Here is a 57,671-nt window from a genome sequence, read left to right on the forward strand (position 1 = left end):
GGGCAACGTGCGGCCCATGCCGAAGCCGCAGGCGTCGTGCACGATGACGGTCACGCCCGGCATGGTCGTCAAGACGCAGCGCACGTCGCCCGTCGCCGACAAGGCGCAGCACGGGGTCATGGAGCTGCTGCTCATGAACCACCCGCTCGACTGCCCGGTGTGCGACAAGGGCGGCGAGTGCCCCCTGCAGAACCAGGCGATGAGCAACGGGCGCGCCGAGACCCGGTTCGAGGACGTCAAGCGCACGTTCCCCAAGCCCATCGCCGTGTCCACCGAGATCCTGCTGGACCGCGAGCGCTGCGTGCTGTGCCAGCGCTGCACCCGGTTCAGCGACGAGATCGCCGGCGACGCGTTCATCGCGCTCCAGGAGCGCGGCGCGCACCAGCAGATCGGCCGGTTCGACGAGACGGTGCTCGACTTCACGCCCCCGCCCGGCGAGCCGGCGGAGGAGACGTTCGGCTCGTCGGCCACGACGGCAGGGGGGCAGCCGTTCGCGTCCTACTTCTCCGGCAACACCGTGCAGATCTGCCCGGTGGGCGCGCTCACGGGCGCCGCCTACCGGTTCCGGTCCCGGCCCTTCGACCTGGTGTCGACGCCGGGGATCTCCGAGCACGACTCGTGCGGCTCCGCGATCCGCGTCGACCACCGGCGCGGTGTGGTGCTGCGGCGGCTGTCGGGGGAGGACCCGGCGGTCAACGAGGAGTGGATCACCGACAAGGACCGCTTCGCGTTCACGTGGCAGGCGGCGCCGGACCGGCTCACCGTCCCGCTGGTGCGCGACCGGGTGCTCGACGCGCACGGCGCCGTCGTGTCGCGCGGCGAGCTGCGGCCCGCGTCGTGGGTCGAGGCGCTCGAGCTCGCCGCCGAGGGCCTGGCCGCCGCCCGCGCGGCCGGTGGCGTCGGGGTGCTGCCCGGCGGCCGGCTGACCGTCGAGGACGCGTTCGCCTGGTCGAGGTTCGCGCGCACGGTGCTCGGCACGGACGACGTCGACCAGCGGGCCCGCGTGGGCTCGGCGGAGGAGACGGCGTTCCTGGGCCACGCGGTGGCAGGCACCGGCGTCGGCGTGACGTTCGGCGACGTCGAGGCCGCCCCGGCCGTGCTGCTGGCGGGCCTCGAGGCCGAGGAGGAGGCCGGCGTCACCTTCCTGCGGCTGCGCAAGGGGGTGCGCTCCCACGGCACGAAGGTCTGGTCGGTGGCGCCGTTCGCGAGCCGCGGCCTGGCCCGGCTCGACGGCGAGCTGCTGCCCGCGGCTCCCGGCACCGAGGCGGAGTGGCTGGGCATCCTCGCGACCCGGGCCGGCGGCGGGCTCGTGCCCGCCGGCTCCGACGCCGCCACGCTGGGCGCCGTCGCCGACGGGCTCGCGGCCGACGGCGCGCTGATCCTCCTGGGCGAGCGGCTCGCGTCGGCGCCCGGTGCCTACGGGGCCGTGCTCCGGCTCGCGGAGGCCACCGGCGCGCGCGTCGCCTGGATCCCGCGGCGCGCGGGGGAGCGCGGCGGCGTCGAGGCGGGCCTGCTGCCCGGGCTGCTGCCCGGCGGTCGCCCGCTCACCGACCCCGCCGCCCGTGCCGAGGTGGCCGCGGCCTGGGGCGTCGACGTCGACGCCCTGCCGGCCGCGCCGGGGCGCGACGTCGCGGAGATCCTCGACGCGCTCTCGGTCGGCCAGCTCGGCGGCGCCCTCGTCGGCGGCGTCGAGCTCGCCGACCTGCCCGACCCGGCGCACGCCCGGCGCGCGCTCGAGGCCGCGGGCTTCGTGGTCTCGCTCGAGGTCCGTCGCTCGGAGGTCACCGAGCTGGCCGACGTCGTGCTCCCCGTCGCTCCGCCCGTCGAGAGGGCGGGGTCGTACTGGAACTGGGAGGGCCGCGTCCGCGCGTTCGGCCAGGCGCTGGAGTCGTCGGCGCTGCCCGATCACCGCGTGCTCGACGCGCTGGCCGACCAGGCCGGCGTCGCGCTCGGCGCGGGCACCCCGCTCGACGCGCACCGCGCGATCGCGGCACTGCCGGCCTGGGGCGGGGCGCGCGTGCCGGCACCGGAGGAGGAGCCGGTCGAGCCGCCCGCGGTGCCGACCGGGTCCGCGGTGCTGGCGAGCTGGCACCTGCTGCTCGACGACGGCGCCCTGCAGGACGGCGAGCAGTTCCTCGCCGGCACGGCCAAGCGGCCCGTGGCGCGGATGTCCGCGGCCACGGCGGCCGCCGTCGACGTGTACGACGGCGACCGGGTGACGGTGTCGACCGACCGCGGGTCGGTCACCGTGCCCGTCGCCATCACGGAGATGGTCGACCACGTGGTGTGGCTGCCGCTCGCGTCGCGCGGCTGCCGCGTGCACGACTCGCTCGGTGCCGCGCCGGGCGACCTCGTCCGCATCGGCCCGCCGGAGGCGGTCGCCGCCGGCGGGGTCCCGGGCTCGACCGACGAGAAGGCACAGGGAGGGACCGCATGATCCCCGGCGTCGCGTCCGACTTCAGCAACGACTGGTTGTGGGTGTCGCTGATCAAGGCGGTGCTCATCGTCGTCTTCCTGCTGACCAGCGTGCTCTTCGCGATCTGGTTCGAGCGCAAGGTCGTGGCGCGCATGCAGGTGCGCCCCGGCCCCAACTGGCACGGCCCGTTCGGCCTGCTGCAGTCGCTCGCGGACGCGATGAAGCTGCTGCTCAAGGAGGACGTGAACGTCACCCGGGCGGACCGGATCGTGTACCTGCTGGCGCCGATGATCTCCGTGTTCTGCGCGCTGCTGGTCTTCGCGGTGATCCCGTTCGGCCCCGAGGTGACGATCCCGTTCACCGACTACACGACGCCCGCGCAGCTCACCGACTTCCCGGTGGCCGTCCTCTACGTGCTGGCCTGCGCGTCGATGGGCGTCTACGGCATCGTGCTGGGCGGCTGGTCGTCGGGCTCGACGTACCCGTTGCTCGGGTCGGTGCGGTCGACGGCCCAGGTGATCTCGTACGAGCTCGCCATGGGGCTCTCGCTGGTCAGCGTGTTCATCATGGCCGGGTCGATGTCGACCTCCCAGATCGTGGCCTCGCAGACGAGCATCTGGTGGTTCCTGCCGCTGCTGCCCGCGTTCGTCGTCTACGTCATCTCGATGATCGGCGAGACCAACCGGCTCCCGTTCGACCTGCCGGAGGCAGAGGGCGAGCTCGTCTCCGGCTACATGACCGAGTACAGCTCGATGAAGTTCGCCTGGTTCTTCCTGGCGGAGTACATCAACATGCTCAACGTCTCCGCGGTCGCCACCACGCTGTTCCTCGGCGGCTGGCGGGCGCCGTGGCCGCTGTCGGCGATCAACGACGGGATGTTCAACACCGGCTGGTGGCCGGTGCTGTGGTTCCTCGTGAAGCTCTGGCTCGTCATGTTCGTGTTCGTCTGGGTGCGCGGCACGCTGCTGCGGCTGCGCTACGACCAGTTCATGTCGTTCGGCTGGAAGGTGCTCATCCCGGTCGCGCTGGTCTGGGTCGTGGTGCTGAGCGTGTTCCAGTACCTCGGTCTGGCGGGTGTCACCCGCACCCAGCTCATCACCGGCGTCGCCGTCGCGGCCGTGGTCGTCATCGCCGCCCTGTGGCTGTGGCCCGACCGGAAGACGAAGGCCGCAGCCGGTTCCGGACCACCGGGGGACGCGCGCCGTCCGGCCGGCGACTTCGACGCCTTCGCCGACGGGTTCCCCGTGCCGCCGCTGCCCGGCCAGGCCCTGCCGCCGTCGCCCCGCGCGCGCCGGCACGTGATGCAGGCCGCCGACCCCGCCGTCGACCGATCCGAGGAGACGCGATGACCGACAAGCCGTACGAGCCGCTGCGCCCGTCCAAGGGGCCGCTGGGGGAGCTGTTCGCCCCGGTGGCCGGGTTCGGCGTGACGTTCTCGTCGATGTTCCGGCCCACGGTGACGGAGCAGTACCCGCGCAAGAAGACGGCGCCGCAGCGCCGCTACCACGGGCGCCACCAGCTCAACCGCTACGCGGACGGGCTGGAGAAGTGCATCGGCTGCGAGCTGTGCGCGTGGGCGTGCCCCGCGGACGCGATCTACGTGGAGGGCGCGGACAACGCCGAGCTGCCCGACGGCGCGCACCTGTCGCCCGGCGAGCGGTACGGGCGCGTCTACCAGATCAACTACCTGCGCTGCATCTTCTGCGGGCTGTGCATCGAGGCGTGCCCCACCCGGGCGCTCACGATGACGAACGACTACGAGCTCGCGGGACCGGACCGCGCAGGGATGATCTACGAGAAGCAGGACCTGCTCGCTCCGCTCGCCGAGGGGATGCTCGCCGCGCCGCACCCGATGGTCGAGGGCACGACGGACACCGAGTACTACCGCGGCGAGGTCACCGCCCCGACGGCGCAGCAGGTCGACTGGGTGCGCGAGCACCGGCCGGACGACCCGACCCTGGATGCCGCCGCCCGCGTGGTGCACGGGGACGCACCGCCCCCGACCCCGCGCCGGCACCGGCTGCGCGGCAGCGCCACCAAGGCCGCCGTCGCCACCCGGCAGGCCGCCGAGGGCGGGCACGTCGCGACGCTGCCCACCCCCGACCTGACGGACGGCCCGCGGTGACGGCGTCGAGCGCGGAGGCCGCGCTGTTCTGGGTGCTCGCGCCGCTCATGGTGCTCGCCGCGCTCGGGCTGCTTTTCGCCCGCAAGGCGGTGCACGCCGCGGTGTGCGTCATGTTCGTGATGGTCGGGCTGGCCATCCTCTACGTGGCGCAGGAGGCGCCGTTCCTCGGCGTCGTACAGGTGGTCGTCTACACGGGCGCCGTGATGATGCTCTTCCTGTTCGTGTTGATGCTGGTCGGCGTCGACTCCGCCGACTCGCTCACCGAGACGATCAAGGGCCAGCGCTGGCTGGGGGTGCTGCTCGGCCTCGGGCTGGTCGTGGTGCTGCTCGGCGTGCTCGCGCAGGCGACCTTCCCGCCCGCCGTCGGGCTGGCGGCGGCCGAGGAGCTCACCAACCCGGTGGCCCTGGCCCGGGTGCTGCTGGGCGACTACGTCCTCGCGATGGAGGTGGTCGGCGTCCTGCTGGTCACCGCCGCGCTGGCCGGCCTGGTGCTCACGCACCGCCGCCGGCTCAGCGTGCGGCCCACGCAGCGCGTCCTCGCGGCCGCGCGCGTGGCCGCCCTGCCGCAGGGCCGCACGCTCACGCCCCTGCCGGCGCCCGGCGTCTACGCGCAGAACAACGCGATGGACACGCCGGCGCTCGGCCCCGACGGCGAGCCGCTGCCGCACTCCGTGCCGCGCGTGCTGCGCATCCGCGGGCAGGAGCGGTCGGCCACGGCGGTGCTCGCCGAGGAGGAGACGCTCGTGGCCCGCGACGACTCGCGCCTCATCGGCGTCGGGCCGTCGTCCGGGCGGACCACCGAGGACGAGCCCGACGCGCCGGACGGGACCACCGACGACGAGGCTGGGGAGGTGCGCTGATGGAGATCACCCACTACCTGGGGCTGGCCGCGATCCTGTTCGCGATCGGCGCGGCGACGGTGCTGCTGCGGCGCAACGCCATCGTGGTGTTCATGGGCGTGGAGCTCATGCTCAACGCCACCAACCTCGCGTTCGTGACGTTCGCGCGCATCCACGGCGACGTGACGGGCCAGGTGCTCGCGTTCTTCGTCATGGTGGTCGCCGCGGCCGAGGTCGTGGTGGGGCTCGCGATCATCATCACGATCTTCCGTTCCCGCCGGTCGGCCTCGGTCGACGACGTCAACCTGCTGCACAGCTGAGAGGCGACCTGTGGACACGCAGACGACGATGGAGACTCTCTCCCTGGCCCCCTGGCTGGTCGCGACCCCGATGATCGGCGCCCTCGTGCTGCTGGTCGCCGGCCGGCGCACCGACCGGTGGGGGCACTGGCTGGGCGTGCTCGCCAGCGCGGCGACGTTCGTCGTCGGGCTGGTGATGCTGCTCGACATGCTCGGCACCCCCGCCGACCAGCGGGTGGGCACGCACACCGTGGGCACCTGGATCGAGGCCGGCCCCCTGCACGTGGATCTCGGGTTCCAGGTGGACCCGCTGTCGATGACGTTCGTGATGCTCGTGACGTTCGTCGGCACGCTGATCCACGTGTACTCGGTGGCCTACATGGACCACGACGTCGACCGTCGCCGGTTCTTCGGGTACCTCAACCTGTTCGTCGCCGCGATGCTGCTGCTGGTGCTCGCGGACTCCTACCTGCTGCTCTTCGTCGGCTGGGAGGGCGTGGGCCTCGCGTCGTTCCTGCTCATCGGGTTCTGGGACGGCAAGCGGGAGAACGCGGTCGCGGGCAAGAAGGCGTTCGTCATGAACCGGGTCGGCGACATGGGGCTCATCGTCGCGATGATGCTGCTGCTCGCGACCTTCGGCGCCTTGGACTTCGCGACGGTGCTGCCGGCGGCGGGCGAGGGTGCGACGGCGGCCGGCCAGGGCGTGATGACGGCGATCGGCCTCATGCTCCTGCTGGCGGCGTGCGGCAAGTCCGCGCAGCTGCCGCTGCAGGCGTGGCTCGGGGACGCGATGGCGGGCCCGACGCCGGTGTCCGCGCTGATCCACGCGGCCACGATGGTGACCGCCGGGGTCTACCTGCTGGTGCGCTCGGGTCCGATCCTCGAGGCGGCGCCGGACGCGCAGCTCGTCGTCGCGATCGTGGGCGCGCTGACCCTGCTGTTCGGGGCGATCGTCGGTACCGCCAAGGACGACATCAAGAAGGCGCTCGCGGCGTCGACGATGTCGCAGATCGGCTACATGATGCTCGCCGCCGGCCTGGGGCCGGTCGGGTACGCGTTCGCGATCTTCCACCTGCTCACGCACGGCTTCTTCAAGGCCGGGCTGTTCCTCGGCGCCGGGTCCGTGATGCACGGGATGGACGACGACGTGAACATGCGCCGCTTCGGCGGGCTCGCCCGCCTGCTGCCGGTCACGGCGATCACGATGGGCCTGGGCTGGCTCGCCATCCTGGGCGTACCGCCGTTCTCCGGCTTCTACTCCAAGGACAAGATCATCGAGGCGGCGTTCGTCGGCGAGGGCTGGCAGCCGTGGGTGTTCGGGATGGCGGCGCTGCTCGGCGCCGGCATCACGGCCTACTACATGTCGCGGCTGTTCTTCATGACGTTCCTGGGGCGCCGCCGGTGGCGCCCGGACGACGCGGCCGGCCCGGACGGCGCCCCCGTACGGCACCCGCACGAGTCGCCGCGCCTCATGACGTGGCCGATGATCGTCCTCGCCGTGGGGTCGCTCGGGCTGGGCTTCGTGCTCAACGCCGGGGACCGGTTCGTCACCTGGCTGGAGCCGGTCACGGGGCACGCGGAGCACCACGAGCCGGTGCTGCCGGTGTGGCTGCTCATCACGCTCACGCTGCTGCTGGTGGCGCTCGGCGTCGTGCTGGCCTGGCGCCAGTACGTGGTCGCCGCCGTGCCGGTCGAGCCCCCGCCGGCGCCCGCCGTCGTGCGGGCGGCGCGCGTCGACCTGTACCAGGACGCCGTCAACGAGTCGCTCGTGATGCGTCCGGGGCAGTACTTCACCCGGGCGCTCGTGTACTCGGACCGCACCGCGGTCGACGGCGGCTGGCTGGGCCTGGCGGGCGGCATCGGGCGCCTCGGCGCGCGGCTGCGGCGGATGCAGAACGGCTACGTGCGCTCGTACGCGGCGACGATGCTCGGCGGCCTCGGCGTCGTCGGGCTGGTCGTGTGGGTCCTGGCCAGCTGATCGGGATGGCGGGAGCGATGGCGATGACGCCGAAGAAGACGTCGACGACGAAGGACGGGGACGCATGACGATGTCCACAGGGTTCCCCTGGCTCACGGTCCTCATCGTGTGGCCGCTGGTGGCGGCGGCCGCGACGGCCCTCACGGGCGTGGGCCGGGGCCGACCGGCCGCCGGCCCGGTGACCGGCGGGCGGTTCGGGGCGGGCGCCGCCCGCACGGTCGCGCTGGTCGGCGCGCTGGTCGAGGTCCTCCTGCTGGTCGGGGCCTTCGCGGCCTTCGACACCGGCGACGCGGGGACCCACCAGCTCACCGAGACGTACTCGTGGATCCCGCCGATCGGGGCCAGCTTCGCCGTCGGCGTCGACGGCGTGGGGCTGCTCCTCGTCGCGCTGTCGGTGGGCCTCGTGCCGCTGGTGATCCTCGCGGCCTGGCGCGAGCAGGGCGGCGACCACGTGCGGCTGCGCCGCTACCTCGCGACCGTGCTGCTGCTCGAGGCGTTCATGGTGACGGTCTTCGTGGCCCGCGACGTGTTCCTCTTCTACGTGGTGTTCGAGGCCATGCTGATCCCCGCCTACTTCCTCATCGGCGGGTTCGGGCAGGGACCGCAGCGCCGGTACGCGGCGGTGAAGTTCCTGCTGTTCTCGCTGGCCGGCGGCCTGGTCATGCTGGTGGGCGTCATCGCGCTCTACCTGCAGGTGCCGGCCGCGGACCGCGGCCCGCAGACCTTCCTCACCGACAACCTCACGGGGCTGACGCTCGACCCGACGGCCGAGAAGCTCATGTTCTGCGCCTTCTTCCTCGCGTTCGCGATCAAGGCGCCGATGTTCCCCGTGCACTCGTGGCTGCCCGACGTCACGCAGCACGCGACGGCGGGCACCTCGACGCTCCTCATCTGCGTGCTCGACAAGGTGGGCACGTTCGGGATGCTCACCCTGTGCCTGCCGCTGTTCCCCGCGGCGAGCCGCTGGGCGGCGCCGTTCGTCATCGTGCTCGCGGTGATCTCGATCCTGTACGGCGCGATCCTCGCGATCGGCCAGAGCGACCTGCTCCGGCTCATCGGCTACACCTCGGTGTCCCACTTCGGGTTCATCATCCTGGGCATCTTCACGTTCACGTCGCTGGGCACCGCGGGCTCCGGCCTGATGATGCTCAACCACGGCATCTCCACCGGGGCGCTGTTCCTCGTCGCCGGGTTCGCGATCGCGCGGCACCCGCGACAGAGCCAGCTCATCGGCGACTACGGCGGCCTGCGCAGGGTGGCGCCGATCCTGGGCGGCACGTTCCTCGTGGCCGGCCTCTCCGCGGCCGCGCTGCCCGGCCTCGCGACGTTCGTCTCCGAGATCATGGTGTTCCTCGGGTCGTACGCCCGCTGGCCTGCCGCGGTGATCGTCGCCGTGCCCGCCGTCGTCCTCGCCGCCGTGTACGTGCTGCTCACCTACCAGCGCATGTTCACGGGGGAGACGACGCCCGAGCTCGCGTCCGCGCGCGACCTCGACGGCCGCGAGAAGACCGTGGCCGGCGTGCTCGTCGGCGCGCTGCTCGTGCTCGGCCTCCTGCCCGGTCCGGTGCTCGACTACGTGCGCGCGCCCGGGGAGGTCGCCGTCGAGCAGGTCGGTGAGACCGACCCGCCGCCCGTGATCCAGCCGTCGGCGCAGGACGCCGCCGCCGAGGGGAGCCAGCTGTGAACGACTTCGTCGCCCCGCCCATCGACTGGGCGGCCGTCTCGCCCGTGCTGATCGTGCTCGCGGCGGGCGTGCTCGGCGTGCTGCTGGAGGCGTTCGTGCCCGAGCGGGCGCGCCGCACGACGCAGCTCACGCTCACCCTGGCGGCGCTCGCGGGCTCGCTCGTGGCGGTCGGGCTGCTGTGGGACCGGGTGCAGGAGAACGCGCTCTCCGTGGTCGGCGGGTCGTACCTGCTGACGCCGTTCGGCCTGGGCGTCCAGGCCGTCATCGGGGTGTGCGCGCTGCTGGGCGTGCTCGTCGTCGCGGAGCGCACCACGACCGGGCAGGACGCGTTCGCTCCCGCCGCCGCGGCCGTGCCGGGCACGGCGTACGAGGACGAGACGCGCCGCGCGGGCCTGCAGCAGACCGAGATCTACCCGCTGCTGCTGTTCTCGACCGGCGGCATGCTGCTCTTCCCGGCCACCGACGACCTCATCGTCATGTTCGTCGCGCTCGAGGTGCTGTCGCTGCCGCTGTACGTGCTGTGCGCGACGGCGCGCCGTCGCCGTCTCCTCAGCCAGGAGGCCGCGTTCAAGTACTTCGTGCTGGGGGCGTTCGCGTCCGCGCTGTTCGTCTTCGGCATCGCGCTCGTCTACGGCTTCGCCGGCACCGTCCGGCTGCAGGGCGTGGTGCAGGTGCTCGCGGACCCGTCCGTCTCGCCGCTGGGGTCGATGCCGGCGCTGGTGGTGGTCGGGCTGCTGCTGGTGCTCAGCGGGCTGCTGTTCAAGATCGGCGCCGCGCCGCTGCACGCGTGGACCCCGGACGTGTACCAGGGCGCCCCCACGCCGATCACCGGGTTCATGGCGGCGTGCACCAAGGCCGCCGCGATGGGCGCGCTGGTGCGCGTGCTGTTCACGCTCGCGAACGGCCTCGACCCCGCGACCCGGCACGACGTCGAGGTCGCGCTGTGGGCGGTCGCCATCCTCACGATGCTGATCGGCACCGTGGTCGGCGCCGTGCAGACCGACGTCAAGCGCCTGCTCGCGTACTCCGCGATCGCGCACGCCGGGTTCCTCCTGGTCGGCGTCGTCGGGATGGACGAGGCGGGCTCGCGGGCCGTCCTCTTCTACCTGCTCGCGTACGGGCTCGCGTCGATCGGCGCGTTCGCGGTGGTCACGCTCGTGCGCGAGCGCACCGTGTCGGGCGACGACGACGCCGCCCACAGGACGGCAGACGGCCCGGTCCCCGACGACGGCGTGGTGCTGGGCGAGGCCACGCGGCTGGCGCAGTGGGCCGGTCTGGGCCGCAAGGCCCCGTGGCTCACGGCGGCGTTCTCGCTGTTCCTCCTGTCGATGGCGGGGATCCCGCTCACGGCCGGGTTCGTGGCGAAGTTCGGCGTGTTCTCGGCGGCCGTCGAGGCGGGGGCGTGGCCGCTCGCGCTGCTCGGGGTGCTCGCGTCCGCCGTCTCCGTGTTCTTCTACGTCCGGGTCATCGTGCTGATGGTGCTCACCCCGGCCCCCGGCGGGGACCAGGCGTCGGCGGGCACGTCGTCGGCGGGGTCGGCGGAGGACGACGTGCCGGCGGGCGGCAGCGGCACCGCCACGGTGACGGGCGCGGCGACGCGCACGCTCGTGTCGCGGACGGTCGTGACCGTCGTCGGCTCGCGCGGCCCGGCGGCGTTCGCGATCGCGGTGTGCGCCGTGGGTGTGCTGCTGCTCGGCATCCTCCCGGCGGGCGCGCTGGACCTCGCCGCCCAGGCGGCGCAGTTCCGCCCCTGACCGCCTGCTGTCGGCGCTCCGTGCTCGGGGCGGCGCGCCCCCTGTCGGCGCCCCGAGCGCGGGCTGTCGTCGCGCCGGTCACGGGGTGGTGTCCGTGAGCGACCTGACGCGGCCGGGGCGCGTCTCGGTGCGGTGTTCGGGGCCCCGGACGGATAGGTTCGGACAGTGACTCGCGCTCCTTCCGCCTCGGCTCCCCGGCCCGGGCCCACGCCGCCCCCGGCGCCGCCGGCGATCCCGCTGTCCGACCCGGCGCTCGCCGACCGGCTCGCCGAGCGCATGACGCGGGTGGACGCGGCGCTCGACGACGCCGTGGCCTCGGCGGACGCCCTGGCCGACGACGCGTCGCGGCACCTCGTCGCGGCCGGCGGCAAGCGGTTCCGCCCGCTGCTCACGCTGCTCGCGGGCGAGCTGGGCGACGGGTCGCGCCCGGAGCTCGTCGACGCGGCGGTCGTCGTGGAGCTCACGCAGGTCGCGTCGCTGTACCACGACGACGTCATGGACTCCGCGCCGCTGCGCCGCGGGGCGCCCGCGGCGCACACGGTGTGGGGCAACTCGGTCGCGATCCTGGTGGGCGACCTCCTGTTCGCGCGGGCGTCCGCGCTCGTCGCGGGCCTCGGCCCGGAGGCGGTCGTGCTGCAGTCGCGCACGTTCGAGCGCATGTGCCTCGGCCAGCTGCACGAGACCATGGGCCCCGGCACCGACGACGATCCCGTGGAGCACTACCTGCAGGTGCTCAGCGACAAGACGGCGTCGCTGCTCGCGACGTCTGCGCGCCTCGGCGCGATGTTCGGCGGCTGCGAGCCCGCCGTCGTCGAGGCCGTGGCGGCGTACGGCGAGAAGGTGGGCGTCGCGTTCCAGCTCGCCGACGACGTGCTCGACATCGCGTCCTCCGGCGACGAGTCCGGCAAGACGCCCGGCACCGACCTGCGTGAGCACGTGCCGACGATGCCGGTGCTGCTGCTGCGCCAGCGGGTCGCGCGGGGCGAGGGCTCCGCGGCGGACGCCGCGCTCGTCGCCCGGCTCGACGGGGACCTCGCCGGCGACGACGCCCTCGCGGCCGTCGTCGCGGAGCTGCGCGCGCACGACGTGCTGGCCGAGACCCGCGCCCTCGCGGGCCGGTGGGCGCGCGAGGCGGCCGACGAGCTGGCGCCGCTGCCCGAGGGACCGGTCAAGCAGGCGCTCGCCGACCTCGCCCAGGCGCTGGCCGACCGGACGGCCTGACCGGCACCGCGCCGCGGCCGGCCGGCCGGGTGACCTGCACGGCTGTCGGCCAGGACCTGCACGGCGACCGATCGCGGCCGACCCGGCGGCGACGAGCTACGCGGCGGCGAGCCGGGAGAGCGTCAGCGCGACTACCGCGCCGGCGAGCAGGTACGGCCCGAAGGCCAGCGCCGTCCCGCGTGACGCCCGCCGAGAGGCCATGAGCACGAGCGCCACCGTCCCGCCCAGCAGGATCGGCAGCACGGCGGCGGCCACGAGCGAGGACCAGCCGTACCAGGCGGTGACGAGGCCGAGGAGCGCGGCGAGCTTCACGTCCCCGCGGCCCATCCCGGCCCGGTGGACCAGGTGCAGCAGCAGGTACGCCCCGCCGAGCAGGAGGGCCCCGGCGAGCGCCCGCAGCGCGGCGTCCCACGTCCCGCCGGCCAGCGCGGCGAGCGCGAGGAGCACGGCGACCACCGCCGTCGCAGGGTAGGTCAGGGCGTCCGGCAGCCGGTGCGTGCGGGCGTCGACCACCCACAGCGCGGCCCCCGCCGCCGCGGCGACGACGAGCGCCGGGGTGGACCAGCCCGGTCCGCTCGCCCACACCGCCCAGACGGCGGCGAGGGCGGCACCCCACGCCGCCGCCCGGCGGTGGGGCGCGACCTCGGCACGGGCGCGCTGGAGGATCGGGGGCACGAGCGGATGCTATGCGCCGGCGTCGGGGTGCCGGGGGCGTCGTCCACAGCCCCGACCGCCGTCCGCCCCGCGGCGCCACCGTGGCCCGGACGGCGCCGGCCGGGTCAGCCCGGGAGCGCCACCGCGTCCGCCGCGACGACGAGCTGCGCGACGCACACCACCGCCACCGCCAGGCTCAGCAGGAACGGGGCCCGGCTGTGCGGCCGCACGAGCCCCACGGTCCCGGCGACGGCGGCCAGCACGACTGCGCCGCCGGCGAGCGCCGCCGACGCCGCGGCGGGCGGGCCCGGCGGGCCGAGGAGGATCACCACGCTGCCGGCGGCGAGGACCAGGGGCGCCAGCAGGCTCGCCCCGCGGCGCCCCAGGCGGTGCGGAAGCCCGCGCACGCCGGTGGCGGCGTCGTCCTCGAGGTCGGGGAGCACGTTGGCGAGGTGGGCGCCGACGCCGAGCAGCGCGGCCGCCCCGACCGTCCACCCGGCCACGACGCGCCCGTCGCCGGCCGCGGCCACGACGAACGCGGGCAGCAGGCCGAAGCTCGCGGCGTACGGCAGCCACGACAGCGGCGTCGCCTTGAGCCACGCGTTGTAGGACCAGGCGCTGCCGACCGCGGCGAGGTGCAGCAGGCCGGGCAGGAGCCCCGTCGCGAACGACAGGACGACGCACGCGGCGAGGGCGGTGAACGCGGCCGTGCGCAGCGCCGGGGCCGTGACGGCGCCGGTCACCGTCGGCTTGTCCGTGCGCCCGACGCGCCGGTCGCGCGCCGCGTCCAGCCAGTCGTTGCTCCACCCCACCGAGAGCTGCCCGGCCGCGACCGCCGCCGTGACGAGCAGCGCGCGACCCGCAGGGAGCCCGACGCCGACGGCGAACACCAGGGCCAGCACCGTGACCACGGCCGCGGGGGCCGGGTGCGTCGCGAGCAGCAGGCCCCGCACCCGCGCCGCGGGCGTGGCCCGTGCCGTCCCCGTCGCACCCACGGGGGCAACCTACGCCGGGGCGCCCGGCCCCGCCGGGCGGTGCCTCGCCCCGCACGCCGGTCGCGCCGCCCGAGCGATCCGGGGCCACGGCCCCCGCGCGGGGCAACGGCGCCGGTGCCACGATGCGAAGCATGTCTCGCGTCCTCGCCGTCGCCCCCGTCCTGCCCGGCCCGGCGCACCCGCAGGGTCGGATCGCGGAGACGGTCGCCCCTCTGCTCACCGCCGCGGGGCCGCGGCGCGAGCTGGCCCGCCGGCTGCACGCCGCGGCCGGGGTGCGCACCCGCCACCTCGCGCTCCCGCTGGCCGACTACGAGCGGCCGTTCGGGTTCGCGGACGCCAACGCCGTGTTCGCCCGCGAGGGCGCGGCGCTCGCCGAGCGGGCGTGCCGGGAGGCGCTCGCTGCCGCGGGCGTCGACCCGGGCGACGTCGACCTGCTGTTCTTCACGTCGGTGACGGGGGTGGGGGCGCCGTCGGTGGACGCCGGCCTGGTGGGTCGCCTGGGCCTGCGGCCGGACGTGCGCCGGGTGCCCTCCTTCGGGCTCGGGTGCGCGGGGGGCGCGGCCGGGCTGGGCCACCTGCACGAGCACCTGGCGGGGCACCCGGGCCGGGTGGCGCTGCTGGTGTCCGTCGAGCTGTGCTCGCTCACGCTCCAGCGGGACGACGGCTCGACCGCGAACCTGCTGTCCTCCGGCCTCTTCGGGGACGGTGCGAGCGCGGTGGTCGTCGCCGGCGACGACGTCGCACCGCGCGGCGCCGGCCACGCGCCGCGGGTCGTGGACGCGCGCGGGCGGATCTATGCCGGGACCGAGCGGCACCTGGGGTGGGAGGTCCGGGACACCGGGTTCGGCATCGTGCTGTCGGCGGAGCTGCCGCAGCTGCTGCGGGCGCACCTCGCGGGGGACGTCAAGGACCTGCTCGCGCCGCACGGCCTGGAGCCGGACGACGTCGGCACCTGGGTGGTGCACGCCGGCGGGCCGAAGATCGTCGACGCCGTCCGCGACGCCCTCGACCTGCCCGAGGAGGCGCTGGCGCGCACCCGCGCGACCCTGGCGGCCGAGGGCAACCTGTCGTCGTCGTCCGTGCTGCACGTGCTCGCCGCGACCCTCGACGACGGCGCGCCGCCGCCGGGCGGGTGGGCCGTGCTGATGGCGTTCGGGCCGGGCGTGGCGGTCGAGCTGGTGCTGCTGCGCGGCGAGCCCGGGGGGCCGGCGTGAGCGTCGCCCTCTACGCGGCCCTGGTGCTCGCGACGGGGCTGGAGCGGCTGGCCGAGCTCGTGGTCTCGGCGCGGCACGCCCGGTGGTCGTTCGCGCGCGGGGGCGTCGAGTCGGGCCGGGGGCACTTCCCGGCGATGGTCGCGCTGCACTCGGGCCTGCTCGTGGCGTGCGTGGTGGAGGTCGTCGTCGCCGACCGGCCCTTCCTGCCGTGGCTGGGGTGGCCGATGCTGGCGCTCGTCCTCGCGAGCCAGGGCCTGCGCTGGTGGTGCATCGCCACGCTGGGCGAGCGGTGGAACACGCGCGTCATCGTGGTCCCCGGGCTGCCGCTGGTGCGTCGGGGGCCCTACCGGTGGCTGGCGCACCCCAACTACGTGGCCGTGGTGGTCGAGGGGGTCGCGCTGCCGCTGGTGCACACGGCGTGGGTGACGGCGGTCGCGTTCACCGTCCTGAACGCCTGGCTGCTGCTCGGCTTCCGGATCCCCGCCGAGGAGCGCGCGCTGCGCCTCGCGGACGTCGCGTGACGGGCCGCGCCCCGACGCCCGACGCCGACGTCCTCGTGGTCGGTGGCGGGCCGGTGGGGCTCGCCGCGGCGATCGAGGCGCGCCGGGCGGGCCTGGACGTGATCGTGCTCGAGCCGCGTCCCGCCCCCGTCGACAAGGCGTGCGGGGAGGGCCTCATGCCGGGCACGCTCGCCGCGGTGCGACGGCTCGGCGTCGACCCCGACGGGTGGGACCTGCGGGGGATCTCCTACCGGCAGGACGGCCGCGCCGCCGACCACCGCTTCGCCGGTGGCCCGGGACGCGGTGTGCGGCGCACGGTGCTGCACGCCGCCCTGCACGCGGCGGCGCTCGACGCGGGAGCGGTGGTGCTCCCACGGAGGGCGGACGCCGTCGTGCAGGACGCGGCGGGCGTGACCGCGGGCGGGGTGCGCGCGCGGTGGCTGCTCGGCTGCGACGGCCTGCACTCGCTGGTGCGGCGGGAGGTGGGGCTCGAGGTGTGCGACGACGAGCCTCGCGGCACCGCGGTCCGGCGCCGGCGCCGCTTCGGGCTGCGCCGGCACTACCGGGTGCGTCCGTGGACGGACCTGGTGGAGGTGCACTGGGGCCCGCGGGTCGAGGCGTACGTGACCCCGGTCTCCGACGGCCTCGTGGGGGTGGCACTGCTCGGGCCGCGGGGCACGGACGCCGACGCCGAGCTCGCGAGCCTGCCCGAGCTGGCGGACCGGCTGTCCGGTGCGCCGGCGGACGGTCCGTTGCGCGGGGCCGGGCCGCTGCGGGTGCGGTCGGCGGCGCGCGCCGCCGGGCACGTCCGCCTGGTGGGCGACGCCTCCGGCTACGTGGACGCGCTGACGGGGGAGGGGCTCCGGGTCGGCCTGGCGCAGGCGCGGGCCGCCGTCGAGCACCTGGACGACCCCGCGGCCTACGAGCGGGCGTGGGCCCGCGCCACCCGCGACTACCGGGTGCTGACGACGGGGCTCGTCGCGCTCGCGACGTCGCCCCTGCGCGGGCGCGTGGTGCCGGCCGCCGCCCGGGCGCCGGGTCTGTACGGCCGCGTCGTGGAGCGGCTCGCGCGCTGATCCGTCGCCGCCGTCTCGCACTGCGAACGGCCGCGGGGTCCCGCCGCCGCCGCGGCCAGGGTAGGACGGCCGCGGCGGCGCGCTCCCGCGGCGCGGGGCGATGGGGAGAGGTCCCCATCGGGTGAAGACGGGGGCAACCGTCCGGCTATCCTGGGCGGCGCTGCCCGCACGCCGTACGTGATCCCCGACCGACGACGATCCCGACCACACCACCGACGCACAGCACCCGAGAACGAGGAGACCCTGGCCCATGGGCTGGTCGACCACCCTGAAGGACAAGCGCCGCTTCGTGTCCTCGACGTCCGTGATCGCGGTCTCGGCGATCGTCGTCGCGGCGGCCCTCGTCTACGACGGCGAGGCGACGGCCGACCTCGAGCTCAACGACTCGGGCGTGTGGGTCACCAAGACGTCGACGGGCGAGCTCGGCCGGTTCAACTACGAGTCGCAGGCGCTCGACGGCACGCTCGTGGCGGGCAGCGCGTCGTTCGACGTCCAGCAGGACGGCCAGCGGGTGCTGCTCGACGACGACGGCGCGTCGTCGGCGGCCCCCGTGGACCCGGCGCACCTGGTGCTCGACGGGGCGCTGAAGGCGCCGCGAGGCGCCCAGGTGATCTCGGGCGGTCCGACGACGGCGGTCGTGGACGCGGCGGACGGGCGCCTGTGGGTGCTGCCGTTCGACGGCACGAGCTCGTTCGAGGAGGACCGCACCGAGCCGACCGCGGAGTTCAAGGGCGCGGCCACCGGCGCCGTGGGCCCGGACGGCACCGTCTACGTGGCGCTGCCGTCGCAGGGCGAGCTCCTCGAGGTGCCGACGACGGCGAACGGCGCCCCGCAGGACGAGGGCGAGCACGAGCGGCACGAGCTGCCCGTGGACAAGGGCGCCGACCTCGAGGTGACGGTCGTGGGCGACGACCCGGTGGTGCTCGACCGCACCGGCGGCCGGCTCGTCCTGCCCGGCGGGGACACGGTCGACCTCGAGGGCGCCGCCGAGTCGCGGCTGCAGCAGCCGTCGCCCGAGGCGGACGACGTGCTCGTCGCGACCCCGCAGGGCCTGTTCTCCCAGCCGGTCGGCGGCGGCACGGGTCAGCTGCGCCGCTCGACGGGCGGTACGCCGTCCGCGCCCGTGCAGGTGGCGGGCTGCGCCTACGCGGCGTGGGTCGCCTCCGGGCAGGGCGCGGTGCTGCGCGACTGCGAGGGCACGGACCGCGACCTGGACACGACGCTCGACGGGATCGGCTCCGACACGGCCCTCGAGTACCGCGTGAACCGCCAGTTCGTCGTCCTCAACGACCTCGCCGCCGGCACGCTCTGGATGGCGGCGGACGACTTCGAGAAGGTCGACGACTGGGATGAGCCGACCCCGGCCGACCAGAAGGGCGACGACGGCGAGTCGGAGGACTCCACGCTGGAGCAGGTGGACCAGGTCGTCGTCGACCGCGACAAGCCGAACAACCCGCCGACGGTCAAGGACGAGACGCTGGGCCTGCGGCCCGGCCGCACCACCGTGCTCCCGGTGCTGTCCAACGACTTCGACCGGGACGGCGACACGATCACGGCGTCCGTCGTGGACCCGCCGGAGGCCGAGGGCTTCGAGGTCCAGCGCATCATGGGCGGCGCCGCGCTCCAGGTCGTGGCCGCCGCCGACGTGAGCGGGACGACGACCTTCACCTACGAGGTGTCGGACGGGCGCCCGAACGGCACGGCGCAGGCCACCACCACCCTGAAGGTCTCGCCGGAGGGCGAGAACGAGGCCCCCGAGCAGCCCGGCGAGCCCGTGCTCAAGGTGGAGAGCGGCGGCACCGCGACGATCGACGTGCTGCCCTACTTCCAGGACCCCGACGGCGACGACCTCGTGCTGTCCAGCGCGGGCTCGCAGGCCCGGGGCGACGACGTGACGTTCGAGCCCGACGGCACGGTCGAGCTGACGGACGCCGGCGGGTCGACGGGGCGCAAGATCATCGACCTCACCGTCTCGGACGGCCTCGGCGCCACGGGCGAGGGCAAGCTGCTCGTGGACGTCGTCTCCGGCCAGCAGCCGCCCATCCCGGTGAACGACCACGTCGAGGTGCTCGCCGGCGAGGCCGTGACCGTCTCCCCGCTCGACAACGACGCGGACCCCAACGGCGACGACCTGCAGCTGACGGACGTCGCGGAGGTGTCGGGCGCGGACATCGCGACCAGCCCCGAGTCCGACCGGTTCACGTTCACCTCCTCCACGCCCGGCAGCTACGACGTCACGTACCAGGTGAGCGACGGCCCGTCGGCGTCGACCGGCCTCGTGCGGGTGGACGTGATCGCGCCGGACGACGCCCAGGGCGCGCCCGTCGTCGTCGCCGACCGGGCGCTGCTGCCCGCGGGCGGCTCCACGCTGGTCGACGTGCTCGCGAACGACACGGACCCCGCGGGCGGGGTGCTGGTGGTGCAGTCCGTCGAGGCGCCCGAGGAGTCGGGGGTGGGCGTCGCGGTGCTGGCCCACCACGTGCTGCGCGTGACCGAGACCCGCCGGCTCGAGGAACCGGTGACGGTCCGGTACACGGTGTCGAACGGGACGCAGACCGCCGACGGCGAGGTCCGGGTGGTGCCCGTCCCCGCGGCCACGAAGCTGCAGCCGCCGGAGGCCGAGGCCGACGAGGTCACCGTGCACACGGGCGACGTCGTGACGGTTCCGGTGCTGGAGAACGACACCCACCCCGACGGCCTCGAGCTCACGCTGCGCGACGAGCTCGTCGAGGCGCCCGAGGGCGGCGTCGGCGAGGCGTTCGTCTCGGGGGAGACCGTGCGGTTCAAGGCCGGCTCGACGGCCGGCACCACGCACGCCGTGTACGAGGTGACGGACCCCAACGGGCAGAAGGACGCCGCGCAGCTGACGATCCGCGTGCGCGACGGGGCGGAGAACGCGGCCCCGCAGCCGCCGGAGGTCGAGGCGCGCGTGCTGTCCGGCAGCGCCGTGCGCGTCGAGGTCGACCTGGACGGGATCGACCTGGACGGCGACTCCGTGACACTCACCGGGGTCTCGTCGGCGCCCGCCAAGGGCACCGCCGAGGTCAAGGACGGCTCGCTCGTCTACACGGCGGGGGAGACGTCGTCCGGCACGGACACGTTCCGCTACGCGGTGCAGGACGCGCGGGGCGCGACGGCGACGGGCACGGCCCGGGTGGGCATCGCCCTGACCGACGACGGCAACCAGCCGCCCGCGCCCACCGACGACGAGGTGACCGTGCGCCCCGAGCGCACCGTCGCCGTCCCGGTCCTGTCCAACGACTCCGACCCGGACGGCGACCAGATCTCGCTGGTCGACGACGGGCTCGAGGCGGCGAAGGAGTACGAGGGCCGGATCAAGGACGACCAGGTGGTCGTGCAGAGCCCCGCCGAGGAGGGCACCGGGTCCTTCTACTACACCGTCCAGGACCCGCTGGGCGCCAGCGCGGGAGCCGCGGTCACGGTCAAGACGCGCGCGGACGCCCCGCTGCTGCGGCCGGTGGCCGAGGACGACGTCGTCAGCGACGAGCAGGCGTACGCCGCGAAGGGGTCGGTCGCGGTGGACGTCCGCGCCAACGACGCGGACCCCGACGGCACGGCGGACGCGCTCGAGGTCTCGGTCGACGAGGCCACGGCCGCGGCCGGCGTCCGGGTCACCGACGACGGCACGCTGGCGGTCCCGGTGACGGCCGAGCGGCAGGTCGTCACGTACACCGTGACCGACATGGACGGGCTGGAGGCCAAGGCCTTCGTGCACGTGCCCGGCGTCCGCACCGAGGACCAGCGCCCGCTGCCGAGGCTGCGCCAGGCCGCGCCGATCGAGGTGGTCGCGGGCGAGCCGTACACGCTCGACCTGTCGAAGCTCGTCGAGGTCGCGCCCGGGCGCGAGCCGCGGCTCACGGAGGAGGACGAGGTCTCCGGCCTCGAGGGTGCCACCGAGGTGACCGGCCCGACCGGGATCGTCTACACCCCGGCCGAGGACTACTCCGGCCCGGCATCGGTGACGTTCGAGGTGACGGACGGGTCCGGACCGGACGACCCGGACGGCCTGACGGCGCTGCTGACGCAGCCGTTCGTCGTCGTGCCGCCCGAGAACCTGCCGCCGGAGGTCGCGCGCGGCGAGCTCGACGTGGCCGCCGGCGAGACCGGCACGCTGAACCTGGCACGCCTCGCGGAGGACCCCGACGGCGACAGCCTGACGTTCACCGCCGAGGCCGCCCAGCAGGGCCTGACGGTCACGGTGGCGGGCACCCAGCTCGAGGTCCAGGCCGGCCCGGACGTGCCGAAGGGCACCGTCGTGCCGATCGGCATCACCGCGAACGACGGCACCAACGCGCCCGTCTCCGGGCAGGTGGACGCGCGCGTCGTGGCCTCGACCCGCGAGCTCGCGCGCGCCAACGACGACCGGGTCGCCGACGCGCACCAGGGGCAGGCGACCACGGTGCGGGTGCTCGACAACGACACGAACCCGTTCCCCGGCGAGCCGCTGCACCTCGTGAGCGGCGTGACGGAGACTGGGGTGGGCGACGTCGTCGTGAAGGGTGACGAGCTGGTCGTCACGCCCGGCGACAGCTTCGTGGGCGTCATGGTGGTGCGCTACCGCATCCAGGACGCCACCGAGGACCCGGCACGCGAGGTCGAGGGGCGCGTGCACGTCACCGTGCTCGGCAAGCCCGAGACCCCCCGCGCGCCGCGCGTCGAGGAGGTCCGCTCCGAGACCGTGGTGCTGAGCTGGGAGCCGCCGAACGACAACGGCTCGCCGATCACCGGCTACACGGTGCGCAGCAGCCGGGGCGACGAGCAGCAGTGCGCCAGCACCACGTGCACCATCACGGGGCTGACCAACGACCAGGAGTACACGTTCACGGTCGTCGCGACCAACGACGTCGGCCCGTCGTCGCCGTCGCCGGCCTCCGCGCCGGCGACCCCCGACGAGCGCCCGGACCCGCCCGCGGCGCCGCGGCTGAAGTTCGGCGACAAGCAGCTCACCGTGAGCTGGACCAACCGGTTGTACACCGACCGGTCGCAGATCGAGTGCGTCAACCTGGAGATCTCGCCGGCGCCCGCGTCGGGGGCGATCCGCAAGGAGTGCGTGAGCGGCACGTCCGCGACCTGGGACGGCCTCACCAACGGCACCGCCTACCGCGTGCGGGTCCAGGCCGAGAACGGGGCGCCCGAGCCGTCCGACTGGGGCGCGTACTCGGCCGAGGAGATCCCGGCGGGCAAGCCCGGCGCGCCGGCGGCGCCCACCGCGACCCGCGTGAACACCGCGCTCGGCGGCCAGGTGAAGGTGACGTGGAAGGCGGCCCCCGCGAACGGCGACACCCCGTCGACGTACTGGCTCGACGTGCTCCGCGGCGGCTCGGTGGACCGGACCATCAAGGTGGGCGGCGGCGGGCTCTCGCAGACCGTGGAGGGCCTGAGCACCCAGGCGAATTACACCTTCCGCGTCACGGCGCAGAACAAGGCGGGCAAGGGCACGGCCTCGGCCGCGTCCAAGGCGGTCGTGCCCTACGGGACGCCCGCCACGCCGAGCGGCGTCAAGGCGTCGCTGTACGACGCGACCAACACCAGCCGCCGCGCCCAGGTGGCCTGGACCGACATCGCGTCGGGCGCCTTCCGCGGGCCCGGCGGCTACTACCAGGTGCGGGCCAACGGCTCCGGCGCCCGGAACGCGGGCTCGAACCCGTTCGAGTACACGGGACTGACCAACGGGACGAGTTACTCGTTCCAGGTGCGCGCGTGCAACGAGTACACCTGCTCCGCCTGGTCCGGGAAATCGGGCTCGGTCACGCCGTTCACGACGCCCGGCACCCCGGGGATCTCGTGGGCGAGGAGCGGCACGAAGGACGGTTCGTTCACCGTCAAGGCGCCCGCCAGCAACGGCGGCAACGCCCTCAAGAGGATCGAGTACCGGAAGTCCGGTGACTGGTCGGGCAGCGGCTCCTGGACGAGCTGGCCCAAGACCGCCGGCGTCACGGCGGCCTACTCGAAGAGCTACACGCTCAAGGCGCGCGCGTGCAACGCCGCCGGGTGCGGCTCGTGGGCGACGAAGACGGGGACGACGGCGGACGAGCCGAAGCCCACGCTCACCGTCGGGCGCACCGGCAGCTACGACGGGAAGTACGGCCCGTGCTCCGGTACGTCGTGCAGCTACCTGTCGCTGACGATCCGCAACGCCCCAGCGGAGAAGAACTTCACCTACCAGTGCTACGGCTCCGGGGGCGACAGCCTGAACTCCGGCCCGATCGGGGCGAGCACCAACAGCAACGGCAACTACGGGGAGGCCAAGGTCGAGTGCTTCTACGGCAAGCCGGGCAACAAGGTCTGGATCGAGACCAGCCTCGGCACCACGAACAAGATGACGTGGTAGCACCCCCTTCCCCCTGCACCCACCGCAGCACCGACCGCCCGACGGTCCTGATCACGGACGAGGAAGACACCCCATGAGCACGATGACCACCGAGCAGGCCGCCTGGTTCGCCCAGACCTTCGACCGCCTGGTCGGCAACGTCGGCCAGGCCGTGCTGGGCAAGGCGCCGGTGGTGCGCCTCGCGCTCACGTGCATGCTGGCCGAGGGCCACCTGCTGCTGGAGGACGCGCCCGGCACGGGCAAGACGTCGCTGGCGCGCGCTCTGGCCGCGAGCGTGCAGGGCACCAGCAGCCGCATCCAGTTCACGCCGGACCTGCTGCCCTCGGACGTCACGGGCGTGACGATCTACGACCAGAAGACCGGCGAGTTCGACTTCCACCCCGGCCCGGTGTTCGCGTCGATCGTGCTCGCGGACGAGATCAACCGCGCCTCGCCGAAGACGCAGTCGGCGCTGCTGGAGGTCATGGAGGAGGCGCAGGTCACGGTCGACGGCGTGCCGCACTCGGCCGGGCGCCCGTTCATGGTGATCGCGACGCAGAACCCGATCGAGCAGGCCGGCACCTACCGGCTGCCCGAGGCGCAGCTCGACCGCTTCCTCATGAAGACGTCGGTCGGCTACCCGGACCACGCCTCCACGGTGCAGATCCTGGGCGGTGCCTCGGTGCGCGACCGCAGCGCCGCGCTGGCCCCGGTCGTCACCACCTCCGCCGTCGTCGAGATGGCTGAGCTGGCGGGCACCACGCACGTCGACCCGGCGGTGCTGGAGTACGTCTCCCGCCTGGCGGAGGAGACCCGCGCCGCCCTCGAGGTGCGCGTCGGCGTCTCCGTGCGCGGCGCCCTCGCGCTGGTGCGCTGCGCCAAGGTGTGGGCGGCCGCCCACGGGCGCAACTACGTGCTCCCGGACGACGTCAAGCAGCTCGTGCAGCCCGTGTGGGCGCACCGCCTCACCCTCGACCCGGAGGCGGAGTTCGCCGGCACGACCGCCGAGCAGGTGCTGGCCCGGATCCTCGCCGACGTCGCCGCACCGCAGGAGAAGGCCCGGGCATGACCTCGCGCACGTGGCGGCACGACGCCCGGCGCGCGCTGCGGCGCGCGCTCGGGCGCGTCGAGGGACCCTGGGGCCGGGTGCGCGAGCTCGCCTCCCCGGTGACCTCGTCCGTGAGCCCCTTCGGCTGGGCGGTGCTCGTGACCGCCGTCGCCGCGTGGGTGGCGGGGCTCGCGGGGTCGTGGCTCGAGGTGCTCGTCGTCGCCGTGCTGCTCACGGTGGTGCTGCTCGCGGCGCTCGCGTTCGTGCTGGGCCGCCTGCGCTACGCCGTCAACCTCGACCTGGCCCAGCGCCGCGTCACCGTGGGCGAGCGCGCCGTCGGCCGCCTCGACGTGCGCAACCCGACGCAGCGGCCGCTGCTGCCGTCGGTCATGGAGGTGCCGGTCGGGGCGGGCTCGGCGGCGTTCCCCGTGCCGCGGCTGCGCCCCGGCGGCACGCACGAGGAGATCTTCACCGTGCCGACGCGCCGCCGCTGCGTCATCCCGGTGGGCCCCGTGCGCTCGGTGCGGTCCGACCCCCTGGGGCTGCTGCGCCGCGAGGTGCAGCTCACGCAGGTGGAGGAGCTGTTCGTGCACCCGGTGACGAAGCCCCTCACCGGGTCGTCGACGGGCTTCCTCAAGGACCTCGAGGGCCGCGTCACCACGGACCTGTCCGACTCGGACGTGTCGTTCCACGCGCTGCGCGACTACGTGCCGGGCGACGACCTGCGGCACGTGCACTGGAAGACGACGGCCCGCACGGGGCAGCTCGTCGTGCGGCAGTTCGAGGAGACGCGCCGGTCGCACCTGGCGGTGCTGCTGTCCACGCGCCACGACGACTACGCGAGCGACGAGGAGTTCGAGCTCGCGGTCAGCGTGTGCGGCTCGCTCGGCCTGCAGGCCATCCGCGAGGACCGCGGCGTGACCGTCCTGGTGAACGACGGCCGGCTGCGCGGCGACGACCGCATGCGCCTGCTCGACGACCTCGCCCGGGTCGAGACGACGTCGGCGACGCGCACGCGCCTCGCCGACGTCGCGCGGCTGGCGGGGCAGACCATCACCGACGCGTCCGTGGTGGCGTTCGTCGTGGGCAGCGGGGTGCGCCCGGCCGAGCTGCGCGCCGCCTCGGCGCGGCTGCCGCAGAACGTGCAGGTCGTGGCGCTGCAGTGCGTCCCCGGGTCGTCGATGAGCCGGCACACGGTGGCCGAGCTGACGGTCCTGACCCTCGGCAGCCTCGGCGAGCTGCCGCTCGCGATGCGGAGGTTGAACGAGCGATGACCGAGGCGCACACCCAGGGCACCCAGAGCACACAGGGCACGACGCGCCGTCGTGGCCCCGCCCCGCGCGTCCTGACGCGGGCGGGCGCGGTCGACGGCGCCGTCCTGGTGCTCCTGCTCGCCGCGGTCGCCGTGGGCTTCGGGCCCGTGTGGGGGTCGGCGGCCTACGTGCCGCCCGCGGCCGGCGGCGCCGTCGTCGGCCTGCTGATCGCGTGGCTGGGCGCCTGGCGCCGCTGGCCCGTGGTGACGGTCGCGGCAGTCACGATCGCCGGCTACTTCGTGCTCGGCGGCGCGCTGGCGCTGCCGGGCACCACGCTCGGCGGGGTGCTGCCCACGCTCGCCACGGTGCGCGGCCTCGCGCTCGGCTCCGTCGAGGGCTGGAAGGAGTTCGTCACCTCCCCGCCGCCGATGCTGTCGTTCCCGGACCTGGCCGTGGTGCCGTACCTGCTGATGCTCGTCGTGGCGGTCGTCGCCGGGTCGATCGCGTGGCGGGCCCGGTTCGCCGCCTGGGCGATGCTGCCCGTCGCCGCCGGCCTCGTCGCCGTCATCCTGCTCGGGACGGTGGAGCCGGCGCTGCCGCTGGCGCAGGGCCTCGTGCTCGGCGCCGTCGGGCTGCTGTGGTCGGCGCTGCGCGTGGTCGAGGGGCGGCTGGGCCGCCACTCGGTCACCACGGAGGCCAGCACGGAGGCGACCCGTCGCCTGCGCTGGTACCGGTTCCGCACGGGCGCGATGGTGCTGGGCGTGGCGGCGGTGGTCGCGGCGGTCGCCGCCCCCGCCCTGCTGCCCGCGGACCCGCGCACCGTGCTGCGCGAGGAGATCACCCCGCCGCTCGACCTGCACCAGTACGTGACGCCGCTCGCGTCGTTCCGCGAGTACGCCAAGGACGAGCGGGAGACCGAGCTCTTCCGGGTCGAGGGGCTGCCCGAGGGAGCGCGGGTGCGGCTCGCGACCCTGGACTCGTACGACGGCGTCGTCTTCGCCGCGTCGAGCGACCTGCCCGGCTCGGGGATCTACGCGCGCGCGGGCGCCGAGATCGCGACGGCGGACGACGCCGCCCGGCTGCCGGTCACCGTGCAGGTGCTCGACTACGACGGGCCCTGGGTGCCCGACGTCGGCGCCGTCACCGGGATCACCTGGCGGGGCGACCGGGCCGCCGAGCACACCGCCGGCACCTACTACAACGGCACCACCGGGACGCTGCTGGCGACCGACGGCGTCGTCGCGGGCGACACGTACGAGCTGCAGGCGCAGGTGGCCCCGCAGCCGTCCGAGGAGGACCTGCGCGCCGGGGCGATCGACACGGACGTCGAGCTGCCGCCGCTGCCGAAGGAGGTCGTCCCGGCGTCCACGGGCGGCAAGGCGGGTCAGTTCATGGGCGACGCCACCGAACCGGTGGAGCGGCTGTTCGCGCTGCGCGACGGCCTGGTCGCGTCGGGCGTCTTCTCCAGCGGGCTCGAGGGCCAGACGTTCTCCCGGCCGGGGCACTTCGCCGCGCGCATCGACGAGCTCCTCGCCGACGAGAGGATGGTCGGCGACGACGAGCAGTTCGCCGTCGCGCTCGCCCTCATGGCGCGCGAGGCGGGCATCCCGGCCCGCGTGACGATGGGCTTCTACCCGGAGAAGGGCCGGCTCGAGCCGGGCGAGCCGTACACGGCCACCGGCCAGGACGTGCACGCCTGGGTCGAGGTGCCGTTCGAGGGGTACGGGTGGGCGGCGATCGACGCCGTGCCCGACGAGGACTCGAAGGTCCAGCCGCAGCCGCGCAGCAAGCAGGTGCCCAAGCCGCCCGTGCTCGACGAGCCGGAGCCGCCGGAGGAGCCGGCCGACGACATCCCGGGCGAGACCGAGGACACCGACGAGGACGACCAGGACGCCGACCGCTTCGACTGGGGCCTGGCCGCCCTGGTGGTCGCGGCCGTGGTGGTCCCGCTGGCGCTGCTGGCGTCGCCGTTCCTCGTGATCCTGGCCCTCAAGGCACGACGGCGCACCCGCCGGCGCACGACCGGGCGCCCGTCGGACCGGGTCAGCGGGGGCTGGCGCGAGGTCGTGGACGTCGCGACGGACCTCGGCACCGGGGTCCCGCCGGGCGCCACGCGCCGCGAGGGCGCGCAGGCGGTGGGCGAGCGGTTCGGCGACGCCGGGCACGTGGCGCTCGCGCACCGCGCGGACGCGAGCGTCTTCGGCGGGGCCGAACCGAGCCCGCAGGAGGTGGACGCCTACTGGGCCGACGTCGCCACGGTCGTGGGCGGCCTGCGGTCCGGGGTGCGGCGTCGCGACCGGTGGCGGGCCGCGGTCTCGCTACGCTCCCTGCGCGGGGGCGACGGACCGGGTCGGCGTGCGGGTCGCCTCACGTGGTGGCCGGCGCTGCGCGCACGGCTACCGTGGGGCCGGCCGACCGGAGGGGCACGGCCGCACGACGAGCGACAGCACGGGAACGAGAACGGGGACTCCCGATGACGGACATCACCTGCGCGGCCTGCGGCAGCGCCCAGCCCGCCGGCGCGGCGCTCTGCGCGCTGTGCGGGGCGGAGTTCCCGCGCACCGGGCAACCCGTGCCGCAGGACGCGCGGCGGCCCGCGGGCGGCATCTTCGCGCACGACGTACCCGAGGCGGGGCTGGGCCTGGCGGCCGGCGCGCCGGCGTCGCCCGACACGGTGGCGGCGGGCATCCCCGCGGCGCCGGCGGGCGGGGCGGGGCCGGACGGCGTGCCCGCGGGCGCGACGATCGCGGGCACGGGGCGCCGCTTCGCCGCCTGGCTGCTCGACGGCGTCGCGACGGGCGTGCTGCCGTTCCTCACGATCCTGGTCGGGCTGGGGATGTCGGGCGTGCCGCTGAACGGCGGCGTCGTGGAGGTCACGCAGGAGGAGGCCGCGGCGATCTTCGCCCGGGTCGTGGGGACGTACGTCGTCGCGGCGCTGGTGGCCCTGGCCTGCTGGGTGGCGCTGGTGATCGTCGAGGGCCGCACCGGGCGCACGGTCGGCGGGGCGCTGCTCGGGCTGCGCACCGTGGACGCCGGGTCGTACCGGCCCGTCGGGTTCTGGCGTGCCGCGCTGCGCTGGATCATCATCGGCGCCGGCACGATCGTGCTGGGGATCGGGCAGTTCGTCGTGCTGGCAAGCCCGTCGTTCGACGGGCCACGCCGCCAGGGCTGGCACGACAAGGCCGCCCGCACCGTGGTGCTGCACCGTGCCCGGGACGCCGGCCCCGAGCCCATCACGTCGCTCGCCGCGTTCACCGCACCGGCACCGACACCGGCAGCGGCGGCCGCCGCGCCGCAGGCACCGGTCGCCGCGCAGGCACCGGTCCCCGCGCAGGCCCCGGTCGCGGCCGCGGCCCCGGCGCCGCGGGAGCCCGTCGCCCCCGCCACCCCCGACCCGTGGGAGTTCCCGGCCTCGCAGGCCCCCGGCGAAGGGCTGATCACCCGCGTGCCCGGCGTCGTGAAGGGCGGCCCGACGGCGGAGCCCGCCGCGCCCGCGACGGCGCCCCCGGGCCCGGCCCTGGCGGCCGCCGCCCCTGCCGACCGGCCCGCGGCCGAACCTGCTGCTCACCCGGCAGGCGACCCGTCCGACGACGGGCCTGTCGACGGGCAGACGCGCATGGTGCCGGTCGCTCCCCGGCCGGCGGCGCTGGTGCTCGAGACGGGGGAGAGGGTCGCGGTGGTCACGACGCAGACGCTGGTCGGCCGCAACCCGCAGGCGCCGGCCGGCGAGACGTGGGCGACGGTCGTGGTGCCGGACGGCACGCGGTCGGTCTCCAAGACCCACGCCGAGCTGTACCCGGACCCGAGCGGTCTGTGGGTGGTGGACCGGGGCTCGACGAACGGCACCGTGGTGTCCGCCCCCGGGCAGCGCCCGCGGATCGTGGCGGCCGGCGCCCGCGTCCGCGTCCCGTTCGACGCGACGCTGCACCTCGGGGACTGCCCCGTGAAGGTCGTCCGGGGCGACGCATGAGCGCCGGCGACGGACAGCACCTCGAGCTCCCGCTCGAGGTGCGGTGGGGCGCCGCCACGCATCGCGGCGCCCGGCGGAGCCTGAACGAGGACAGCCATCTCGCGTCCGGGCGGGCGTTCGTCGTCGCGGACGGCATGGGCGGCCACGACGCCGGTGAGGTCGCGAGCCGGGTCGCCGTCGAGGCACTCGGACCGCTGTCCGCCGGCCTGCGCGAGGCCGCCGGGGAGAGCGCCGCGCGTGACGTCGAGGAGCGCCTCGCCGTGGCGCACGAGCGGCTCCAGGAGATCGGCACCGCGCCCGGCCGCGGGGCGGGGACGACGATCACCGGAGTGATCCTGGTGGAGCACGAGGGCGCGCCGTACTGGCTCGTCCTCAACCTGGGCGACTCGCGCACCTACCTCCTGGTCGACGGGCGCCTGGAGCAGGTGAGCGTGGACCACTCCGAGGTGCAGGAGCTCCTCGACGCCGGGGCGATCACCGCGGCGGAGGCGCGCACCCACCCGCGCCGGCACGTCGTGACGCGGGCCCTGGGCCCGGGCCCGCGCCCGGCCGCCGACTTCTGGTTCCTGCCGGTGGGCGCGCACGACCGGATGCTGGTCTGCTCGGACGGCCTGACGGTGGAGCTCGACGACGCCCGGATCGCCGAGATCCTGCTCGCCGACCCGGACCCTCAGGTGGCGGCGGACCGCCTCGTCGCGGAGGCTCTGCATGCCGGGGGGCGGGACAACATCACGGTGGTCGTGGTCGACGCGCGCTCCGCGGACGACGACCCGGGTGCCGAGCACACGGCCCCCCGGGCCGAGACCGAGACGGACGACGAGGACACGCTGCCCCGGGCGCACGGGCTCGTGATGGGAGGACCGCTGTGAGCGCGACCGCGCGATACACGCCGGGCGACGACGTCGCCGTCGTGCACGACCGGGCGTGGGCGCTGCTGCCGGCGTCGGCCGCCGCGACCGCCCTGCCGCTGTGGGAGGCGGGGGTGGCGGGGCCGGCCCGCGTCACGGCCGTGGTGGAGGTGCTGACGGCGCACCTCGGCCTCGACCTCGCGACGCTGCCCGGCTTCGCCGCGGTCACGGTCGACGCCGACCGCGAGGCGCACGTGCTCGTACGCGGCGGGTTCCGGGTGCGCTGCGAGACCGCGGACGGCCCGGTGGACGTCGAGGGCGCCGGGGTCTTCACCTGGCAGGAGCGGCGCGTCGCGGGCGTGACGGCCGTGCGGCTCGATCGCGCCGACGCGCCCGGCCGGGATGCCGAGCAGGACGGCGCCTCCGCCGCCTCCTGGCCGGTGCGGCAGGGCGTGGTCCGGGCGGCCACCGTGTCGGCCACTGTGTCGGCCACTGTGTCGGCGGGTGCGTCGGCGGGTGCGTCGGCGGGTGCGTCGGCAGGGGTGTCGGCCGGCGTGGGCGGCGACGTCCCGCCGGACCTCGTCCCGGCCGCGGACGTCCCCGCCGCCCGCCCGGTGCCGTCGACGGCGCCGCCGGCACCGCCCGCGCCGCCGGAGGACGGCCCCGCCTCGCCCGAGCGCCCGACGCTGGTCGGGCTCGCCGAGACGTTCGCGCCCCCCGTGGAGACGGTGCTCCCCCCGCCCGAGCCGGAGGACGGTCCTCGCACGGACGTCGGGCCGGCGCCCGCCGCGGGCGCGGGGGACGTCCCGCAGGTCGCCCCGTCGGCACCGGTCGCGCACGACCTGCCGGACGACGCGCCGGCCGAGGCCGCGGACGACGAGCCCGCGATCGCGGGCTACACGCACCTGTGGGGCGAGACCATCGCGCGCAGCGTGGAGGACGCGGCGGTGCGCCTGGCCGAGGAGGACGAGCACGATGCCCCGGACCCCGCCGCGGGCGGCAGCACGCCGGCCGGCCCCGACGCGGCGTCGGACGGCCCGGACGGCTCGGACGGCCCCGCCGACCCCGCCGCGACGGTCGCGCCCGACGTGGCGGACCTCGTCGTCGACCCCGCGCAGGCGCCCGCCGCCGACGGCCCGGGACTGATCTCGGGCGTCCCCCGCACCTGGGGCGCGGGGGCCTCCGGGACCTTCGGGTCACCGGCGCCCGCCCCGTCGGAGGGTGACGCCGGAGCCGGCACGCAGGCGGGGGACGACGTCGGCGACGACGACCACGACGGCCACACGGTGATGGGGTCGCAGATCGCGGCGCTGCGCGCGCAGGCCGTCGCGCAGCCCGGGCTCGCGGGCCCGGCGTCGAGCGGCGCGGCCGGCACCCCGTCGGCGCCCGGGCCGGCGCTCGGCAGCGGCCCGCAGGTCCTGGCGCGGGTGTGCCCGTCCGGCCACGCCAACCCGCCGTCCCGCGACGACTGCCGCGAGTGCGGAGCCGCCCTCGAGGGCGACGCCGCGCCCGCCCCGCGCCCGTCGCTGGGGCAGGTCCGGGTCTCCGACGGGAGCGCGCTGGAGCTGGACCGGCCGCTCGTCGTGGGCCGGCGTCCGCGCTCGCCGCGCGGTGCGGCGTCCGAGATGCCGCGCCTCGTGACGGTGCCGAGCCCGCAGAACGACGTCTCCCGCTCGCACGTGTCCGTGCAGCTCGAGGGGTGGCACGTGCTCGCCAGCGACCTGGCCACCACCAACGGCACCGTGCTGCTGCGCCCCGGTCAGGCCCCGCAGCGGCTGCACCCGAACGAGCCCACGCTGCTCGCGGACGGTGACGTCGTCGACCTCGGCGACGGCGTGACCCTGAGCTTCGAGGGGCTGTGGTGAGCAGGCGCGCCCCCGCACCCCCGCCGCGGATCGACGGGTTCGAGTACATCTCGCTGATCGGCTCCGGCGGGTTCGCCGACGTCTTTCTGTACCAGCAGCACCGCCCCCGACGGCGGGTCGCCGTGAAGGTGCTGCTCACCGAGCGGGACAGCGGTCGCCGGGCCGCGTTCGAGTCCGAGGCCGACCTCATGGCCTCGCTGTCGAGCCACCCGTCCATCGCCACCATCTACGAGGCGGACATCGCCCAGGACGGGCGACCGTACCTGGCGATGGAGTACTGCCCCCGCGCGAACCTCGGCCAGCGGTACCGCAAGGAGCGGTTCTCGGTGGCCGAGGCGCTGCGCACCACGATCCAGGTCGCCGGCGCCGTCGAGACGGCGCACCGGGCCGGCATCATCCACCGCGACATCAAGCCGGCCAACGTCCTCGTCACCGAGTACGGCCACCCGGCGCTGACGGACTTCGGCATCTCCGCCACGCTGGGCGACAGCGGCGAGGCCGAGGGCATGTCGATCCCGTGGTCGCCGCCCGAGGCGTTCTCCGACCCGCCGACCTCCGGCGTCGCGACCGACGTGTGGGCGCTCGCGGCCACGCTGTACACGCTGCTCGCCGGGCGCACGCCGTTCGAGGTGCCGGGCGGCGGCAACACGTCCGCGGATCTGGTCGCGCGGATCACGGGGGCGCCGCTGCCGCCGGTCGGGCGCACCGACCTGCCGCCGTCGCTCGAGGGCGTGCTGTCCACCGCGATGGCGAAGCGGCCCGAGGCCCGGTACCCGTCCGCGCTCGCGTTCGCCCGAGCCCTCCAGCGCGCGCAGGGCGAGCTCTCGCTGGCGCACACGCCCGTCGACGTCCTGGACGACTCCGGTCAGGTGCAGGCCGACGACGCCATCGACGACCTCGACGACGACGCCCCTGGGACGCGGCTGCGCGAGGTCGTCTCGGTCGACCCGTCGCCGGCTCCCGCGCAGCGTCGCCCGGCCGTGCCCGCGTCCCCGGCCGTCCCGGTCCGCGACCCGCGGGCCGTCGCTCCCGCGGTCCCTGACATCGCGCCCGACCGCCCGGTCCCGGCGAGCCCGTCGACGGGCGGCTACGTCCCGCTGCTGTCGGGCGGCGCCCCGGCCGCGGACACGGGCTGGACGACCGGGCCGGGCGCCGGGCTGCCGGGCGTGCCCGACGAGGCGACGGTCTACCGGTCCGCGGCGCCGGCGAGCACCCCGGCCCCCGGTGCCGCCGAGGCGCCTGCGGACGCCGCACCCGCGCGCCGCCGCGTCGTGGGCGTGGTCGTGGGCGGGGTGGTGCTCGCCGTGGTCGCGGTCGGCGTGCTCGTCGGGCTGCTCAACGGGCTCGGCGAGGCGGACGACCCGTCGGCCTCCGCGACGGCCGGGTCGGCGACCGACGCGCCCGTGGAGGCGGAGGACAACCTCGGCGACCTCGTGCCGCCGGTGCAGGGCCTGGCCGGCACCGCGAAGGGCGGCGAGGCCGTCTTCACCTGGAAGCCGCCGAAGGGCGCCCAGGACGGCGACACCTACGCCTGGGCGAAGCTCAGCCTGACCGGGGACGCGCGGTACGAGCCCACCGAGGACACGCAGGTCTCCGTGCCGCTCGACTCCGGCGAGACCTGCGTCTCGGTGGTCGTGGTGCGGCACGGGAAGCCGTCGGCGCAGCCGCAGGACGCGTGCGTGACGGCGCCATGACCCGCTCGACGACACGCTCGACGACACGCTCGACGACCCAGGAGGCACGATGACGGGCACCGGGACCGGCGACGACGCCGGGGCGCAGGCCGCCGCGGGGGTGGCGCCGCTCGCCGTGGAGTTCTGCGGCGAGTGGTTCTACCCCGACCCCGAGGGACCGGGGTTCGACGTGGGCCGCGACGCCGACCTGGAGGTCGACGACAACCCGTACCTGCACCGGCGCTTCCTGCGTTTCGTGCACGAGGGCGGCATGTGGTGGCTCGTGAACCTGGGGTCGCGGTTGTCGGCGACGGTGAGCCAGGCCGGGGGCGGGGTGCAGTCCTGGCTGTCGCCGGGCAGCCGGCTCCCCGTCGTCTTCCCCGCCACGACGGTGGTGTTCACGGCCGGCCCGACGACGTACGAGCTGGCCGTGCACCTGGACGACGCCCCGTACGCCGCGGTGGGCGGCGACCCGCAGGACGAGGTGGGCGCCACCACCATCGGCATGCCGTCGTTCACGCTCTCCCAGCGGCAGCTCGTGCTCGCGCTCGCGGAGCCGATGCTGCGCCGTGAGGGCACGTCGCTCGTGGAGATCCCGTCGTCGCAGGCCGCCGCGGACCGCCTCGGCTGGGCGACGACGCGCTTCAACCGCAAGCTCGACAACGTCTGCGACAAGCTGGACCGCATGGGGGTCAAGGGCCTGCGCGGCGGCCCGGGCGCCCTGGCGACGAACCGCCGCGCCCGGCTCGTCGAGTACGCCGTCGCCTCCCGGCTCGTGACGTCGGAGGACCTGCCGCTGCTCGACCTGCCCGACGACGGCTGACCGCCCGGCAGGCCGACGACGACACCCCTGAACCCCCGGACCACCTGACCCCCTGAACGGAACGACGAGGACCACGTGCGCATCAAGCTCGCCCTGCACCGCCCCGACCACAGCGTCGCGAACGTCGCCGTCACCGCCGACGCGACGGCCACGGTCCAGGACGTCGCCGAGGCCCTGTTCGGCGGCGACCCGCAGCGCTCGGGCGCCGCCGTGCCCGACCGGCTGACCCTGCAGGTGCGGCCCACGGGGGACGCCGGGCAGCCGCGGCTGCTGCTCCCCGCGGACGACGTCGTCACGGCGGGCCTGCGGTCGGGCTCGTCGGTCGAGATCGTGCGGATGTCCGAGCAGTTCGACCAGCCGGGGCAGGCGCGCGGCCCGGCCGTCGCCGTCCTGCGCGTGCTCGACGGGCCGGACGCGGGCGCGGAGTTCCCGCTGCCGGCCGGCACGAGCTACCTGGGCCGGGAGCGCGGGATGGACATCCGGCTGTCGGACTCGCTGGTGTCGAAGCGGCACGCGCGCATCTCCGTGGGCGAGACGATCGAGGTCGCGGACCTGAGCTCCGCCAACGGGCTCGTCATGGGCGGCGAGCGCATGACGCGGGCGTACCTCACGTCGTCGGACACCGTGGTGGCGGGGGACACCACGTTCTCCGTGGTGCCGCTGCACCGCAGCGCGAGCATCGCGCCCACCAGCCCGGTGGTCGAGTTCAACCGGTCCCCGCGCGTCGTGGCGCGCTACCCGCGCAAGACGCTGGTGGCGCCGAAGCCGCCGGCGCCGCTGCAGCCGTTCCACCTGCCGTGGCTGGCGATGGTCGCCCCGCTGATCCTCGGCGGGATCATGTTCCTCGTCACCAAGAACATCTTCTCGGTGATCTTCATCGCGCTGAGCCCGCTGCTCATGCTGGCGATGTACCTCGACAACCTCATCACGGAGAGGCGCCGCTTCAAGCGGGAGAGCGCGGCCTTCCACGCCTCGGCGGACGCGCTGTCGCAGACCATCGTCACGTCGCACACCCTGGAGCGGGCGGTCCGGCTGTCGGAGACCCCTGCCGTGGGCGACTCGCTCGACGCCGTCCGCCGGCTGAGCGGCCTGATGTGGACGCACCGCCCTGAGCACCCCGCGTTCCTCACGCTGCGGATCGGCCTCGGGGCCGCGCCGTCGCGCACGACGGTCGACGGTCCGAGCGAGAACGACACGCTGCCCGAGTTCTGGGACCGGATCAGCGAGCTGCAGGACCAGTGCCACACCATCGCGGACGTGCCGATCGCCGCCCGGCTGCGCACGGCGGGCGGGTTCGGCATCGCGGGGCCCGACGCCGTCGCGGACGCCGTCGGCCGGTCGGCGCTGCTGCAGCTCGTGACGCTGCACTCGCCGGCGGACCTCGTCGTCGCGGCCATCACGTCGCAGCGCTCGCGCGAGAACTGGGAGTGGCTCGAGTGGGTGCCGCACACCGGCTCCCCGCACAGCCCGCTGGGCGCGTCGGACCACCTCGCGGACAACCCGGGGACGGCCGCCGGGCTCCTCACGCGGCTCGAGGGCCTCATCGAGGCGCGCGGGGCGTCGCTGGAGCGGCGCGCGGAGCTGCGCGGGCCGATCGACGAGGAGAAGGAGAACGACGAGGTCCCGGACCCGGTCCTGCCGAGCGTCGTCGTGCTGGTGGAGGACGACGCGCCCGTGGACCGGTCGCGCCTGACCCGGCTGGCCGAGCGCGGCGCCGACGCGGGCGTGCACGTGCTGTGGGTGGCGCCCACGGTGGAGCAGCTGCCCGGCTGCTGCCGCACCTTCGTGCGCGTCGCCGACCCGGCGGCGGGCACCACGGGCGAGGTGCGCGAGGGTCGCCTCAGCTACCCCGTGGTCTGCGAGACGGTCGAGCTGGGCGTGGCGCACGAGATCGCCCGCTCCATGGCGCCCGTGATCGACGTCGGCGCCCCCGTGGAGGACGACTCCGACCTGCCGCGCACCGTGTCCTACCTCGCGCTGGCAGGCATGGGCCTGCGGGACGAGGCGGCCTCGGTCGTCGAGCGCTGGAAGGAGAACGGCTCCCTCACCCCGCGCGACGGCACGCCGCCCGTGCGGCGCAAGAAGCCCACCGACCTGCGCGCCCTGGTGGGCCACAACGGGGCCGAGGCCATGCACCTGGACCTGCGCACCCAGGGGCCGCACGCCCTCGTGGGCGGCACCACGGGCGCCGGCAAGTCCGAGTTCCTGCAGTCGTGGGTGCTCGGCATGGCGGCGGCCCACAGCCCGGACCGCGTGACGTTCCTGTTCGTGGACTACAAGGGCGGCGCGGCGTTCGCGGACTGCGTCCACCTGCCGCACACCGTCGGCCTCGTGACCGACCTGTCCCCGCACCTGGTGCGGCGGGCGCTGACGTCGCTGCGCGCCGAGCTGCGCTACCGGGAGCACCTGCTCAACCGGAAGAAGGCGAAGGACCTCGCCTCGCTCGAGCGCACGGGCGACCCCGACGCCCCGCCGAGCCTGATCATCGTGGTCGACGAGTTCGCGGCCCTCGTCGGCGAGGTGCCCGAGTTCGTGGACGGCGTCGTCGACGTCGCCCAGCGCGGCCGCTCGCTCGGCCTGCACCTCATCCTGGCCACGCAGCGCCCGGCCGGCGTCATCAAGGACAACCTGCGCGCCAACACCAACCTGCGCGTGGCGCTGCGCATGGCCGACGAGGCGGACTCGTCCGACGTGCTCGGCCTGCCCATGGCGGCGCACTTCGACCCGTCGATCCCGGGGCGCGGCGCCGCCAAGACCGGGCCGGGCCGCATCATGCAGTTCCAGGCCGGGTACGCGGGCGGGTGGACGTCGGACCGCCCGGAGCGCGCGGAGATCGACGTGGAGGAGCTCGCCTTCGGGTCGTCCGTGCGCTGGGAGCCCCCGGCGCAGGAGGTCGAGGACGTCACCGACCCGGGCCCCAACGACATCGCCCGCGTGGTGGGCAACATCTCCGACGCCGCCCGGTCCGCGGGCGTGCCGGTGCCGCGCAAGCCGTGGCTGCCGGAGATGGCGACGACCTACGACCTGGCCCTGCTGCCCAACCCGCGCACCGACGCGCAGCTGCTGCTGGGCGTCAAGGACGACCCGGCCGCGCAGGCGCAGCCCACGTTCTTCTACGAGCCCGACCGGGACGGCAACCTGGCGGTGTTCGGCACGGGCGGCTCGGGCAAGTCGACCACGCTGCGCACCGTCGCGATCTCGGCGGCCATCACCGCCCGCGGCGGCCCCGTGCACGTGTACGCGCTGGACTTCGGCGCGAGCGGCCTGCGGATGCTGGAGGAGATGCCGCACGTGGGTGCCGTCGTGTCCGGCGACGACGAGGAGATGGTGGGCCGCGTGCTGCGGATGCTCTCCGACCTGGTGGACGAGCGTTCGGGCCGGTACGCCGCGGTGCGCGCGGACGGCATCGACGAGTACCGGCGGCTGGCCGACCGCCCCGACGAGGCCCGCGTCATCCTCCTGGTGGACGGCGTCGGGCCGTTCCGCGAGGCGTTCGAGTGGGGGCCGGCGTGGGCGCAGTTCACGCAGGTCGCGACCGACGGCCGGCAGGTCGGCGTGCACGTCGTGGTGGCGGGGGACCGGGCGAACGCCGTGCCCGCGTCCCTCGGGTCCACGATCCAGAAGACGGTCGTGCACCGGCTCGCGTCGGAGGACGAGTACCAGGCCCTCGGGGAGCCGCGCGACGTGCTGGACGTGACGTCGCCGCCCGGGCGTGCCGTCGTCGACGGCGACGAGCTCCAGGTCGCCGTGCTGGGCGGCGACCCGAACGTGGCGCTCCAGTCGCGGGCCGTGTCGAGCCTCTCGGCGTCGATGGTGCGCATGGGCGTCCGCCCGGCGCCCGGGCTGCGCCGGCTGCCGGACAGCTTCCCGCTGGACGACCTGCCGGCGACCGTCGACGGGCTGGCCGCGATCGGCCTGGACGACCTCGACGTCGCCCCGGTGGGGCTGCCCGAGCGCGGCGCCTTCATGGTGGCCGGACCACCGGCCGCGGGCCGCACGACGGCGCTGGTCACCATGGCCCGCGCGCTGCGGCGGGCGGGCAAGGGGCGGCTGGTGCACGTCGCGATGCGGCGCACCGCCATCGCGGCCCTCGACGTCTGGGACCAGGCCGCCTACGGCGAGGAGGACGTCGCCGACCTGATGCGCGACCTGCGCCGGGAGGTGGAGTCCGGGGAGCACGAGCCCGGCAGGCTCACCCTGTTCGTCGAGGCGCTCGCCGACTTCACGGACTCCGACGCGGAGGCGACGCTCGACCGGTTCGTGCGGTCGGCGGTGCGCGCGGACCAGCTCGTGGTCGGCGAGTCGGAGACGTCCACCTGGGGGCAGGCGTGGACGCTCGCGCAGCCGTTCAAGGCGGGCCGTGCGGGCCTCCTGCTCACGCCGGGCGACCTGGACGGGGACTCGCTGCTCAACACGAGCCTGGGCCGGATCCGGCGCAACGACTTCCCGCCGGGGCGAGGCTTCCTCGTCGTCGGCGGGCGACCGCGCAAGCTGCACGTGGCGCTACCCGAGTAGGGTCGCGGCGGCTCGTCGCGGGGATGGGGAGCGGTCCCCATCGACCGACGCAACCGGGTCTGGTTGCATGAGCGTCATCAACACCAGGAGGCACCCGGCAGGGGGCCCTAGCGGAAGGAAAGCGACATGGCCGGATACCTCGGGCTCAACCCGGAGGAGATGCAGCAGCTCGTCCAGGTGCTCCGCAAGAAGGCTGACAAGATCGAGGAGCTGGTGGGCAAGCTCAACCAGCAGGTCAAGGCGACCACCTGGGACGGCCCGGACGCCGAGCGCTTCAAGAGCGAGTGGGAGGGCAAGCACCAGACCGCGCTGAAGCAGGTCGCGCAGGCCCTCGAGCAGATCTCGCAGGCGGCGAAGAAGGAGCTCGAGCAGCAGAAGGCCACCTCGCACTGAGCCTCCGCGCACCGAGCATTCTTGCACCGGGCCTCCGCTCGGTGCTCCTGACCCACAGAACCTCTTGACCGCCCGGGGGCGGTCGCCAGACGAAGGAGAGAAACATGGCCGGCAACAAGCTCGGTATGGAGATCGCCGAGGTCCGGAAGCTCGGCAAGAGCCTCCAGTCCGACTCGGACGTCCTGACGCAGGCGGCGCAGCAGATCACCAGCACGCTCAACGGCACGTTCTGGAAGGGCGCCGACGCGGAGCGCTTCAAGAACGAGTGGAACAGCCAGTTCCAGCCCAAGCTGAAGCAGGTCGCGACGGCGCTGGACGAGTTCGGCCAGCTGGCCGGCAAGCAGGCCGACGAGCAGGAGAAGGCGTCGAACTGACGTCATCGACCCGGGCAGCGGCCCGGGTGCGGCCGAGAGGGCGCGGGGCGAGGTCGCCCCGCGCCCCTCTGGCGTCCGGCGAGAGGGCGTCGCCGGGATCGGCGGTCCGGACGGGGAGGCGAGGATGGGTGTGGGGCGTGCAGGTGCGGCTCGGGTGACCGGCGCATGAGCGGGCGGCTGGGTGCGGATCCGGAGGATCTGCGGCGGTTGGCGTCGGCGTTCGAGCGGGCCGGTGAGGGCCTGGAGGACGACGCGCGTCAGATCGGCACGAAGATCCGCGCGTCGGGCTGGGACGGCCCGGACGCGCGGCGCTACCTGAGCGCGTGGGACTCGCAGCACAAGCCGGTGCTGCTGAGCGTGGGCCGCGAGCTGGCGTCGTCGGCGACGACGCTGCGGCGTGAGGCGAAGGCGCAGGAGAAGGCCAGCGGCGAGGAGGGCTCCGGAGCAGGCCCCGGGAGCGGGCCCGGCCTCGGGCCGCGACCCGGCGGCGACACCGACTTCTTCGACGTGGCCGAGCCCGCCGTCGGTCTGGCCGAGTTCGGCGGGGCGGCGTGGAAGGCCTTCACGTACGGCAGGAACCTGCTCAACTACACGCGCGCCCTCGACGGTGTGGGCGACGCCGCGGCCAGCGCGTCGGTGTTCACGCGGCAGTTCATGCTCGAGGACGGGCTCGGGATCGTCGGGCGGCTCGGCACGTTCGGCAAGTTCGCCGGGGTGGCGGGTGGTGCGTTCAGCGTCATCGGCGGTATCGACCAGATGATCAACCCCCGGTACGACGGGTGGCGTGGTGGCCTCGACCGGGTCATGGGCGGAGTGGCGGTCGGCGGCGGCGTGGCGACGATCGGGATGTTCCTGGGTGCGGCGGCGTTCACCGGGCCGGTCGGGATCGGCATCGCGGTGGGCGCCGGGCTGGTGGTGGGCGCGTACGAGCTCACCAACCTCGTCGTGGACAACTGGGACGCGATCACCGGCTTCGTGTCCGACCCGCTGCCGTATCTCGCCGACGGGTTGGACCAGGTCAAGGACTTCGCCGGGGACGCCGCCGACAAGGTCGGTGAGGTGGCGAGCGACGTGGGCGGTGCCCTCAAGGACGGTGCCGGGGCCGTCGGCGACTTCGTGGGAGGGTTGTTCTCGTGACGGAACCGAAGGTGATGCGCTTCTCCGAGGAGGATCGTGCCGCCGCGCGCACGACGCTGGAGCAGGCGCGGGCGGGCGAGGTGGTGCCGATCGTGATCCTCACGGACGAGGAGGTGACGATCCTCGACGGCCTCGAGCACGAGCAGCTCGTCCCCACCCCGTGGCTGGACGCCCAGACAGGTGCCGACCGCTCCCTGGTGGGACGGGTGGCGCTGCGCTCGCTCCTCGCGCGCGAGCTCGTGGTCGAGGCAGGCGCGCCGTCGGGCGGGACGGTGGCGATCACGGCCCACCCCGGTATCACGGGGCCGCTGGTGCTGCGACGCAGCGCGCGCGAGATCGTGTCGGTCGAGCGGACCTCGTCGAGCGGCAAGCACTGGGTGTTCGCGTACGTCCATCACGAGGGCGGCGGGGCGGTCGTGCTCGAGGAGGAGATCGTGGCCGCGGGTCAGCACGCGTTCTCGGTGTACCCGCTCGAGGTGCTGGGCGAGCGGCTCGAGAAGTTCCTCGACCCGACAGGCGCGGCAGGGTCCGGAGGCGAGGCGCGGACGTACGACGCGCCGTCCCTCGAACGACAGGCCGCCGGCCTGCCCGCGCTCTCGGAGGCGGTCGCGGTCAGCATCGTGTCCGGCGTGCGCCGGGGCCGCGACGAGCTGCTCTCGGCGTCCGTGTACTCCGGCCCGCGCGGGGTGCACGTGCTCCGGGGGTCGAGGCACGGGCAGGACGGCGAGCCGGTGGAGTACTCCCTGCAGGAAGTGGATTCCCGAGCGTTGCGGGCCCTGCCCGCGGAGATGGTGGCGTGATGAGTGCTCTCGGTCGATGGTCGCTGGGGATCGGGATCGTCCTGGTCGTCGTCGCGGTCGTGCTGGCCGCCGTGTTCAACCTCTTCGGGGGTGCGGCGCTCGTCGGCATCGTCGGGCTCGTCGGGGTGGTGATGGGTCTCTACGACGCCGCCTACCAGGCGCTCGCCCGCCGGGACCTCCGCCGTCGGGGAGAGCGCGCGCAGCAGCGCCGCGACAGTCGCTGACAAGCACACACCGTGGGGCGGGGACTTGTCCCCATGGGCAACCCTCGCGGGCCTGCGTAGGGTCGCGCCCGTAGTCGACGACCCGAGGACGGAGACGATCATGGGCGTGGTGCGTGCTGGTGGCGGGCGGGGGGCCGTCGCGTGAGCGGGCGGCTGGGTGCGGATCCGGAGGATCTGCGGCGGCTGGCGTCGGCGTTCGAGCATGCCGGCGAGGGCCTGGAGGACGACGCGCGCCAGATAGGAACGAAGATCCGTGCGTCGGGCTGGGACGGCCCGGACGCGCGGCGGTACCTGCGCGCGTGGGACGCGGAGCACCAGCCCGTGCTGCTGAGCGTGGGCCGCGAGCTGGCGTCGACGGCGACGACGCTGCGCAGCGAGGCGAAGGCGCAGGAGAGGTCGTCCGAGGGGGGTGCGGGCGCGTTCGCGGGGGTCCGGGTCTCGGGGGACGGGTCGGTCGGCGACGGCTCCGAGCTGGCGGAGAAGTACGAGGACTTCGACGACGAGTCCGAGTGGGAGCCCCTGCCGTCCGACCCCGACGACACGCTGTCCGACGAGGCGCTCCGCTGGGAGGACACGCAGCAGGGCGGGCTGGGGGACTGCTGGATGCTCGCGGCCCTCATCTCGGTCGTGGAGGACGACCCGGACTTCGCGCGCGAGCACATGACGGCGAACCCGAACGGCACGTGGACGGTCACGCTGTACGACGACGGCGAGCCCGTGGAGGTCACGGTCGGGCCGCTGGGCCCCGACGGCGGGGCGACGGACGCGAACGGGCAGCCGAACTACGCGACCATCTACGAGGCCGCGTTCGTGCAGTTCCTCGAGGACCACCCGGACGCCACCCGGTCGGGAGACGACGGCACGGGGAGCTACGCGGACATCGGCGAGGGCGGGTTCTCGGACGAGTCGCTGGCGATCATCACGGGCCAGGAGACGCAGACCCACGAGCTGCAGAGCGACGGCTTCCTCGGCATCGGCGGCGACGAGGCCGGCTACGACGAGCTGTCCCGGATGGTCGACGAGGGGTACGTGGTCCTGTCGACCAAGGGCGACGACTCCGACGGGCCGCTGTGGACCGAGAACCCGACGATCCAGGACTCGGACGTCGTGCCGAACCACGCCTACGTGCTGGAGAGCATCACCGAGACGGAGGACGGCGACTTCGAGGTGGTGCTCCGCAACCCGTGGGGGCCGTCGGGCGGCTCCCTCACGGACGACAAGTTCGGGCAGGCGGAGCGCTCCGGCACGCTGCGGCTGACCAGGGACGAGCTGTACGCGAACTTCGACACGGCGTACACGGCGCCGCGAGCCTGAGGAGCCGACCATGCGGAAGACAGTGCAGGTGAACCAGGGCTCGCAGCCGTCGTTCGGCGGCGTGCGGGTCGGGGTGGTGCGGGCGGCGGCCCGCGACGGCGTGGGCCGGGTGCAGCTCCTGGTCCGCTCCGTCGACGAGGAGCGGAAGGTGATCGCCTCGCAGGGGGAGGCCCTCGAGCTGCCCGGCGGCGGCACGCTGACGATCGGACCCGTCCAGGCGGAGCCGGGGTCCACCCGCGGCACCGTCACGCTGGTGTTCGACGACGGCGAGGGCGACCGATGAGGCGTGCGGTCGTCGCGCCGGCGCTCGCCGCCGTCGCACTCGCGGTGCTGGCCGGGTGCGGCGGGCAGGACCCGGCGTCGCCGTCCGCCGGTCCGGACCCGTCCCCGTCGATGGACGCCGACCAGGCGTGGGCCGCGTACGGCGCCCTGCCGCAGGACCTCGCGGCGGCGCTCGACGCCGCGGTGGGCGACCTCGGCTGGACCGAGCTGCAGGGACCAGCCGTCCGCGAGGGCGAGGGCACCTGTGCCCTCAACCTGTCGCGACAGCGGTCGGAGCAGGTGCTGCTCGACCTGGACGACGCGGACCTGAGCGCGACGCGCGCGGCGCTGGACCCGGTGCTCGCCGAGTACGGGTTCCCGGCCCTGACGGAGCCGACGACGGACGGCGGCGGCCAGACGGTGGTGGAGTCGGAGCACCCGGACGGCGGCGACGTCGTGCTCACCACGCGCAGCGACACGGTGCTCGACGTGGGCGGCGTCCCGCTGGACCCGCAGGGCTGCGAGCCGGGTGAGGTCCCGGCGGGCGGGCCCGGCGCGGGCGCATGAGCGGGTGGGCCGCGAGCCGGCGGGTGGGGAGTGGTCCCCATGGGCAACCGGACGCGGCGTTCGTAGGGTGTGACCTGGATTTCGGTGTCGAGACAGGAGCGGTCATGAGCCGTGGTGACGGTGGGGGGTCGTGCGCATGAGCGGGCGGCTGGGTGCGGATCCGGAGGATCTGCGGCGGTTGGCGTCGGCGTTCGAGCGGGCCGGTGAGGGCCTGGAGGACGACGCGCGTCAGATCGGCACGAAGATCCGCGCGTCGGGCTGGGACGGCCCGGACGCGCGGCGGTACCTGAGCGCGTGGGACTCGCAGCACCGGCCGGTGCTGCTGAGCGTGGGCCGCGAGCTGGCGTCGACGGCGACGACGCTGCGCAGCGAGGCGAAGGCGCAGGAGAAGGCGTCGGGCGAGGGCGGCGGGAGTGGCGGCGGCGGGCGCGCCGGTGACGGTGGCGGCGGCGGTGGCGGCGGTTCCTCCGAGAGCGACGGCGGGAAGGGTGGCGAGGAGCAGAAGGTCAAGGCTCCCGACTCCTTCAACACGAAGCACGCGGACGACAACACCAAGGAGACCCACTGGAAGAAGACCACGAACGGTCTCAGTGGCACGTCCCCGTCCGCCGAGGACCGTGCCGAGGACGGCACGAACCACGACCAGAAGCGGGAGCACTTCAAGGTCGACCAGAACGCCAAGGTCTGGTCCGACAGCAAGCGGGCGTTCGCCGGCGCCGAGGACGGCGTCGGAGGCAAGGACCTCTGGGGCGACAAGGACGGCGCGCACGCGGGAGCCGAGGCGAAGTACCAGGCCGGTGCCGAGGCGCGGGCCGACGCCAGCGCACACGTCGGCAAGGACGGCGTCAAGGTGGCCGGCTCGGCGGACGTCTCCGTCGGGGCCAGCGGCGAGGCACGCGCCAACGCCGGCTTCGGCAACTACGCCAAGGGCGACGTCGGGATCGAGGGCTTCGTCGGTGGTCGCGCCGGCGTCGACGGCAACCTGAGCGTGGGCCCGGACGGCCTGGGCGCGCACCTCGGGGGCGAGGCGTTCGTCGGCGGCGAGGTCAAGGTCGACGGCGGGGTCAACGTGATGGGCGTGGGTGCCCGGGGCGAGCTCTCGGGGTATGCCGGCGCCGGGGTCAAGCTTGACGCCGACCTGAACGTCGGCTGGGACAAGACGACCGTCAGCCTGGACATGGGCGCTGCCCTCGGCCTGGGCCTGGGTGGCAAGGTGTCCTTCGACGTCTCGCCGAAGGACGTCGTGAACAACGTGACCGACCTGGGCGGTGACATCGTGGACGGCGCCGGCGACGCGATCAGCGACGTCGGCAGCGGTCTGAAGAGCGGCTTCGGGCTGTGGGGTTGACGTCCCGCACGGACGACTGAGATTGGATGACGAATGAGCACTCTCGCTTACCCGAGCGAACAGTTCCCCGCGTACCCGGGGGTCTCCCTGGACTGCCCCGACGGGTGGTCGGCGTTGCCGACGCCCCAGGCGCAGCTCGCCATCGTGCGCGATGCCGGTGCCGAGGAGTTCCGGGCGAACGTCGTGGTGGTGATCACGCGCCTGCTGCCTGAGCAGACGCTCGAGACCGTGGCGAAGGAGGCGGCCGCGCGCCTCGAGGCCCTGCCGGGGTACGAGGAGGTGGGCCGGCTGGAGATGGAGATCTCGGGTCACCCGGGCTTCCGCATCGAGGGCGCCTGGACCACGCAGGACACGGGGACGGTCGCCCAGGCGCTGCGCGCGACCGTCGTCGAGCACGGCGGGATGCGCGACCTCGTCCAGATCACGGGAACGTGCTCGGGCGGCCAGGTTCAGGCGCTGTGGGAGACGATCAGGTCCGTCCAGGACAGCGTCCGGATCACCGTGGACGGTGCGGCGGGATGAGCAAGGGCCTCTACCGCACGTTGTTCCTCCTCGGGGCGGCCTGCGCCGTCGTGGGGTTCCCGCTCATCGTCATGGGCAGGGAGGCGCTCGGGCTGACCATCTTCGTCGGCGGCCTGGGCACGGTCGTGGTGATCTTCGGTGCCACGACGATCGTCCAGGGGCTGCGCTCGGCGTTCCGGGGACAGAGCCGGCTGCTGGTCCCGGACGCGCCGGTGGCGACCCCGGACCACCCGAGCCAGGTCGACCAGGTGGTGTCGGCGCTCGAGGCGCTCAACAGCCCCGACCTCCCGTACGAGATCACGGCCGAGCGCGACGCGTCGGGCGCGGTGGTCTCCGCGCGGTGGCGCACCGAGGAGCTCCGCTGGCAGGGACTGTTCACCAAGGGCCAGGAGCGTCTGCTGTGGCGGATGCGTGTCGCCCTCGACCCGGCCCGGGCCCGCTACCGGTTCACCGAGTGGTCCGGCACCGCGAAGCGCGACCTGAGCCTGACGCCGGGCGGCGTCAGCGGCGTCGCGGCCGGGACCTGGCACAAGGGGAAGACCGCGGGCCAGCTGAGCTTCCGGTTCGTGATGGTCCCCGGCGGGGACGTGACGGTCACGACGCCCGAGGGCCCGCGCACCTCCTTCGAGGGCGCCGTGGCGATCCGGCCGCGGGACGTGAAGATCCCGGTCTTCCGCACGTTGCGGAACCACGGGTGGCGCCCACCGCACGACTGGTGGGGCGCGCGATGGTTCGAGGGGTGACCGCTCGGCGTGCCCCTGGCGCCGCCGCGCTGGTCGCGCTCGCTGCCCTCCTGGCGGGGTGCTCGTGGCAGATCGGGGACGTCGAGGAGGTCGCGCAGTACCGGCAGGTCGAGTCCGACGGGGTCGCGCTCGAGGTGCTCGACGGCATGGAGGCCGCGCCGGCGCCGGACGGTTTTGCCGCGTTCTGGCAGACGACCGCCGGGACGTCGACGGTGTCCGTGGGGATCGCCCCGGGGGCGGAGCCCGCGCAGTTCGTCGAGGCCCAGGTCGCGGAGATGGGGCGCGTGATGGACGACGTCGAGTTCGCCGAGCACGGTGACGACGCCGTCCGCTTCGCGGGGACCGGCGTCGACGGCGAGCGCTACACGGGCCTGATCGCGGTCCGCGGTTCCACCGGCGTGCTGGTGTCGGCGGACGAGGACGCGGACAGCGGCGTGCTCCAGCATGTGGTCGACTCGGTGGCCGCCGCGCCCTGACCGCGACGATGGATGCCCGGGCGTATGACACGACCCATGTCACGACCTTGTCAGGACGACCCCGGGCCGACGACGACGAGAGCGCGAGGACTGCGATGAGGACGACGACCAGGACGACGACGATCCGGACCGCCGTGACGGGCGCCGCGCTGGCAGGCCTGCTGGCCGTCGCCGGGTGCAGCAGCGACGGCGGGAGCGACGCCGAGGCCACCGGCGAGATGTCCGCGCCGGCCGCGGAGGACACGTTCGCGAACCTCGAGACGGTGGAGGCCGGCGGTGCGTCGGTCGACGTCCTGGCCGGTATGGAGTCCTACGACCCGCCCGAGGGGTACGCCGGGTTCTGGCAGACCCCGGAGGGCGAGTCGCCGCAGGTGACCGTCGGGCTCGCGCCCGACGCCGACCCGACCACCTTCGTGGACGACCAGCTGGCGTCGATGTCGGGCGTCATGGACGACCTGGAGGTCGTGGACCAGACCGACATGCAGGCGACCTTCACGGGCACCGGGGTCGACGGCGCGACCTACACCGGGATCGCAGCGATCAACGGCACCGTGGGCGTCATGGTCTCGGCGGGCGACGGGCTGGACGAGCAGGTGCTGCAGCAGATCGTGGACTCGGCGGCCTGACGGCCGGCCGGGGGGCGCGAGACGGTCGGGACAGTCTGGTGCGTCGGGCAATCGTGACCGCCATGCGGGACGACCTGTTCGCGCGCTGAGACGGATGTGGCATCCTGGGTAAGGCTGGACCCTGACAGGTGAGGTAACCCTCACCCGATCGCAGGAGAATCCTCCTAGAATCGAACGCCACGCATCCCCGATCCGGAAGGCGTACCCCGCAGTGAGCAGCATCCGACCTCTGCGCGTCGCGATCGTCGGCGCAGGCCCCGCCGGCATCTACGCCGCGGACATCCTGTCGAAGACCGACCTCGACGTGAGCATCGACCTCTTCGAACGCCTGCCCGCGCCGTTCGGCCTCGTGCGCTACGGCGTCGCCCCGGACCACCCGCGCATCAAGCAGATCATCACGGCCCTGCACCGCGTGCTGAGCCGCGGCGACGTCCGCCTGCTGGGCAACGTGGACTACGGCGTCGACCTCAAGCTGGACGACCTGCGCCAGTTCTACGACGCGGTGATCTTCTCCACGGGTGCGATCAAGGACCACGAGCTGCCGATCGACGGCATCGACCTCGACGGCTCGTACGGCGCGGCCGACTTCGTGTCCTGGTACGACGGGCACCCCGACGTGCCGCGCACCTGGCCGCTCGAGGCCAAGGAGGTCGCCGTGCTGGGCGCCGGCAACGTCGCCCTCGACGTCGCGCGCATCCTCGCCAAGCACGCGGACGACCTGCTGCCCACCGAGATCCCGGCCAACGTCTACGACATCCTCAAGTCGTCGCCGGTGACGGACGTGCACGTCTTCGCCCGCCGCGGACCGGCGCAGGTGAAGTTCTCGCCGCTGGAGCTGCGCGAGCTCGGTCACGTGCCGGACGTCGACATCGTCGTCTACCCCGAGGACTACGACTTCGACGAGGGCTCGATGGCCGCCGTCGAGTCGTCCAACCAGACCAAGCAGGTCGTCAAGACGCTCACGGACTGGACCCTGGTCGACCCGTCGACGCAGAAGGCGTCCCGCCGCCTGCACCTGCACTTCCTGCACGCCCCGGCCGAGATCCTCGGCGAGGACGGCAAGGTCGTGGGGCTGCGCACCGAGCGCACCGCGCTGCAGGGCGACGGCACGGTCAAGGGCACGGGCGAGCACCACGACTGGCCGGTCCAGGCCGTCTACCGCGCGGTCGGCTACTTCGGCTCGCCGCTGCCGGAGATCCCCTTCGACGAGCTCAAGGGCGTCATCTCCAACCGCGAGGGTCGCGTCGTCGACCTCGACGGTGAGCACCTGCCCGGCGTGTACGCCACCGGCTGGATCAAGCGCGGGCCGGTCGGCCTCATCGGTCACACCAAGTCCGACGCGTCCGAGACGATCCGCCACCTCGTGGAGGACGTCACAGGCGTGGGCGACGGCGGCGACGTCGCGACCGGCGACCTCGCGGCCGGCCGCACCGCGACGCAGGCGGACCCGCAGGCCGTGCTGGACTTCCTCGCCGACCGCGGCGTGGACGTCGTCGAGTGGGACCACTTCGTGCTGCTCGACGAGCACGAGAAGGCGCTGGGCGAGCCGCACGGTCGCGAGCGGATCAAGGTCGTGCCGCGCGACGAGATGCTCGACATCGCGAAGGGTCGCTCCTGACGGATCGCTCCTGACGGATCGCACCGAGGGCCCGGGCGGGAACCGCCCGGGCCCTCGGTGCGTTCACCCCGTGGATCCTGCCGGCGCACCGGTGCCGGCAGGGGGCACGGAAGGAGACGGCAGGACACATGGGCCACCAGCACTTCAACGGTCTCAAGACGGCGGCGCTCTTCGGCGTCATGTGGGCCGTGGTCCTCGGCCTGTGGGCCCTGTTCTTCCGCGGCAGCGCGGGCATGCTCGTCGTCTTCGTGGGGATCGGCCTCGTCACGACGTTCATCGGCTACTGGAACTCCGACAAGATCGCCATCCGGGCGATGCACGCCTACCCGGTGACGGAGCTCGAGGCGCCGGAGATGTACCGCATCGTGCGGGAGCTCTCCACCGAGGCCCGGCAGCCGATGCCGCGCCTGTTCATCTCGCCCACGCAGGCGCCGAACGCGTTCGCGACCGGCCGCAACCCCAAGAACGCGGCCGTGTGCTGCACCGAGGGCATCCTGCGCCTGCTCGACGAGCGGGAGCTGCGCGGCGTGCTCGGGCACGAGCTGATGCACGTGTACAACCGCGACATCCTCACGTCGTCGGTGGCGTCCGCGATGGCGGGCGTCATCACCTCGCTGGCGCAGTTCCTGCTGATCTTCGGCGGCGGCGACCGCCGCGAGGGCGGCAACCCGCTCGCGGCGCTGGCGATGGCGATCCTCGCGCCGTTCGCGGCGATGCTGATCCAGATGGCGATCTCCCGGACGCGCGAGTACGACGCGGACGAGGACGGCGCCAAGCTCACGGGCGACCCGATGGCCCTCGCCTCGGCGCTGCGCAAGCTGGAGTCCGGCACGGCCAAGGCGCCGCTGCCGCAGACCCGCGAGCTGCAGAACGTCTCCCACCTCATGCTGGCCAACCCGTTCCGCGGCGCCGGCATGGCGAAGATGTTCTCCACGCACCCGCCGATGGCGGACCGCATCGCCCGCCTGGAGAAGATGGCGGGCGGCACGGGCTTCGGCCCGGGGGGAATCACCCGCTACTGACGGGGCGTGGGGCCGCGCTCGGGGAGCGTGGCCGACGCCGGTCTGCCAGGCTGACCTGCGATGACCTCAGCCCCGCCGGGCGGCCGGGACGACGCGGCCGGGCCCGGGCAGCGCGAGCGCCCGCCGTCGTCGCACGCGGACGCCGGTCACGCGCGGCTGCGGCGCTGGCAGTCGGCCACCGAGTGGCCGCTCACCGCGATCTCCCTGGTGTTCCTCGTCGCGTACGCGATCCCGATCGCGCGCCCCGACGTCTCCCCGGACGTACGGGCGGCCTGCTCCTTCGTCCTGGCGGTGACGTGGGCGCTCTTCGTCGTGGACTACGTCGTGCGCGCCCGGCTCGCGCCCCGCCCGTGGCGCTACGTCCGCCGGCACCCGCTCGAGCTGGCGGTGGTCGTGCTGCCCGTGCTGCGCCCGCTGCTGCTGGTGTCCGTGGTGGTGCGCCTCAACCGTGTCAACGCCGTGCGGCTGCGCGGCCGGGTGGTGCGGTTCGCCGCGGCGGGCACCTTCCTCCTCGTGATCGTGGGGGCGCTGACCGTGACCCAGGCGGAGCGCGGCGCGCCGGGCGCCAGCATCGTCAACCTCGGTGACGGGTTCTGGTGGGCGATGGTGACCATCACGACCGTGGGCTACGGCGACCTCACGCCGGTGACGCCGACGGGCCGCGTCATCGCGGTCTGCCTCATGCTCGGCGGCATCGCGCTGCTGGGCGTCGTGACGGCCACGCTGTCGTCGTGGCTCGTCGAACGGGTCACCGACACGTCGTCGCCGGACGACCGCCTGGGCGCCGCCGGCCGGGGACCGGGCGGCCCGGCGGGGGAGGCGCCCGTCGGCATGGTCAGCCAGGCGCAGGTCGCCCTGCTCGTCGCGGAGGTGCAGGAGCTGCGCGCCCAGATCGTCGCCGACCGGCAGCGCGATCAGGGGGAGAGCGGCTCCGCGGGGTAGCCCGCCTCGGGCGCGGCCCCGTCGAGCGCGGCCTCCAGGGCGGCGGCGACGCCGTCGTCGTCGTTGCCGGGCACGACGGCGTCCGCGCACGCGAGCACGTCCGGGTGGGCGTTCGCGACGGCGTGGCCGCGGCCGGCCCAGCGCAGCATCGGCAGGTCGTTGGGCATGTCGCCGAAGGTCCACACGTCGCGGGCGTCCACGCCGAGCCGCCGGCACCAGCGGGCGAGCGCGACGTCCTTCGTCACGCCCGGCGGCAGGAGCTCGGCCAGCCCGGCCGCGCCCGAGTAGTGCAGCTCGGCGCGGCCGCCGACGACGTGCCGCACCTGGTCGAAGAAGGCCTCCTGCGCGTCGTCCCGCACGTCGCCGCGCTGCACGACGCCGAAGCCCTGCGTCGGCGTCCCGGCGCGGACGGCGAGGAGCTTGGCGACCGCGTCGCCACCGCCGCGCAGCGCGTCCTCGACCGGCGCGGCGCGCAGGCCCCGGTCGAGCCCGGGCTCACCGTCGGGGAACCAGGGGTCGAAGGCGGGTCCGCCGACGGTCTCGACGGCGAGCCCGACGCCCGGCACGGCCTCCCGCAGCCCCGCGACGAGGTCGCGCACGACGCCGTCGTCGAACCCGCAGGCATCCAGCGCGCGGCCGGAGCCCAGGTCCCACACCGCGGCGCCGCCCAGGGCGATCACGCGCCCGTGGCCGCCGACCAGGTCGGCCAGGTCGTCCAGCCAGCGGGGCGGGCGGGCGGTGACGAAGACGACCTCGGTGCCCGCCTCCTCCACGGCCCGCAGCGCGCGGCGCGTGCGCTCCGAGACGGAGCCGTCCGAGCGCAGCAGCGTGCCGTCGAGGTCCGTCGCGACGACCCGCGGCAGCCCGCGGCCGGCGCCGCCCGCCCGTGCCGTCACCGGTAGTTGACGAACTGGACCGCGAAGTCGAGGTCCGCGCCCTTGAGGAGCGCGATCACGGCCTGCAGGTCGTCGCGGGACTTGCTCGTCGCGCGCACCTCGTCGCCCGTGATCTGCGTCTTGACGCCCTTGGGGCCCTCCTCGCGGATGAGCTTGGTGACCTTCTTGGCGTTCTCGCCCGCGAGGCCCTCCTTGAGGGAGCCGGCGAGCCGGTAGACCTTGCCGGACGACTGGGGCTCGTTCTCGCCCGTGTCGAGGGCCTTGAGCGAGACCCCGCGCTTCACGAGCTTGGTCTGGAACACGTCGAGGGCGGCGAGCACGCGCTCGGCGGAGTTCGCCTCGAAGACGATGGTGTCCTGACCGCTCCATGCGATGGACGCGCCCACGCCCTTGAAGTCGTACCGCTGGGCGATCTCCTTGGCGGCCTGGTTGAGGGCGTTGTCCACCTCCTGGCGGTCCACCTTGCTGACGATGTCGAACGACGAGTCGGCCATGACGGCTCCTTCGGGTCGGGGGTCAGGGTTCGGTGACCACCGTAGTGCGTGCGCGCGCGGCAAGACGGGCGGCGCGGGCCTGGCGGGTGCCGTCCACGCTGAGGATCACGAGCGCCACCCACACGAGCACGAACCCGGCCCAACGGGTGGGGGGCATGTGCTCGCCGAAGACCAGCAGGCCGAGCAGGAACTGCAGCACGGGGGTGAGGTACTGGAGCATCCCGACCACCGACAGCGGGAGCCGGCGCGCGGCGGCCGAGAACAGCAGCAGGGGCAGGCCGGTGATGACGCCGCACGCGGCGAGCAGGAGCGCGTGGTCCACGCCCTCGGTGGCGAACGTGCCGACCCCCGTGGCACCGAGCACCACGAGGTACGCCAGCGCGAACGGCGTCGCGACCGCCGTCTCGGCGGCGAGCCCCGGCAGCGCGCCGACGTCGCGCCCCACCCGGTTCTTCACGAGGGAGTAGAGCCCGAAGGCGCCCGCGAGGACGAGGGCGATCCACGGCAGGCCGCCCACCCCGGTGGAGATCACGACCACGGCCGCGGCTCCGAATCCGAGCGCCACCCACTGCGCCACGCGCAGGCGCTCGCGCAGCACGAGCACGCCGAGGAGCACCGTGAGGAGCGGGTTGATGAAGTAGCCCAGGGCGGCGTCCAGCACGTGACCGGAGAGCACCGCGTACACGTAGGTGGTCCAGTTCGCGATGATCAGCACGGACGCCACGGCGAGCACGCCCATGACGCGGCCGTTGCGCAGCACGGCGACGAACGACCCGAAGGTGCGCGTCACGAGCAGCAGCACCAGGCAGAACACCAGGCTCCACACCACGCGGTGGGCGATGATCTCGACGGGGCCGGCGGGCTCGAGCAGCGGGAAGAACAGGGGCATCGCGCCCCACAGGACGAACGCCGAGAGGCCGAGCGGGAGCCCCCAGCGGTCGGGGGAGGAGGGGGACGTCACCGCCTCAATGTAGGCGCCGGGAGCTGCCGAACAGGCGGTTGGCACCGTGCTGGGCTGCCCGGACACGCCATCGCGGTGTCAACCGCCTGTTCGGCACGGTGGGCGAGGCGGTGGGGTGACGCGGGCCACCGAGGGCCGATTTCCGCCGGGGCCCTCCGGGGCGTTATGGTTCTACCCGCGAGCTCGTCCGCGAGCCCGCACGGCAGGTTGCCCGAGCGGCCAAAGGGATCTGACTGTAAATCAGACGGCTCAGCCTTCGGGGGTTCGAATCCCTCACCTGCCACCGCGACGGACGGGGCGCCCCCCTCGGGAGGCGCCTCGTCCGACGTCTGGAGAGGGCCGCACGGTCCCGGCGCACGATGTGATCGAGCGGGCATCCCGCGGATTTCATCAGGTGCCGAGACCCGTGTAGAGTCTTCTCCGCTGCCCCGATAGCTCAGTCGGCAGAGCGTCTCCATGGTAAGGAGAAGGTCAAGGGTTCGATTCCCTTTCGGGGCTCTGTGACACGGCGCGGGGCCGTCTTCCGGAAACGGGCGGCGGTCTCGCGTTCAGTCACGCGCGGCGGGGTAGCTCAGCTGGTCAGAGCGCACGACTCATAATCGTGAGGTCGCGGGTTCGAGCCCCGCCCTCGCTACCGACATCATCACGGTTCGACGGCCGGCGTCGGACCGGCCTGTTCCTTGATTCACGTGGCGCCTTCCGGGGGCGCGAGAGGTGACACACCATGGCTGCCAAGAGCGCGGACGTCCGCCCGAAGATCACGCTCGCCTGCGTGGACTGCAAGGAGCGGAACTACATCACGAAGAAGAACCGCCGCAACGACCCCGACCGTCTCGAGCTGGCGAAGTTCTGCCCGCGCTGCGGCAAGCACACGTCGCACCGCGAGACCCGCTGACACAGCTCTCGACGGCTCACCGCACCGACGTGGCGAACCCCGACTTCGCTGGCCGCGAGTATCCGGCCACCGCTCCCTACTCCGTGGGGCGCGAGAAGCTCCGTGAGTTCGCCTCCGCCGTCGGTGCCGCCCACCCCGCGCACCACGACCTCGTGGCGGCGCGGGGTCTCGGCTATCCGGACCTCGTCGCGCCGCCCACGTTCGCCGTCGTCGTCGCGCAGCGGGCCGAGGCGCAGTACGTCCAGGACCCGGCGGCGGGGATCGACTTCTCGCGCGTGGTCCACGCCGACGAGAAGTTCGCGCACCACCGGCCGATCGTCGCGGGCGACGAGCTGGTCACCGTGCTGCACGTGGACTCCGTGACGGAGCGGGCCGGCATCGCGATGGTGACCACGCGCTGCGAGATCTTCGCCACGGGCGACGGGGTCGACGACGGCGCCCGCGAGCCCGTCGCGACCGTCTCCTCCAGCCTCGTGATCCGCGGGGAGGACTCCTGATGGCCCGCCCCGTGCTCGCTGAGCTGTCCGTCGGTGACGTCGTCGCCACCGGCGAGGTCGAGCTCGACCGCGCCCGCCTCGTGCGCTACGCCGGGGCCAGCGGGGACTTCAACCCGATCCACTGGGACGAGACCTTCGCCACCGGCGTCGGGCTGCCCGACGTCATCGCCCACGGGATGCTCACGATGGGCTCCGTCGTCGGCGTCGTCGCCGACTGGGCGGGCGACCCGGGCGCCGTGGTCGCCTACCAGACCCGCTTCACGAAGCCGGTCCCGGTGCCGCGCGACGGCACCGCCGTCGTCGAGGTCTCCGCGGCGGTCGGCGCGATCGACGCCGACGCCGGCACCGTGCGGGTCGACCTCACGGTGACGCACGAGGGCGCCAAGGTGCTCGGCCGCTCGCAGGCGACCGTCCGCCTCTCCTGACCTTCCGGCTGCGCGAGAGCGCGGCCTCGGATCTCGTCGCGCCACGGCGCGACGAGATTTTTTACATCTATCACTTCCCATGAAACGGGATTTCACGGTTCGATGGCCGGGTGCGCCCCGAGCGCACTCCGTCCTCGAGAGGAGCACTCCCCGTGAGATCCGTACGACGACGCACCACCGGCCTGGCAGCCGCCGGCCTCCTCGTCCCCCTGGTCACGATCCCCGCGGGCACCGCGGGGGCGGGACCCTCCGTCGCCCCCATGTCCGACGTGACCTGCGACGCCGTCGTCGCGGCGCCGGACCGGGAGTCGGCCTTCGCCGCCGCGAGCGAGGCGACCGGCGTCCCCGCCGACCTGCTCAAGGCCGTGTCCTACATGGAGTCCCGCTGGGACCAGCACGCCGGCACGCCCAGCGCCGACGGCGGCTACGGCCTGTTCAACCTGCTCGACCACGCGCCCGAGGTGCCCGACGGTGCCGGCAAGGACGCCGACCGACCTGCCGCCGTGAGCGAGCTCGACCGCGCCGCGGCCCTCACCGGGTTGTCCGCCGCACAGCTGCGGTCCGACGCCGGCGCGAACACCTGCGGTGCCGCCGCCCTCCTGGCCTCCTACCGGGAGGCCGCGGGCGAGGGCGTGGGCGACCTCGCGTCGTGGGACGCCGCCGTCGTCCGGCTGGGCGGGTCCCCGTCGTTCGCCGACCGGGTGTTCACGACGCTGCGCCAGGGCGAGAGCCGCACCACCGACGACGGCGGGCGCGTGACCCTCGCGGCCAGGCCCGACGCCGTCCGGCCGGAGACGTCCGCCGCGGCCGTGAGCGACCCGGCGGCCGACTGTCCTCCGGACCTGGGCTGCGAGTGGCTCCCCGCGCCGTACGAGAAGGGCAGCGCCGACCTGCCCGACGACACCGGGAACTACGGCAACCACGACCAGGCCGACCGCACCGGCGAGGGCGGCCCGTCGATCGACTACATCGTCATCCACGACACGGAGACGGCGTACGAGCCGAGCGTCCGGCTGGTCACCGACCCCACGTACCTGGCGTGGAACTACACGCTGCGGTCCTCGGACGGGCACGTGGCGAACCACCTCGAGCCCGCCGACGTCGGGTGGCACGCGGGCAACTGGTACATGAACATGCACTCCATCGGCCTCGAGCACGAGGGCTGGGCCGGTACGTCCGGCTGGTTCACGGAGGCGATGTACCAGTCGTCGGCCGAGCTGGTGCGGTACCTGGCCGACGAGCACGGCGTGCCGCTCGACCGCGCGCACGTCATCGGGCACGACCAGATCCCCGGCATCCTGCCCGGGTACACCAAGAGCGTGCACTGGGACCCGGGCCCGTACTGGGACTGGGAGCACTACTTCGACCTGCTCGGCGCACCGATCGGGGACGGTCTGGGCACGACGACGGACGTCGCGCCCGGCGACGTCGTCGAGGTGGTCGCCGGCTACGACGACAACGTCAACCCGGTGACGGGCTGCGAGCAGGCGTCGCCGGGGTCGGGGGACTGCGTCGCGGGCGCGGGCACGAACTTCGTCGTCGCCTACCAGGAGCCGTCGCTCGACGCGCCGTACGCCCGCGACCCGGGCTGGAAGCCGGGCGGTGCGGACGGCACGACCTACGCCAGCGACATCAGCGCGCGCGTGAACTCGGGCCACAAGCTCGTCGTCGCGCAGGTGCAGGGCGAGTGGCTGGGCGTGTGGTGGGCCGGCTCGCTGGCCTGGATCCACAACCCGGCCGACCGGCCCGTCGTGGTGCCGAGCACGGGGAAGACCGTGACGGTGAGCGGGCAGGAGGCGGCCGCGATCTACGGCCGGGCGTACCCGGAGGGCGCGGCCTACGCGCCCTACCCGGGCATCACGCCGCAGGCGGTCACGCCGATCGAGTACACGATCGGTGCCGACCAGGCGTACGTGGTCTCGGACGACACGGTGACGACCGACTACTACAACGCCAAGTCGTTCGACGGCTCGATCCCCGACGACCGCACGGACGTGCGCGGCGAGGACTCGTACTACCAGCTCTGGTACGCCCACCGGCACGTGTTCACCCGCG

Annotated in this window: 47 protein-coding genes and 3 tRNA genes (2 of these 50 running past the window's edge); 45 read left to right on the top strand and 5 right to left on the bottom strand. The window is 74.5% G+C overall.

The window, feature by feature from the left end; translation table 11 throughout:
* From ABZ493_RS06645 to ABZ493_RS06685, 9 genes are all read left to right on the top strand, one after another.
* Positions 1–2,437, top strand: partial view of an NADH-quinone oxidoreductase subunit G gene (locus ABZ493_RS06645; RefSeq protein ID WP_430581388.1) — the 3' portion only. It extends 221 nt beyond the left edge of the window; 2,437 of the gene's 2,658 nt are visible here — the last part of the coding sequence; its start codon lies beyond the left edge, outside the window; its stop codon occupies positions 2,435–2,437.
* The gene (gene nuoH / locus ABZ493_RS06650; protein WP_430581389.1) at positions 2,434–3,765 is read left to right on the top strand and encodes an NADH-quinone oxidoreductase subunit NuoH; all 1,332 of its coding nucleotides are present in this window, start codon (positions 2,434–2,436) and stop codon (positions 3,763–3,765) included. Before ABZ493_RS06645 ends, nuoH begins: the two co-directional genes overlap by 4 nt.
* Positions 3,762–4,541: an NADH-quinone oxidoreductase subunit NuoI gene (gene nuoI / locus ABZ493_RS06655; protein WP_430581390.1), complete on the top strand. Its 780-nt coding sequence runs from the start codon at positions 3,762–3,764 to the stop codon at positions 4,539–4,541. The genes nuoH and nuoI overlap by 4 nt, the downstream gene beginning before the upstream one ends.
* A complete protein-coding gene (locus tag ABZ493_RS06660) occupies positions 4,538–5,401 on the top strand; it encodes an NADH-quinone oxidoreductase subunit J (protein WP_430581391.1) in 864 nt (287 codons plus the stop codon). The genes nuoI and ABZ493_RS06660 overlap by 4 nt, the downstream gene beginning before the upstream one ends.
* Positions 5,401–5,700, top strand: coding sequence for an NADH-quinone oxidoreductase subunit NuoK (gene nuoK / locus ABZ493_RS06665; RefSeq protein ID WP_429764904.1), 300 nt, complete (start codon positions 5,401–5,403; stop codon positions 5,698–5,700). Before ABZ493_RS06660 ends, nuoK begins: the two co-directional genes overlap by 1 nt.
* 28 nt (positions 5,701–5,728) lie before the next feature.
* Positions 5,729–7,657 (top strand): NADH-quinone oxidoreductase subunit L, encoded by a 1,929-nt coding sequence (gene nuoL / locus ABZ493_RS06670; protein ID WP_430581392.1) that lies wholly within the window; start codon positions 5,729–5,731, stop codon positions 7,655–7,657.
* A gap of 70 nt (positions 7,658–7,727) precedes the next feature.
* Positions 7,728–9,341 (top strand): NADH-quinone oxidoreductase subunit M, encoded by a 1,614-nt coding sequence (locus ABZ493_RS06675; RefSeq protein WP_430581467.1) that lies wholly within the window; start codon positions 7,728–7,730, stop codon positions 9,339–9,341.
* Positions 9,338–11,095, top strand: a complete 1,758-nt coding sequence (gene nuoN, locus ABZ493_RS06680) for an NADH-quinone oxidoreductase subunit NuoN (protein WP_430581393.1) — start codon at positions 9,338–9,340, stop codon at positions 11,093–11,095. Before ABZ493_RS06675 ends, nuoN begins: the two co-directional genes overlap by 4 nt.
* Positions 11,096–11,371: 276 nt before the next feature.
* Positions 11,372–12,316, top strand: coding sequence for a polyprenyl synthetase family protein (locus tag ABZ493_RS06685; protein WP_430581468.1), 945 nt, complete (start codon positions 11,372–11,374; stop codon positions 12,314–12,316).
* A gap of 96 nt (positions 12,317–12,412) precedes the next feature.
* On the opposite strand, the gene ABZ493_RS06690 is transcribed toward ABZ493_RS06685, so the two are convergent.
* Both ABZ493_RS06690 and ABZ493_RS06695 read right to left on the bottom strand, forming a co-directional pair.
* Entirely contained in the window at positions 12,413–12,991 is a 579-nt protein-coding gene (locus ABZ493_RS06690) for an A24 family peptidase (RefSeq protein ID WP_430581394.1), read from the bottom strand.
* Positions 12,992–13,095: 104 nt separating this feature from the next.
* The gene (locus ABZ493_RS06695; RefSeq protein ID WP_430581395.1) at positions 13,096–13,965 is read right to left on the bottom strand and encodes a UbiA family prenyltransferase; all 870 of its coding nucleotides are present in this window, start codon (positions 13,963–13,965) and stop codon (positions 13,096–13,098) included.
* Positions 13,966–14,096: 131 nt separating this feature from the next.
* Between ABZ493_RS06695 and ABZ493_RS06700 the strand changes: the two genes are divergently transcribed.
* The 29 genes from ABZ493_RS06700 (at position 14,097) to ABZ493_RS06840 (ending at position 51,448) form a co-directional block, all read left to right on the top strand.
* Complete coding sequence (locus ABZ493_RS06700) at positions 14,097–15,179, top strand: 3-oxoacyl-[acyl-carrier-protein] synthase III C-terminal domain-containing protein (protein ID WP_430581396.1); 1,083 nt, start codon at positions 14,097–14,099, stop codon at positions 15,177–15,179.
* Entirely contained in the window at positions 15,176–15,700 is a 525-nt protein-coding gene (locus ABZ493_RS06705) for an isoprenylcysteine carboxylmethyltransferase family protein (RefSeq protein WP_430581397.1), read from the top strand. The genes ABZ493_RS06700 and ABZ493_RS06705 overlap by 4 nt, the downstream gene beginning before the upstream one ends.
* Complete coding sequence (locus tag ABZ493_RS06710) at positions 15,697–16,755, top strand: FAD-dependent oxidoreductase (protein WP_430581398.1); 1,059 nt, start codon at positions 15,697–15,699, stop codon at positions 16,753–16,755. The genes ABZ493_RS06705 and ABZ493_RS06710 overlap by 4 nt, the downstream gene beginning before the upstream one ends.
* 250 nt (positions 16,756–17,005) lie before the next feature.
* Positions 17,006–23,107: an Ig-like domain-containing protein gene (locus ABZ493_RS06715; protein ID WP_430581399.1), complete on the top strand. Its 6,102-nt coding sequence runs from the start codon at positions 17,006–17,008 to the stop codon at positions 23,105–23,107.
* A 73-nt stretch (positions 23,108–23,180) separates the two neighbouring features.
* Complete coding sequence (locus ABZ493_RS06720; protein WP_430581400.1) at positions 23,181–24,155, top strand: MoxR family ATPase; 975 nt, start codon at positions 23,181–23,183, stop codon at positions 24,153–24,155.
* On the top strand, positions 24,152–25,408 hold the full coding sequence (locus ABZ493_RS06725; RefSeq protein ID WP_430581401.1) for a DUF58 domain-containing protein: 1,257 nt from the start codon (positions 24,152–24,154) through the stop codon (positions 25,406–25,408). The genes ABZ493_RS06720 and ABZ493_RS06725 overlap by 4 nt, the downstream gene beginning before the upstream one ends.
* Positions 25,405–27,864: a transglutaminaseTgpA domain-containing protein gene (locus ABZ493_RS06730; RefSeq protein ID WP_430581402.1), complete on the top strand. Its 2,460-nt coding sequence runs from the start codon at positions 25,405–25,407 to the stop codon at positions 27,862–27,864. The genes ABZ493_RS06725 and ABZ493_RS06730 overlap by 4 nt, the downstream gene beginning before the upstream one ends.
* A complete protein-coding gene (locus ABZ493_RS06735) occupies positions 27,861–29,357 on the top strand; it encodes an RDD family protein (RefSeq protein ID WP_430581403.1) in 1,497 nt (498 codons plus the stop codon). Before ABZ493_RS06730 ends, ABZ493_RS06735 begins: the two co-directional genes overlap by 4 nt.
* Positions 29,354–30,226 carry a protein phosphatase 2C domain-containing protein gene (locus ABZ493_RS06740; RefSeq protein ID WP_430581404.1) on the top strand — a complete coding sequence of 291 codons (873 nt, stop codon included), beginning with the start codon at positions 29,354–29,356 and terminating at the stop codon, positions 30,224–30,226. The genes ABZ493_RS06735 and ABZ493_RS06740 overlap by 4 nt, the downstream gene beginning before the upstream one ends.
* Positions 30,223–32,070 carry an FHA domain-containing protein gene (locus tag ABZ493_RS06745; RefSeq protein WP_430581405.1) on the top strand — a complete coding sequence of 616 codons (1,848 nt, stop codon included), beginning with the start codon at positions 30,223–30,225 and terminating at the stop codon, positions 32,068–32,070. The genes ABZ493_RS06740 and ABZ493_RS06745 overlap by 4 nt, the downstream gene beginning before the upstream one ends.
* Positions 32,067–33,764: a protein kinase gene (locus ABZ493_RS06750; protein WP_430581406.1), complete on the top strand. Its 1,698-nt coding sequence runs from the start codon at positions 32,067–32,069 to the stop codon at positions 33,762–33,764. Before ABZ493_RS06745 ends, ABZ493_RS06750 begins: the two co-directional genes overlap by 4 nt.
* A 49-nt stretch (positions 33,765–33,813) precedes the next feature.
* Positions 33,814–34,566, top strand: a complete 753-nt coding sequence (locus ABZ493_RS06755) for a hypothetical protein (protein ID WP_430581407.1) — start codon at positions 33,814–33,816, stop codon at positions 34,564–34,566.
* Between the two features lie 75 nt (positions 34,567–34,641).
* Positions 34,642–39,081 carry an FtsK/SpoIIIE domain-containing protein gene (locus ABZ493_RS06760; protein ID WP_430581408.1) on the top strand — a complete coding sequence of 1,480 codons (4,440 nt, stop codon included), beginning with the start codon at positions 34,642–34,644 and terminating at the stop codon, positions 39,079–39,081.
* 126 nt (positions 39,082–39,207) lie between these two features.
* Complete coding sequence (locus ABZ493_RS06765; protein WP_430581409.1) at positions 39,208–39,474, top strand: WXG100 family type VII secretion target; 267 nt, start codon at positions 39,208–39,210, stop codon at positions 39,472–39,474.
* A gap of 104 nt (positions 39,475–39,578) precedes the next feature.
* Complete coding sequence (locus tag ABZ493_RS06770) at positions 39,579–39,848, top strand: WXG100 family type VII secretion target (protein ID WP_430581410.1); 270 nt, start codon at positions 39,579–39,581, stop codon at positions 39,846–39,848.
* A gap of 165 nt (positions 39,849–40,013) precedes the next feature.
* The gene (locus ABZ493_RS06775; protein ID WP_430581411.1) at positions 40,014–40,985 is read left to right on the top strand and encodes a hypothetical protein; all 972 of its coding nucleotides are present in this window, start codon (positions 40,014–40,016) and stop codon (positions 40,983–40,985) included.
* Positions 40,982–41,785, top strand: coding sequence for a hypothetical protein (locus tag ABZ493_RS06780; protein WP_430581412.1), 804 nt, complete (start codon positions 40,982–40,984; stop codon positions 41,783–41,785). Before ABZ493_RS06775 ends, ABZ493_RS06780 begins: the two co-directional genes overlap by 4 nt.
* Positions 41,785–42,009, top strand: a complete 225-nt coding sequence (locus ABZ493_RS06785; protein ID WP_430581413.1) for a hypothetical protein — start codon at positions 41,785–41,787, stop codon at positions 42,007–42,009. The genes ABZ493_RS06780 and ABZ493_RS06785 overlap by 1 nt, the downstream gene beginning before the upstream one ends.
* A 141-nt stretch (positions 42,010–42,150) precedes the next feature.
* Positions 42,151–43,323 carry a C2 family cysteine protease gene (locus ABZ493_RS06790; RefSeq protein ID WP_430581414.1) on the top strand — a complete coding sequence of 391 codons (1,173 nt, stop codon included), beginning with the start codon at positions 42,151–42,153 and terminating at the stop codon, positions 43,321–43,323.
* A 10-nt stretch (positions 43,324–43,333) separates the two neighbouring features.
* Positions 43,334–43,606, top strand: a complete 273-nt coding sequence (locus tag ABZ493_RS06795) for a hypothetical protein (protein WP_430581415.1) — start codon at positions 43,334–43,336, stop codon at positions 43,604–43,606.
* Positions 43,603–44,151, top strand: coding sequence for a hypothetical protein (locus tag ABZ493_RS06800; RefSeq protein ID WP_430581416.1), 549 nt, complete (start codon positions 43,603–43,605; stop codon positions 44,149–44,151). Before ABZ493_RS06795 ends, ABZ493_RS06800 begins: the two co-directional genes overlap by 4 nt.
* Positions 44,152–44,287: 136 nt before the next feature.
* Positions 44,288–45,499, top strand: a complete 1,212-nt coding sequence (locus ABZ493_RS06805) for a hypothetical protein (RefSeq protein ID WP_430581417.1) — start codon at positions 44,288–44,290, stop codon at positions 45,497–45,499.
* Positions 45,500–45,532: 33 nt separating this feature from the next.
* Positions 45,533–46,021, top strand: coding sequence for an LpqN/LpqT family lipoprotein (locus ABZ493_RS06810; protein ID WP_430581418.1), 489 nt, complete (start codon positions 45,533–45,535; stop codon positions 46,019–46,021).
* The gene (locus tag ABZ493_RS06815) at positions 46,018–46,764 is read left to right on the top strand and encodes a hypothetical protein (protein WP_430581419.1); all 747 of its coding nucleotides are present in this window, start codon (positions 46,018–46,020) and stop codon (positions 46,762–46,764) included. The genes ABZ493_RS06810 and ABZ493_RS06815 overlap by 4 nt, the downstream gene beginning before the upstream one ends.
* A complete protein-coding gene (locus ABZ493_RS06820; RefSeq protein ID WP_430581420.1) occupies positions 46,761–47,240 on the top strand; it encodes a hypothetical protein in 480 nt (159 codons plus the stop codon). The genes ABZ493_RS06815 and ABZ493_RS06820 overlap by 4 nt, the downstream gene beginning before the upstream one ends.
* A gap of 95 nt (positions 47,241–47,335) precedes the next feature.
* On the top strand, positions 47,336–47,866 hold the full coding sequence (locus ABZ493_RS06825) for a hypothetical protein (RefSeq protein ID WP_430581421.1): 531 nt from the start codon (positions 47,336–47,338) through the stop codon (positions 47,864–47,866).
* Between the two features lie 211 nt (positions 47,867–48,077).
* Positions 48,078–49,484 carry an FAD-dependent oxidoreductase gene (locus tag ABZ493_RS06830; protein ID WP_430581422.1) on the top strand — a complete coding sequence of 469 codons (1,407 nt, stop codon included), beginning with the start codon at positions 48,078–48,080 and terminating at the stop codon, positions 49,482–49,484.
* A gap of 128 nt (positions 49,485–49,612) precedes the next feature.
* Positions 49,613–50,506 carry a zinc metalloprotease HtpX gene (htpX, locus tag ABZ493_RS06835; RefSeq protein WP_430581423.1) on the top strand — a complete coding sequence of 298 codons (894 nt, stop codon included), beginning with the start codon at positions 49,613–49,615 and terminating at the stop codon, positions 50,504–50,506.
* A gap of 60 nt (positions 50,507–50,566) precedes the next feature.
* Positions 50,567–51,448 (top strand): potassium channel family protein, encoded by an 882-nt coding sequence (locus ABZ493_RS06840; protein WP_430581424.1) that lies wholly within the window; start codon positions 50,567–50,569, stop codon positions 51,446–51,448.
* Here ABZ493_RS06840 and ABZ493_RS06845 read toward each other — a convergent pair.
* The 3 genes from ABZ493_RS06845 to rarD are packed head-to-tail and all read right to left on the bottom strand — an operon-like array spanning position 51,421 to position 53,799.
* The gene (locus ABZ493_RS06845; RefSeq protein ID WP_430581425.1) at positions 51,421–52,344 is read right to left on the bottom strand and encodes an HAD family hydrolase; all 924 of its coding nucleotides are present in this window, start codon (positions 52,342–52,344) and stop codon (positions 51,421–51,423) included. The two genes, ABZ493_RS06840 and ABZ493_RS06845, sit on opposite strands and share 28 nt — an antisense overlap.
* On the bottom strand, positions 52,341–52,838 hold the full coding sequence (locus tag ABZ493_RS06850) for a YajQ family cyclic di-GMP-binding protein (protein WP_429764848.1): 498 nt from the start codon (positions 52,836–52,838) through the stop codon (positions 52,341–52,343). Before ABZ493_RS06850 ends, ABZ493_RS06845 begins: the two co-directional genes overlap by 4 nt.
* Positions 52,839–52,860: 22 nt before the next feature.
* Complete coding sequence (gene rarD / locus ABZ493_RS06855; RefSeq protein ID WP_430581426.1) at positions 52,861–53,799, bottom strand: EamA family transporter RarD; 939 nt, start codon at positions 53,797–53,799, stop codon at positions 52,861–52,863.
* 201 nt (positions 53,800–54,000) lie between these two features.
* Here rarD and ABZ493_RS06860 point away from each other — a divergent pair.
* From ABZ493_RS06860 to ABZ493_RS06890, 7 genes are all read left to right on the top strand, one after another.
* Positions 54,001–54,082, top strand: a tRNA-Tyr gene (locus ABZ493_RS06860).
* Positions 54,083–54,224: 142 nt separating this feature from the next.
* Positions 54,225–54,297: transfer RNA gene (locus ABZ493_RS06865), tRNA-Thr, on the top strand.
* Between the two features lie 62 nt (positions 54,298–54,359).
* Positions 54,360–54,433: transfer RNA gene (locus ABZ493_RS06870), tRNA-Met, on the top strand.
* A gap of 90 nt (positions 54,434–54,523) precedes the next feature.
* The gene (gene rpmG, locus ABZ493_RS06875) at positions 54,524–54,694 is read left to right on the top strand and encodes a 50S ribosomal protein L33 (protein ID WP_079572326.1); all 171 of its coding nucleotides are present in this window, start codon (positions 54,524–54,526) and stop codon (positions 54,692–54,694) included.
* A 29-nt stretch (positions 54,695–54,723) separates the two neighbouring features.
* Entirely contained in the window at positions 54,724–55,191 is a 468-nt protein-coding gene (locus ABZ493_RS06880; RefSeq protein ID WP_430581427.1) for a MaoC family dehydratase N-terminal domain-containing protein, read from the top strand.
* Complete coding sequence (locus tag ABZ493_RS06885) at positions 55,191–55,616, top strand: MaoC family dehydratase (protein ID WP_430581428.1); 426 nt, start codon at positions 55,191–55,193, stop codon at positions 55,614–55,616. The genes ABZ493_RS06880 and ABZ493_RS06885 overlap by 1 nt, the downstream gene beginning before the upstream one ends.
* Positions 55,617–55,768: 152 nt before the next feature.
* Positions 55,769–57,671 carry the 5' portion of a peptidoglycan recognition family protein gene (locus ABZ493_RS06890; RefSeq protein ID WP_430581429.1) on the top strand. It continues 305 nt past the right edge of the window, so 1,903 of the gene's 2,208 nt are visible here — the first part of the coding sequence; it begins with the start codon at positions 55,769–55,771; its stop codon lies off the right edge, out of view.

The organism is Isoptericola sp. NPDC019482, assembly GCF_040632295.1.
Taxonomy (GTDB): domain Bacteria; phylum Actinomycetota; class Actinomycetes; order Actinomycetales; family Cellulomonadaceae; genus Isoptericola.

Excerpts from the sequence above, each read along its gene's own strand:
- nuoH (WP_430581389.1), top strand. The coding sequence starts at position 2,434 with ATGATCCCCGGCGTCGCGTCCGACTTCAGCAACGACTGGTTGTGGGTG.
- nuoI (WP_430581390.1), top strand. The coding sequence starts at position 3,762 with ATGACCGACAAGCCGTACGAGCCGCTGCGCCCGTCCAAGGGGCCGCTG.
- nuoK (WP_429764904.1), top strand. The coding sequence starts at position 5,401 with ATGGAGATCACCCACTACCTGGGGCTGGCCGCGATCCTGTTCGCGATC.
- nuoL (WP_430581392.1), top strand. The coding sequence starts at position 5,729 with ATGGAGACTCTCTCCCTGGCCCCCTGGCTGGTCGCGACCCCGATGATC.
- ABZ493_RS06675 (WP_430581467.1), top strand. The coding sequence starts at position 7,728 with ATGTCCACAGGGTTCCCCTGGCTCACGGTCCTCATCGTGTGGCCGCTG.
- ABZ493_RS06685 (WP_430581468.1), top strand. The coding sequence starts at position 11,372 with ATGACGCGGGTGGACGCGGCGCTCGACGACGCCGTGGCCTCGGCGGAC.
- ABZ493_RS06700 (WP_430581396.1), top strand. The coding sequence starts at position 14,097 with ATGTCTCGCGTCCTCGCCGTCGCCCCCGTCCTGCCCGGCCCGGCGCAC.
- ABZ493_RS06715 (WP_430581399.1), top strand. The coding sequence starts at position 17,006 with ATGGGCTGGTCGACCACCCTGAAGGACAAGCGCCGCTTCGTGTCCTCG.
- ABZ493_RS06720 (WP_430581400.1), top strand. The coding sequence starts at position 23,181 with ATGAGCACGATGACCACCGAGCAGGCCGCCTGGTTCGCCCAGACCTTC.
- ABZ493_RS06725 (WP_430581401.1), top strand. The coding sequence starts at position 24,152 with ATGACCTCGCGCACGTGGCGGCACGACGCCCGGCGCGCGCTGCGGCGC.
- ABZ493_RS06730 (WP_430581402.1), top strand. The coding sequence starts at position 25,405 with ATGACCGAGGCGCACACCCAGGGCACCCAGAGCACACAGGGCACGACG.
- ABZ493_RS06735 (WP_430581403.1), top strand. The coding sequence starts at position 27,861 with ATGACGGACATCACCTGCGCGGCCTGCGGCAGCGCCCAGCCCGCCGGC.
- ABZ493_RS06740 (WP_430581404.1), top strand. The coding sequence starts at position 29,354 with ATGAGCGCCGGCGACGGACAGCACCTCGAGCTCCCGCTCGAGGTGCGG.
- ABZ493_RS06755 (WP_430581407.1), top strand. The coding sequence starts at position 33,814 with ATGACGGGCACCGGGACCGGCGACGACGCCGGGGCGCAGGCCGCCGCG.
- ABZ493_RS06765 (WP_430581409.1), top strand. The coding sequence starts at position 39,208 with ATGGCCGGATACCTCGGGCTCAACCCGGAGGAGATGCAGCAGCTCGTC.
- ABZ493_RS06770 (WP_430581410.1), top strand. The coding sequence starts at position 39,579 with ATGGCCGGCAACAAGCTCGGTATGGAGATCGCCGAGGTCCGGAAGCTC.
- ABZ493_RS06775 (WP_430581411.1), top strand. The coding sequence starts at position 40,014 with ATGAGCGGGCGGCTGGGTGCGGATCCGGAGGATCTGCGGCGGTTGGCG.
- ABZ493_RS06785 (WP_430581413.1), top strand. The coding sequence starts at position 41,785 with ATGAGTGCTCTCGGTCGATGGTCGCTGGGGATCGGGATCGTCCTGGTC.
- ABZ493_RS06795 (WP_430581415.1), top strand. The coding sequence starts at position 43,334 with ATGCGGAAGACAGTGCAGGTGAACCAGGGCTCGCAGCCGTCGTTCGGC.
- ABZ493_RS06800 (WP_430581416.1), top strand. The coding sequence starts at position 43,603 with ATGAGGCGTGCGGTCGTCGCGCCGGCGCTCGCCGCCGTCGCACTCGCG.
- ABZ493_RS06805 (WP_430581417.1), top strand. The coding sequence starts at position 44,288 with ATGAGCGGGCGGCTGGGTGCGGATCCGGAGGATCTGCGGCGGTTGGCG.
- ABZ493_RS06810 (WP_430581418.1), top strand. The coding sequence starts at position 45,533 with ATGAGCACTCTCGCTTACCCGAGCGAACAGTTCCCCGCGTACCCGGGG.
- ABZ493_RS06815 (WP_430581419.1), top strand. The coding sequence starts at position 46,018 with ATGAGCAAGGGCCTCTACCGCACGTTGTTCCTCCTCGGGGCGGCCTGC.
- ABZ493_RS06825 (WP_430581421.1), top strand. The coding sequence starts at position 47,336 with ATGAGGACGACGACCAGGACGACGACGATCCGGACCGCCGTGACGGGC.
- htpX (WP_430581423.1), top strand. The coding sequence starts at position 49,613 with ATGGGCCACCAGCACTTCAACGGTCTCAAGACGGCGGCGCTCTTCGGC.
- ABZ493_RS06840 (WP_430581424.1), top strand. The coding sequence starts at position 50,567 with ATGACCTCAGCCCCGCCGGGCGGCCGGGACGACGCGGCCGGGCCCGGG.
- ABZ493_RS06850 (WP_429764848.1), bottom strand. The coding sequence starts at position 52,838 with ATGGCCGACTCGTCGTTCGACATCGTCAGCAAGGTGGACCGCCAGGAG.
- rpmG (WP_079572326.1), top strand. The coding sequence starts at position 54,524 with ATGGCTGCCAAGAGCGCGGACGTCCGCCCGAAGATCACGCTCGCCTGC.
- ABZ493_RS06885 (WP_430581428.1), top strand. The coding sequence starts at position 55,191 with ATGGCCCGCCCCGTGCTCGCTGAGCTGTCCGTCGGTGACGTCGTCGCC.